This is a genomic window from Xylella taiwanensis (genome assembly GCF_013177435.1).
GTDB lineage: Bacteria > Pseudomonadota > Gammaproteobacteria > Xanthomonadales > Xanthomonadaceae > Xylella > Xylella taiwanensis.
Genome location: NZ_CP053627.1, coordinates 2,385,056 through 2,442,726, shown reverse-complemented (window position 1 = coordinate 2,442,726; position 57,671 = coordinate 2,385,056). Strand labels below are relative to the sequence as shown.

Here is a 57,671-nt window from a genome sequence, read left to right as displayed (position 1 = left end):
AACCAATAGGCTGGATGTTGGCATAATCACAGGGAGTCGATTTTTTAAGAAAAGCCTAGTATTGTTGGAGGTGCTGTGTTTGCTAGGTTCACCGTGAATCGTGGCCTGGTGCAGTCGATCACCTGATCCGCTCCATCGTTCCGTTTGACCAACGCCTGCAACTCAGTTTTGCCCCCGATCTCGGTGGCTGTTATCCATTCAATTGTTCAGGAGTTTGTAATGTCTGATGATCGTCAGATAGGTACGGTGAAGTGGTTCAATGATAATAAGGGCTTTGGCTTCATCACAGCAGAGTCTGGTCCCGACCTGTTCGTCCATTACCGCGCGATTCAGGGTAACGGATTTAAGTCGCTTCAGGAGGGTCAGAAGGTTTCCTTCATTGCTGTGCAAGGCCAAAAAGGTATGCAGGCTGACCAGGTCCAGGTTCTGTAATCCAGGATTTAATTAGATACTGTTCTCGGAACGCCAGAAGTTCACGCTTCTGGCGTTTCCTTTAGTTCTGCGTATTTTCAAAAGATAGATAAAAATTTTTTATGCCTCATTTCTTGGGGAGTCTTAATTTCCGGTTTTGTGGTGTGGTTTGTGATTCATAGCAGAATCAAATCCTCTGCTCTGTTCAAGTCCTTCCCTCATGTGTGTTGGGGCCAAACCGTTGTTTGGCTTTGACGGGATTGGCCTGCTGAGTGATATTTAGTGTTCGATGCCAGCTCATTGTTAACTGGGTCTGGAGCGACCCTATGGAGGACCTGGCCGATTCTGAAGATACCTTTTGCGCAGTATGCGCAACCTTTGGTAACCGGGATGCGGCAATAATAACGTATCTTGTTCACATGCGGTCACTGAGCTTTAACAACTGTTTTATCGATGTGCTGCCCTGCGATCCTGAAGTCAGCTTACGTCCGCGCCAAGTCTTGGCAGCTTGGTCTGTGGTGGTACCGACGCCGGTGGTTGCACCCCGTCTACTGGCGTATTCATCCGAAGTGGCGGCGATATTGAACTTTGATGTGAAGGAATTGGTGAGCCCACGTTTCGTCGAGGTGTTTGGCGGCAATGCGCTATATCCCGGTATGCAGCCGTATGCTGTTAATTACGGTGGACATCAATTCGGACACTGGGCCGGTCAGCTCGGTGATGGTCGTGTGATCACGTTAGGTGGATTGCTCGGTGCCGATGGGATGTACTACGAACTGCAGCTTAAGGGAGCTGGACCTACGCCGTATTCCCGTGGCGCTGACGGCCGTGCGGTACTGCGATCCTCGATCCGTGAGTTCTTGTGTAGTGAGGCGATGCATCATCTTGGGATACCGACTACGCGCGCGTTGAGCCTGATTGCCACCGGAGATACGGTGATACGTGACATGTTCTACGACGGGCGTCGGGTCCTTGAACCTAGTGCGATTGTGTGCCGTGTTGCTCCCTCGTTTATACGCTTTGGAACGTTTGAGTTACCTGCTTCACGTGATGATATCGATCTGCTACGTCGACTGGTCGAGTTCACAATCATGCGGGATTATCCTCATTTGCACGGCACAGGTGAGACGTTGTATGCAGATTGGTTTGCCGAGGTTTGTACGCGTACCGCTGAGCTTGTTGCCCACTGGATGCGGGTTGGTTTTGTACACGGGGTGATGAATACAGACAACATGTCGATTCTGGGCTTGACTGTCGACTACGGTCCATACGGTTGGATCGATGATAATGACCTGGATTGGACTCCAAATGTGACTGATGCGCAGAGTCGACGTTACCGTTTCGGTGCTCAGCCGCAGGTGGCGTATTGGAACCTTTGTTGCTTGGCACGTGCTCTGGCGCCGTTGTTTGGTGACGCAACGCCATTGCAGGCAGGAATGAAAAGATTCCGTGCCACGTATTTAGCGGCCGAGCGCCGCGATGTTGCGGCCAAACTCGGCTTGGCTGCTTGCTTTGACGAAGACCTCAGATTGCTTGATGCATTGCGTACCTGCATGCACCAAGCTGAGATGGATATGACGCTGACTTTCCTGGGCTTGGCTGATTGGGAGCCGCAGATGCCGGACAGTCTGGCACTGTGGGCCGAGGCGTTTTACGATCCTGTCAGGCGTGATGCACATGCACCGATACTGCGTGATTGGCTGCAGCGCTATGCTGCGCGTCTATCTGTGGATCCATTGCCGGTTACAGAACGGCATGAGCGTATGCGTTTGGCTAACCCACGCTATGTGCTGCGCAATTATCTGACACAGCATGCGATCGAATGTGCTGAGCAAGGTGATCTCACTGAGTTGCATGCATTGTTGGAGGTAATGCGCCGGCCCTATGACCTTCAGCCGGGACGTGAGGCGTATGCGATGCGGCGTCCAGAGTGGGCCCGCGGGCGTATCGGTTGCTCGATGCTGTCCTGTAGTTCTTGATCGGAGATAGTGTCATGTGTTTAACCCACACTCCGTAGTTATTGTGTCAGTAGTGAGGTCAAGTGCTGGATCGGAGATGCTTAACCGATATTGTTGCATGGTTGCTCTGCCCCAGAGTCCTGATGAACCTCGGTCTTACCCTCTGAAAATTCAGATTGCTGTGCTTAATGAAGATGCGATTGGCCTGGCGGCCATGGCTAGGATTGCTTTGTGTTGGGTTGCTTGATTGCTGTGCAATCTATTCTTTTCGCGTCGTTGTGTTTCCTCCTTGAGGACTGAGTGAGTTGCTGCTGCGTACAATGCTCCAATGCTCCTGATAACTCTGCAAAATGTCGATTACAGCGTTGGTGGTCCATTGTTGCTGGAAAAAGTGGCACTGAGTATTGAGCAAGGCGAGCGCATTGCTCTCATCGGTCGCAATGGTGCTGGTAAGTCCACGCTGATGAGGTTGATCGTCGGAGATTTGCATCCGGAGAGCGGAGAAATTCGTATTCAGCCGGGCGTGCGTGTGGCCCGCTTGGAGCAAGAGGTGCCGCAGGACATGCATGGTAGCGTGTTCGATGTGGTCGCTGCCGGCCTTGGTGAATCTGGAAGGTGGCTGTCTGAATTTCACCAACTCAGTCATGCAGAGGTTCTCGACACTGAAGCGTTGGCGCAGGTGCAATCCAAAATTGATGCCGCCGACGCTTGGTCCCTGGACCAGAGGGTGACTGAGATGTTGACCCGTCTCGAGCTAAACGGCGAAGCCGAGTTTGTGTGTCTGTCTGGTGGGATGAAGCGCCGTGTGTTGTTGGCGTCTGCACTCGTATCTTTGCCTCATTTGTTACTACTAGATGAGCCGACCAACCACCTGGATACTGAGGCGATCGATTGGCTTGAGGGTTTCCTCAAGGTTTGGGATGGCAGTGTGCTATTTATCACCCATGATCGCCGCTTCCTGCGTGCGTTGGCGACTCGCATCGTTGAGATCGACCGTGGTCACGTTACTAGTTGGCCCGGCAATTGGGCTAATTATGAACGTCGCCGTGAGGAGCGGCTCAACCTCGAAGCGCAGCAGCATGCCCGCTTCGACAAGCTGTTGGCTGAGGAGGAGATGTGGATCCGGCAGGGGATCAAGGCACGTCGCACTCGTGATGAAGGCCGCGTGCGGCGGCTCAAGGAGATGCGTATGGAGCGCCGTCAACGTCGTGAGCTGAGTGGTCATGTACGGCTAGAGGTGGCTCAAGCTGAGTTTTCTGGGAAGAAGGTCATTGAGGCGAAGAATTTGTGTTTTGCGTTCGGCGAGCGCACGATTGTGTGCGATGTCTCCACCACAATTTTGCGTGGTGACCGTATCGGGTTGATTGGCCCCAATGGTAGTGGCAAGACCACGTTGTTGAAGTTGTTGTTGGGTGAGTTGCGGCCGCAGGCTGGCGAGGTGTGTGTAGGCACTCATCTGCAGATTGCTTACTTTGATCAGTATCGTGCGATTTTGCGTGAAGACTGGAATGCGATTGAGAATGTTGCTGAAGGTGCAGACTTTATTGATCTTAATGGTAAGCGCAAACATCTCTATGCTTATCTGCAGGACTTTTTGTTTACTCCTGAGCGCGCCCGGGCGCCGATCACCCGCTTGTCCGGTGGCGAGCGTAACCGGTTACTGCTGGCGAAGTTGTTCGCACAGCCGTCCAATGTCTTGGTGATGGACGAGCCGACCAACGACTTGGATGTTGAGACCCTGGAGTTACTTGAGGAGTTGTTGGCCAATTACAAGGGCACATTGCTATTGGTCAGCCATGATCGCGATTTTCTCGACAATGTCGTGACATCCACTTTGGTCATGGAAAGCGAAGGAAGGGTTGGCGAATACGTGGGTGGTTACAGTGATTGGCTGTGGCAGCGTCCGCAGTCGACTGCGATGGTGGTGCGCGAGCCACATCCGGTCAGATCTGAAGTGGTGATGCCTGTGTCCGAGTCGGCCAAGCGTAAGCTCAGCTACAAGGACATGCGTGAGTTGGAACAGCTACCTGGTCACATTGAGCGTCTGGAAGAAGAGTTGGCAGCGTTGGCTGAGACGATGAGTACCCCTGATTTTTATCAGCGTGATAGCGCTTTGGTGGGGGCTGATACTCAGCGTTTGGGCATCCTCCAGGTCGAACTGGATGCTGCCTACGCACGTTGGGCTGAACTGGATTGCTGAAGGGGAATACAGTACTGGCATACGGTATCCGACGTGGTGTGCCCGGTTATTTGGATCAGTCGGTGTCGGCCACGAAGACCACAAACACCCGGTTGTTACTGGCCCAAAATGTGGCTGTCTCGTGAAAGATATCCAGGAGTGTAGTGTGTGTATCGGCTGCCTGGTGTGCCAGCGTGTCCATGCCATCCAGCAGCAGTGCTTGCCCCCCGGGCGCAGCCATCCAACTAAGGTCGCGCAGTGCGTCTGCAAGCGCGTCCCAGTTGCTGCCAAAGCTCTTTGGAAAGCTAAGCTGGCTTGCCAAGTGCAGCAGCAAAGCGGCTTTGTTGCGACAGTGGTGCAGGTCCACGTGGGTGACCTGAAGTCCGGATGCACGTGCTAGTGCGGCTAAGTTTGGCAGATCGCTCGAGGCAACCCGATAAACGCTGGAGCTTCTTGGGGTGGTGAGATCCAATCGGAGGTTGGTGCCGTTCATGGCGTCGCTATCTTAAAGCTGCGGAAGCTGGCGTAGTGATCGTCGCTGTAATACCAGATTTCCGGCGGATCACCTCCGGTGACAATTCGTCGGGCACCGCGATCTGGAGAACCTGGTGTTTCCACTGTGTATTCGTGGTAATAGCCGTATGGACGTGCTGGTAGCAGCCTCTCCCTGTTGCCAAAGATACTGCCGTCCTTGTGGTAAGAGAACGGACCTCCCTGTTGGATCAGTGTGACTATGGCACGCGCTTCTGCGGGGAGGAATTCGGGTAGCTCGTCTGTGGTGCGTAGCGATGGTGGGTGTGCTGTGCCGTGAGGGTGCTGTGGTACCAGCGCAAACTCTGTCTTAGGAGTATGCAATGCGCGCATGCTCCACAGGGTGGCGACCAGTAGTAAAACGGTGACCGAGAGTGTGAATGTTCTGCGCATGTGTTCGGATCGGAGAGGAAGAGTGGTGAATATACGGAGCTTGGTTTTTTTAGCTTGCATACTGGGGCTACAAGCAGCATTGGTGTTTGTACCTAGTGTATGTAAAGGGTAACCATCGCACGATGATGGAGCCCCTCTAGAACGATGCGTGTGTAGTGAAGTGTGGTATTCCTATCACCTTCCTTGGTAATGGTGGCTATCGTCCTTACTATTCACCATAACGTCGGTATCCGCCGGCACGACTTCAGGAGAAACGCATGGCTCACACTCTTCCCATCCTGCTTTACGACTACGGTGCGCTGGAACCGCACATCGATGCGCGGACAATGGAAATTCATCACACCAAGCATCATCTCACCTATATCAACAATCTTAACGCTGCGTTGGAAGGAACTGAGTACGCTGATTTGCCTCTCGAAGAGTTGCTTCGCACACTGAAAAGCTTGCCGGGAAGCTTGCAGGGGGTGGTACGCAATAACGGCGGTGGTCATGCCAGCCATTCATTATTCTGGACTGTGATGGCTCAGGGGGGGGGCGGCAAGCCGAAAGGCGAGGTTGCTAAGGCGATCGACCAGCAGCTGGGTGGTTTCGAGACATTTAAAGACGCTTTTACCAAAGCCGCGCTCAGCCGTTTCGGTTCCGGTTGGGCGTGGTTGAACGTCACCCCGAGCAAAACCCTGGTGGTTGAGAGCAGTGCTAACCAGGACAGCCCGCTGTGCGACGGTAATACTCCCATCTTGTGCTTGGACGTATGGGAGCATGCTTATTACTTGCACTACCAGAACCGTCGTGCGGAGTACGTTAATGCTTTCTACAACGTAGTTAACTGGGATGAGGTGGAACGTCGCTATGTAGCTGCGATGAGCTGAACGATTCCGGGCAAAATTTTTCGGTCACCCTAAGAGCCGGGAACGTGCGATCTCGGCTCTTTTCATGTCGGTATGGGGTGGGTAGCGTAGCTGCTCGAATCATCGTGTGATTGCATTGATGTTTTGTTCTTACGGGTCTCGAATGTTCTGGAGTGGGGTAGGGGCGTTAAGAACAGGAGGGCGTTTCTCTGAGTGATGTCACCTATTTGCATGGTTGCATCGGTTGCATACGATAATTCTAGTTATTAGTTGCGGTCGGCAATGATCTTTGATTGATCAGTGTGCCAATTGTAGTTTGTCAGTGTGTGTGTGATCGCTTCGTTTGCTCGTCTGGCCTGCGTATCGAAGGGTTAGTCTTCAGTATTTGCCATGCTCTTTGAATTGGTTATGGTGATCAGCGTATTTTCATGATCGAGCAGGGTTATATCCGGTATGGAAGAGGTTCGATCCAGGGTTGCCAAGGATGTTGTTGCGCCGTGCTCGAGTTGCAGACCGAAACCACTATAGATAGCCAGGAGGATACCGCATGCGCAATTGGGTCGAGTGTTTGTTTAATCGTATCCAGCATATTGATCGGGTCTTCACCCGTGATGACAAGCTTGCTAATAGTGATCTCGTGTTTGCTTCACTTACTTGTGGATGTGGAGCATGAGTGAAGAGGTAAACATGCCCTAGATTCAAGAACTGTTGGATGATCAGTGATCGTGTGTTCAACTCGAGTGCGATGTTCCGGACTCAATCCAAACATATGCTGCAATATTGAATGCAAACGGGGGATTGGCTGTTAGGGTTCTGGATGTATCAAGGATAATCTAAGAAAACCTTAAGAGATGAATGATGATATGGCTTTATTGTTTATCTTTTTTTATAACATATGATTGGGTACTGTTTGACCACTCGCAAGAAGTTTTCGATGAGATAGCCTGACTTTGTGCATGGCATCGTCACGGTGCTTGGTGAAGTTGATGACAACGTGGTTGTGAATTTTTTGCATCGATTTGATCGCTTGCTTTCCTGGAGTGTCATTTATATCTGAGATTAAGCGCGTTATTTACGGTATCCCGTAGACGTATCCATTTCCTTCCAAACCATGGGGCTTCTCCGATGTGATCTGAAAGTAGGTGGGGGTGTTCAACGTACGGCAGAGTGCCCAATATACTGGGGTTCTCTGTATTCTTTATCTGGACGCTGTGATGATGTGGTTTAGCAGGATGTAAGGATGTATGACGTGTATCGTTGTTATTTATGGCTCATTCGATAAAAAATGCGGCACCTAAATTCAGACTGCTTATAGTTCGTAGCATTAGGCCGGTATGTTGGCATCGGGATGGTGCTACACAAGGCGTTTCTGCTCACTGTTCTTAATGAGACTCGGGTGCGGTGGTTATAGGCGAGATCTTTTCGTAAGCCTTTTTCAATGCATGGATCAATTCCATAGTGAGATATGGCTTAGTCAGTATTACACCGGATGCGAACTCACTGGAGATGTATTCGGGAGGAGTACCAGTTGCCAGAACGAATGGGATGTCTAGTTCGCTGAGACGCTTCGCGATCATGCTACTTGTTTGGCCGTTGCCGAGTCGGTAGTCAAGGATTGCGATATCCGGAGGCTGCTGGTCAATCAGCGCAATGGCATCTTTGATCAATGCCGTAGAGTCGATAACCGACGCACCTGCTTGAGAGAGTTGCATTTCCAAAAGCATAGTGTTCATTGCGTCATTTTCTACGATTAACACTCGAATTCCCTGTAAAGCCAACATCGCATCCTCCTCGATAGGGTATGGAGTATAGCGACAGAGAACCCGTGTGGTGATGCGGTGTGCGATGACATTGGCTGAAGCATCCAGGTTCAACATACGTGAGTGTCTGGCCAATGACATACTGGTTGCTTCGGTACCGGATTGTCGCAACTGTGTATTATGGATTGCTTTTTGTTGAATTCGCGTCAATATCAACTTCAATGAGGTTGCATCGATTAATGATCAGCAATTCAGATTGTGGGTATGTGTGGTTACAGGTTACGATGATTTTGAGATTTTTTTGTTTCTGATTCGGTTACTTCTATTTCTAATCTCTATGATATGCACTTGCTGTCGCAGACACTCGACTGGTGTAGCTATCAGTGTGCTTTTATCGGCGAATGTGTGTGACACCGCCACTTTCAGTAGATGTATCAAGAAACAATGTTCTTTCATCTTTTTATAGCTTAGTAGCGATTTGGACGAATAGTTGCGTTTGATAATAGCTGGTGGAAGATGTTGATTTTTCGGATGATTAGTAACGGAATTCTCATCACGTTACTAGTGAATGCAATATGGAAACCATCGTAGTGATGTACGTATTCATGTTTTCTTGCGTGAACAGAATCTAGGTATTAGTCATGCGATAGAAAATAATTGACGATGCGTGGTTGCATCTGTACCCAGCTGCTCGGAACATCTGCAAAAAGACGAGTAAGACAGGTTCTGCCATGTTTCCTTGGTTAACGCTGATGTTGATTTACTTCAGGTGTTTCCCTTGCCAAGGTCAATAATTTCGATCTGATTCTAGTGTGGCTGGGGATGCTTAGTAGTGACCTGGATATTAATAGACTCACGTGCAGAAGGTGATCTGAAATGAGGGTGCCATCTTTGGGCTGCGATCTATATTTAAATTGCCGCTGGAGTGATTTATGTTGCTCTTGCAATAGTGTGGATATGAGTGGGTACAATTTTAATTTGTATAACTCTTGCGTATCTTTGTGTTGCAAGCCAGGAGCTGAAACGTTTGCGGGGCTGTATAAATAAGCAGATGTGAGAGTATCGGTTGGTTTCTAGTGCAGATCATCATAGGGTAAGGTGAAACTTCAGAGAGGAGGTACTGCGGCTAAAATCTTTGTTGCAGTAAGGACGACACCGCTGCAAGCATTGGAGGGCGTTATGATCGGCTCATTCCAGAAAAGGCAGGTTGGAAGCCGCCAACTTTGCTCGGGTTTTGCGCTTTGCTTGTCAGCAGTATTGTCTTCATGTTGCCCTGCATTGCTTATTCTGTAACTGCTTCAACAATAAACGCTATATCATTGATTGTAGAGTTACTGAGGCTTGTCACGTAGATGAGTCACTGATACTTTCTGTGTCAGAACATGATTCTGTTGTACTTATTTAGGTTTTGGAAACGCAGGTGTAACTTTGCAACTTCTTCAGAATCATCAAGTTCAGGTGGCGCGCGAACTGCTTTAGCTGTGTCATGTTCTTAGATATTAATGCGATTTTTGATCAGAGAAATTGTATTGCGTGCAGGTGCCGATGGAGAGATATTCGATACAAATCGAACATGTTTGTTTTCGTTAGTAGATTTTTTGTTAGATCCCCATCTGTCATCACTGTAACGAGATGCTGGTGATTACTAACTAAGTCCACTTTCGCACTGAGCCTGATGTGGGAGCTGAGTTACAATCGCACTATGGTTATTATCAATACTGCTGCTTATTACTTTGTCGCGATCGCGCAGCCACAGACACTGGCCGATCAAATTCGTGTGCGTGCGGAGATTGCGGGACTGAAAGGGACGGTGTTGATCGCCGAGGAAGGAATTAACTTATTTCTCGCTGGTGAGAAGGTGGATATCGATGCATTCTATGCTTGGCTGCGTGCTGACGCGCGTTTTGCAGTGCTGCAGGTAAAGCATAGCCTTAGCACATATACACCATTTGCGCGCCTTAAAGTGAAGGTCAAACCAGAGATTATCCGCTTCCACTGCGCGAATGTATCTCCGCTGCAAAGGCGTGCACCTAGCGTCTCTGCGCAGACGTTGCGTGATTGGCTACGTCGAGGTTGCGATGATAGTGGCCGGCGTTTGGTAATGCTCGATGCTCGCAACCAGCAAGAAATTGCATACGGTACATTTTCAGGAGCGATCACCCTGCCTATCACCAAGTTCACTGGATTCCCAACGGCGCTAGCACGGTATCGTGGCCTATTAGCTAACTTCACTGTAGTCAGCTTTTGCACAGGTGGGATTCGCTGTGAAAAGGCTGTGTTGTGGATGTACGCTAATGGGATGGACAACGTGCTGCAATTGGAGGGCGGTATCCTCGGTTACTTCGAGCAAGTTGGTGGTGAAGGCTACGATGGACGTTGCTTTGTGTTCGATGAGCGGGTAGCACTAGATACACAATTGCGTCCGTTGCATGACGTGCCGGTCGTGCCAAGCTCTCTATGATCGGAAATTTCTTAATGAATAACGCAGTATCTCCTGATACATGCCCTCCAGTGGTCGTTGCATTCTAAATAGCCAGTTTCCGAAGCAGTTATTGCGGCGGCTTTATTTGGGTGGCGCTGTGTAACAGTGTGTTTGATCAATGTTCCGAAACTGCGATGTGGCGTCTTGTATGCACTAATGTGCATGTTACCCAAATGCGTTTGATTTGAAAAATTCGTTGGGATAGCTTGCATCGGTAGACAATTATATGATTCAGGGACACAAGGATGACTATTAAGATTTTTCTGATCGACGATCATGCTCTAGTGCGTGCCGGCATGAAGATGATCTTGTCTAATGAATTGGATCTCGAAGTGATAGGTGAAGCGGAGACAGGCGAGGTGGCTCTGCCACAAATCCGTAAGCTACGCCCGAATATCGTATTATGCGACATGCATCTCCCTGGGGTGAGTGGGCTAGAGATTACCGAACGGTTGGTCAAGGGTGATTATGGTAGCCGTGTAATCATCGTTTCGGTATTGGAAGACGGCCCATTGCCGAAGCGATTGTTAGAGGTTGGTGCCTTCGGTTATGTCGGTAAGGGCAGCGATGCTAATGAGTTGCTGTGTGCCATCCGTGATGTGGCCTTGGGTAAGCGCTATCTTGGTAATAGCATTGCGCAGAATTTGGTGCTCTCAAGTCTGGAAGGAGGGTGTTCACCTTTTGATATGTTGTCGCCGCGTGAGTTGGAAGTTGCGTTGTTGTTAACCCAAGGTCTGCGCCAGGAGGACATTGCCAAGCGGTTGTGCCTCAGTGCTAAGACCATCAACACGCATAAGGCGCGTTTGTTTGCTAAAGTGGGTGTTAGGGATACCATCGCCTTAGCGCGGTTGGCCATGCAGTACGGACTTGGTGCTCCTGGAAATATAGTTTAGATAAAATATCTAATTCGAAATCCAGCTTTTTCTTCCAACGCACAATGATGTTCATCAGGTAGATGATGAACATGCACTCAACAGCATGATATAGGTGCTGTGCACGACAATTTTCCGGGTAAGAGTGCTCTAGGAGCTGGATTGCGGCATCTTCTGTATCACGTATTGCTGATTGAATTACGCCGAGTTGATCTACTGTGGTTTCAGTCTGATCGATCAGGCTGGATGTGGTTAGTGTGCCTCATGTAGTACGCACATCGAGCTGAGAACCTTATTGACTAGTGCAATCTTGGTAGTAAGCGAGCTGTACTGGATGATTGAGCTGTAATGTTCTCGAAAATCTTGTACGTCGCTTTTGATCTGGTAGATCATGTTTGTTTCATTACTGTGTGTAGTTATTAGACAGAGCTATTCTGTGTTCCATTTCTTGTCTTTAATTTTGAGTTAAAACCTTTTAGTTGCCGTTGTCTATCTGTATTCGCCACTTATCGTGGGTGTGGGCATAACTTTAACAAGAATCTTGATGTAAGCATCTCAAGTGTCAGGGATTGAACGTATGGTCTGTGTTGCTGGCAATGATCTAAGTCTGCCCTTTGCCATCGTAAGATGGCAAAGAGTGCAGGTTTAGGGCTTCGACTTGTTTTCAGAGGTGTGGCACTGTTTCAGTGGCCGTGCGAGTGTGGTTGGAAGCGAGTATGTCAATTTCAGAGGATATTGTGGTCATTGTTGTGTTCTTTGTTTTGTGTACGAACTAATGATTTGTCTTGCTGCGATGTCGTAGTCGTGTTAGCAATCTCGCTTAGGCGGGTGGTATTTCCCACGAATGGAGCCTGAGTCTCGTCTTCTGATGGAGCGAGTACCTTGGGTAGTGGTGTTTGCATCGGCATACGTGGTTTTCGTAGTGGTTGGGCTGTTTCGTCTTCCCTTGCAATGACCTTGTGCTTGGTCTCGATTTGCTCGTTGTTGTATGTAGTTGCTGGAACGACTTTGGTTTGTGGTGTAGTTATCGTTGTCGAAGGCATCATTGCCATCACTGGTTGAGCCGTTACAGCCAGTGCGTTCGTGGCTGTTGGGCGAAGTGCCGTATTGGTGTCCGCATTGGTTTGTCCGTTCGGTATCTCGGTCTTGGTGGCTTTAGTATTTACGTTCGAACGTGGCGCTGGTGTTGTATGCACGGATAGAGTCGCCTTCGTTGGCGCATCTGTGGCGGAGAAAGTTTCAATACGGCGCCCTGAAGAGGGTCTCATGGTGTTGGTGCGAGCCTTGTAAATTGGTCCTGGTGGGGGATCAGAAACGACGTCTTTATGCGTATGCGTCGTGGTTTGTGGCGAGGTATGAGAAGTGACGGACGTAGCGCTGGATTCAGCTTGGGACGCCATTTGCGATGCTACATTCGTTCGCGACGCCGTGCGCATAATGCTCTGAGGATCTGTAATTTCGAGAGTGGCGGATATCCCATCTCCCGCAGCAGATGTTGCGCTACGTAATGATACGGCGATCGGAGCTTCTGGCACTTCGTCATCGAACTCAAATTCCGGTGGGCGTTGTTTCCCGTGCATGGCAGGGTACATGACTTGCCCTGGCTCGATGTTGTCGACATTGTCGGTTTCAGTGTCGTTGGATAATTTGGTGGTATTGCTTTCGCTTGCATTACTGGTTTCGTTTCCTGGAGAAGTATTCCGCCGGCGCCGGCGCCCACCGCGACGCCCACGGCGCCGCCGGTTGCTGCCGTCACTGTGCGCAGCATCTTCATGACTACTTTGTTGAATTTCAATCTCGGTATTCGTATTAATTTCCGTCTTTGTGGCCGACTTGGCTTCAATCAGTTTCTTTGATGTGTCTTGAGCAGCATTCGATGTGAGTGTTGAAGTATTCTGGTCTTTGACTGACTGTATGGTGGTCACGGTAGGCGTGTTGTTGACCATCGCTTCAGCGGTTAGGGTCATCTGCTTTGCTTTCTGTAACGTGTTGCCTTCGCCATACAGTACAGACGCAGGCTGTTTACTTAGCGCCGTTTTCGTGACGTTCTGTGTTGGTTGCGCTTGCGTCCGTGGTGGTTTGGGGAGCGGTGGTTGGGATTGCCTTGGCATCTGTGGTTGTTTCGAGGCATATGCCGGCAATTTTGGTGTTTGTGATTCGTTCCGTAATTTCCCGTTCGTGTCTGCTGTGGCTTGGTTCTGGGTTTGCAGATAGTTGCTTTCGTTATGACGATAATTGTCGCGATGGCTGCTGTTGCTCTGTTGCTGTGCTTGGTTGTTGCTACTAGCAATGCGGCCATCATGACGGTTTTGTTCGTTGCGTTGCATATTGCCATTGCGGCTCTGTTGCATGGCAGCGGGAGGGCTGCTACTGCTTGTAGCCCGTAACTTGTCGGCGCTTCCAAAGATGCGTTTTAGCCAACCAGCTAGGTTGGATACCAGTTCCGGAATGGCGTGTACCTGGTTCTCAGCGGATTGTCCTCGCATTGATTGAGCCAAACGCATTGGTATGTTTTCGTGAGTTTGTGCTAGTTGTGGTGGAGTGATTGATTTCACTGCTGGTGCTGGCGGGATGTTAAGTTGCGATTTGGTGAGTGCATGCACCGGTAGCTTGCGTGAGGTGGTGCGTTGGTAACTTGGTTTACCGGTTTCCTCGCCTAATTCGTTTTCACGTAGACGGGTAACCTCGTAGTGCGGGGTATGTAGTTGCTCGTCAGCTATGATAATGATTGGTGCGTCATGGCGTTTCTCGATCTCATTAAGTGCACGGCGCTTCTCGTTGAGCAGATAGTTAGCGATCTCTACTGGTGTCTGGACAAGCACCTGTCCAGTGTTTTCCTTCATCGCATGCTCTTCGACAATACGGATGATCGACAGTGATAGAGATTCGATGCTGCGCATCCGCCCGTGCCCGTCGCAGTGTGGGCAAACAATCTGGCTGGATTCGCCAAGGCTTGGACGTAGGCGCTGACGACTCATCTCCAACAGGCCGAAACGTGAGATGCGGCTAAGTTGCACACGTGCACGGTCGTATTTGAGACAATTTTGCAGGCGGTTTTCAATCTCCCGTTGGTGTTTGGAGGAGGACATATCGATGAAATCAATCACCACCAGACCGCCGACATCACGCAGGCGCAGTTGGCGTGCGATTTCATCGGCTGCTTCCAGGTTGGTTTGGAATGCTGTTTCCTCAATGTCGCTACCCTTGGTAGCCCGTGAAGAATTGACGTCGATGGCAGTGAGTGCTTCGGTTTGATCGACCACGATCGAACCGCCAGAAGGTAGGCGTACGTTGCGCTCGTAGGCACCTTCGATCTGCGATTCGATCTGGAAGCGATTGAACAGAGGGATGTCGTCTTTGTAGTACTTGAGTTTGTACAGGCTTTGCGGCATCACTTGTTGCATGAATTCATGCGCGTCCTGATACAACTCCTCTGTGTCGACCAAAATCTCACCGATGTCGGTACGCAAGTAGTCGCGTAGGGCGCGGATGATGAGGCGCGACTCCTGGTAGATGAGCAATGGTGCTGGTTTGCTCAATGCGGCTTCGGCAATGGCGCGCCAAACGTGCAGCAAAAAGTCAAGGTCCAACTGTAGCTCTTGTGTGTCGCGGCCGACGCCAGCAGTGCGTATGATCACCCCCATATCGTTGGGGATGTCCAGCTTTTCTAGCGCGTCTTTCAGTACAGCACGATCTTCGCCTTCAATGCGACGCGAGACACCGCCCGCTGAGGGTGAATTCGGCATCAACACCATGTAGCGACCGGCCAGCGAAATGAACGTGGTCAGCGCGGCTCCTTTGTTGCCACGTTCTTCTTTATCAACTTGGACAACGATCTCTTGGCCCTCACGCAACAAATCACGGATACCGGCTTTGTGATGGTCCAGACCAGTTTGGAAGTAGTCGCGGGAGATTTCCTTCAACGGCAAGAAGCCGTGGCGTTCTGTGCCGTAATCGACAAAGGCGGCTTCCAGAGAGGGTTCGAGCCGGGTGATACGACCTTTATATATGTTGGACTTTTTTTGTTCTTTAGATGGTTGCTCGATATCAATGTCGTACAGGCTCTGGCCATCCACGATTGCTACGCGCAGCTCTTCCGCCTGCGTAGCATTGATTAACATTCGCTTCATTAGTTGCGTTCCTCGCGCGCTTTTTACGCGCGGAACGCCATGGCGTTTCGCCTCTGGAAGCGTTCACCGTCCCTTTCGCGCGAAGCGCGTACAGGCCAGTTTGGTTTTCCAGCGCTACGACACCACGGCAGGCCGCGGGAGCGCTTATTTCTCAGGTGTTTCAGGGCCGGCAGCCACATTCCGGTCAAACCGGCGAGGCGCACGGGACACGTTCAGCGCGGGCACTGAAATGCCCGGCGATGGCCAGGTAGGTCGGCGAGCCGCTAACATGGCCGTCCCTATAGGGGGTAAGGCCGCGTGCTATGCCAGATTCGTCGGAAGTGGGGCTTCTGGCCCAGATCAACCTTCAACGAAATCAAACCCTTATCTCGCCAGCAAAGTATAGCAGAATATATATTCGGATGACCGATCCATTTTGTTTCCAGTCAGGGCTTGTCGTGGAGTGTTTCAGCGTACGTATTGTTGTCGTGCCTGCCGAGCACCGTGGGCAGCGCTTGGATAATTTCCTTCTCGGCAAACTAAAGGGTGTCCCGCGCAGTTTGGTTTACAAGCTGGTGCGCAGTGGGCAAGTTAGAGTTAACGGTCGTCGTACCAAGGCCGAGCGCAAATTGGAGGGAGGTGATGAAGTCCGGCTTCCGCCGTTGCGCCTTATTCAGGATGGGGCCAAGGTCGCACCATCGGCTGCATTTCTGGCCAAGATGGAGGCGGCGATTGTGTTCGAGGACGCACGTCTGCTGGCGCTTAACAAGCCCAGTGGCGTGGCTAGCCATGGCGGTAGTGGGATCAGTTTCGGCGTGATCGAGATCATGCGTGTCTTGCGTCCTGATCAGGATCTGGAACTTGTGCATCGTCTGGACCGCGATACCTCTGGTTTGTTGATCATCGCAAAGAAGCGTGCAGCTCTAATTGAGTTACAGGCGTTGATGCGTGAAGCCAATTTTAATGGTAATGAGGGCCGTGGTATCACCAAGCGTTATTTGGCTTTGTTGTCCGGGCGTATGCCCAATGGAGTGATGAGTGTTGATGCGCCGTTGCGTATTAATCTGCGCAAGGGGGGAGAGCGTCATGTCCAGGTGCATTGTGATGGAAAGCCCTCAATGAGTCGTTTCCGTTTACTGGAGCGGCGTGGAGGGCAATCTTATTGCGAGGTGTTGATCGAAACAGGTCGAACTCACCAGATCCGCGTGCATGCGCAGCATCTTGGTCATCCAGTCACTGGTGACGACAAGTACGGTGATCAGGAGATTAACCAGCGGTTGCACGATCGTATTGGTTTACGCCGTCTGTTCTTGCATGCCGTGTCGTTGGAGTTCGCTTTGGACGCCGGACGCGCGCACTATGTGCTGAACGCTCCGTTGGCGGAGGACTTGGCGGCCGCGTTAGACCGTCTTTAGTCTGATCCAGCTTGGAACGGTCTGGACCAACTAATGCTCAGCTTCTTGCTACACCCATTTATGTTGTCACTTAACGTGGCTTGTGCCGATTTATCACTTGCATGGCGGGTACAGTGTTGTTGCGCTGTGTGTTATAAGCCTAGCGATGCGAAATAGCGCCAAAGCTTAGCGTCCCGGGGTTCGCCCAGCGACTAATACATAAACAGTCTAATGGTTACGTGCATAGTGTTTGGCCGTGGATAGTAGTGCGTCAAGGGTGAGTAATATCATTGTTTCGGCGATCGACCCGAATACTGTGGTTATTATCGGCGTGTAGTCCTGCTAACAGGGTTCGGCGAGTCTAGATGACAGACTGATGGCACAGGGATAGATTCGGTTGTTTGTGGCGAAATAGTCCTGCACTGTGATTGCGATCGTTAGCGTTAACAGCATGCCGATGCTGGGGTTTTCCAGGGTTACAAAGTAATGTGGCTAGACCTTGCATGGATGTTGTGTGCAGTGATTGTACCGGGATTAGCAGCTCGAGTGGCTTGAGGTAAGTGCGCGGTTGTTGTCGTTGAACCGTGGATCGTCGGTGCTCATGCTTTGGTAAGGATTCAGTACTGGGCGGTCGATCAGCATGGTTAACACTAGGTCGACTGGAAAAGCGACGTTGGTCCAAGCAAAGTTGACTGGTGTGCAGTAGACGTTGATGAACATGGCGACCGACTTGTCAAGGATTTAGTTGGTCATGTGAATAAAATTGCGCCGTCGGCGAAGGCCAGACTGAATGACAGTGCGCGTGGATTCGGGGGATAAGAGAACATCACTATCAGGCTATCAAGCCTGGTGGCCAATCCTGCTGTGAGGGTGACACTGCGCGGTGTCGATGTTGGCTTCAAATAGCAATGAAGCCATGTATTAGGTACAGACAGCAGGTACGCAGATATATGGCTGAAACGCTAGGATGAGGTGTGCGTGCAAGTTAACTTCAGTTATTGTGACGGTCACCTTCTTCAAGTGCGAAGCACCATTCAGGTTTAGGATTGGGTGGGTTGAATGTGACCGGTACTTGGATTGTTTGTGTGATCGGTTGGCCGTTGCGTGTGGCTGGCTTGAACTCCCAGTCCCGTACGCGACCTTGTGCCGATGTGTCCAGCGCTGGTTGGTTGCTGCTTTGTACCAACTTTACTTCGATGGGTTTTCCTTGCGTACCAACTTTGACTTTCAATACTGCGCGTCCGCCAATACCTGCACAGGCCAGTTGTTTCGGATACTTGGGAGGTGGCGTATGCACCGCAATGAGTTCAGTAGAAGGGGGGGCTGGCGCTTGATCAACGTGCTTACTACAGGCACCGACCGATAGCAACAGTGTCGACAAGGCATGGAAACGAAGCAATTTCATAACGAAGTCAGATTCCTTGTTCGTACAGTGCGGAAGCCTTGGCGGCGCAGATGAAGTCGTTCTCGCTGATCCCTCCGATATTATGGCTGGAAAAGCACACTACGACCCGATCATAGTGCACACCCATATCCGGGTGGTGATCTTCGCAGTGTGCAACAAAGGCTAGCGCGTTGACGAAGGCGAGGGTACGGTAATAGTTGTCGAACCAGAATGTCCGGGTCAGTGCATGTCTGTTATTGCTCAATTCCCAGCCTGGGACCTGTGGTAGCAGCTCGGCCAAGTGGGCTTGGCCGAGCTTGCGTTCGTTTTTGTCGCGTGGCCTGCAGCGGGCTTGGGCTAGAGGAATCAGATCGTTCATCGAGCGTCCTGGTGTGCAAGCTGGTGGCATCGTAAGTACTAGAGTGTGGTGAATGCGACACTAAAGTGAAGTTAGAATAACCCATATGATCCAGATTTCTGATAGAGCCAAGGTCCACTTCCGTAAATTGATCGAACGAGAGGGTGTGCCCGGTATGGGGGTGCGTCTGAGTGCAGTGGATCCCGGCACAGCGCGTGCTGATGCACGCTTGGAGTTTGCCGAGCCTTCGGAGTTGGCTGGCGATGAATGGTTGGTGGATTGTGGTGGTTTCACTCTCTATGTGGCTGCAGCCAGCGTGGTATGGCTGGATGGCGCTGAAATCGACTACGTTATCCAGGCTGCTGGCAATCAGCAATTGATCATCAAAGCCCCCAGGATTAAAGGCCAGGAGCCTGGTCAGGTTGCCTCACTGGTTGAGAGAGTGTGCTGGGTTGTAGAGAACGAGATTAACCCGCAGTTAGCCTCACATGGTGGGCGAGTGGAGGTGCAGGAGGTTTCTGCCGAAGGTGTGGTGTTACTGCGTTTTGGCGGTGGTTGCCACGGTTGTGGTATGGCTGATGTGACCCTCAAGCAAGGCGTCGAAAAAACCCTGATGGAGCGTGTACCTGGCGTGATTGCAGTGCACGATGCCACCGATCATAGTACAGGTGCGGCCCCATACATTTCTCGCAATTTTGCCGCCTGATTTTTTTGCGATGACGCGAGTTCAATCCACACGTTTTTTTGTCGTAATGCACACTTGTTTGCCAGACTGGTTAATTCTCTATCCGCCTAGTCGTTTGCCATATGGCTGGGTGGATTGAATGCCGTTGCAGTACCCAAGGTTTGATCAGAGCGAGTTTATTCCCTTTTGGGCAACTCGTACGTCGCGTTTCCACAGCAGAGATGGGGTAGCGTTAGGGTACTTGCAGGCGTTCCGAAGTCTGTGGTGGCAACATTGGGATCCGCGTCCGCATGATGAGTGGCTGCTGCATTGGATTGGGGTATTAGGCAGTGTCCTGATCAATTTGGGTTTCCTGTTTTTGCTGATCTGGAGTCTTGCGATCCGCTGGGCTCTACCGCCGCCTACAGGTGATGAGGGCAGGGTGAGTGTGAGCCTGATTGGCGATGGTTCACCGGTATCTGGTGCGGTGGTGGAGAGACCACATGATGCAGTGGTCGCTGCCGCGACGTCTGCTGCTGTATCTAGATCGGTACCGCCTGCCATTACCCCTTCGTCTACCTCTTTGACTGGAGTGGCAAGCACATCTGCACAGGGTGCTGACGGGAACAAGCTGCTACCATCGTCGGTGCGTCAAGTGTCGTCTAAAGTTGAGGTCGAACAGCCGACACAACCTGCAGTTGAGCAGCCGCTGCAAGTCACCGAAGTCGCAGTCCCAACGACTGACTTTGTAATACCTCCGCTGCAGCATTTATCCGATATGTCGATTCCGATACGTGAGCGTTCACTGCCGCAAGTAAGGCAGCGCGAGGTGCAGATCGTTGATATTCCTCCGCGACTGCTGCAGATGCAGTCACACGACCCGCAAGTGCTGCTGCCGCATGTGGCTGTTCCGAGCGTGCGTGAGCGTGATGTTGTGATTCCCGATCAACCACAGTTTTCTATGAGAGACCCACAGCCGGTGGTTCCGACGCTTCGACCCCAGAAGCTGGCTGAAGTGCAGGTTCGTCAGCACGAGTTGCCGAGCGTGGCCGTACCGGTACAAAGTTCTGTTGCCACGCCTTTGTCAACCACACCGGTGCCAGTGCAGGCACCTTCGGAACAGTGGGGGGAAGGTAGTGCGGTGGCAGTGCAGCACGACAATGGTGGAGATGCTTCCAGGCGTGGCGATGATTGGGGCTTGGCTGATCGCCGCCAGCGTCCGGGGGATGGTGGGCAGAGTTTGTTCGACCAACAGGGTCGTGTCCGTGTCCCTAACGCCGGCAGGCTTGGCGGCACCTCCCGTGGCGCTCCTGGTAGTGAATCGGATACTTGGACTCGCGAACGTATTGCTCAATCCGGGAAATGGCTGAAACGGCCACCGTACGATTATATTCCAACGGTGTTCGAGCAATATTGGACTCCAAATGAGTCTTTGTTACAACAATGGGTCAGTCGTGGTATCAAGAAGATCGAAATCCCCATTCCAGGCACCCACACAAAGATCCATTGTGTGGTGTCGCTGTTGCAGTTCGGTGGTGGGTGCAGCCTGATTAATCCCAATATGAATGATCAGTCAGCGACTGCGCGTCCCCCGCCAGACATCCCGTTCAAGAAAGAATTGCAGGAGGAGAATGGTAGCGTCAGGTAAGGGGCGAGTAAAATTATGGTTGTTATCCAGGAGAAAAAGCATCCCAGCGATGATCATCTTGTCCCTGCCCTTGATGTGGAAATGCTCTAAATGTTTGAGGGCTGGGTAGTTATCATCAAGGCGGAGGAGATTATACGGAAGTGCAGTGTAGACAGTAGTGCGATGGGGTACTCGTTTTCACTTAAAATGCGTAAGTTGATCGGTGTGAAGATGCGTTGCAAGGCAGGTGTCTTAATTTGTAGTTGTATGGCGGTAAATCGAGCATGACAAGTTAGAGAACGATAGATGCATCCTGGTGGGTGAGGGGCTAGTAGGTGTCGCCAAAAGACGATGTTGCGATCTAATGATCGCCAGCATGTGAGTGTGGTTTGTTCGAGATAGTTTGATTCAAGTAAAACAAGATTTCGAAAATCTTAGGCATTTTTCTGCTTGGGTAGGAATCAATTCATTGTGGTTTTGTTAGTTTGATTGTGGTATATGGATGTAGATTCGGTCGAAGAACGATCTTGCTGTGGTGAGAGTGGTGGTGTGTTGCTAACGATTGTAGTACTGCGTTTGACTGTTAGCTTAGAGTAGATTGAAAAGTAAAGTGCGAGGTGGTCGGGAAGGATGCAATACACCCCGTGTGGCCTCCTCAGCGTTGCAGCAATGGTAGCTTATCTGGTTTGCCATTCCATTCTGCTGCGTTGAGCATCGGCTCCCGGCGTATGGTCACTACAGGCCATCCTTTGGCAAGCTCAGCGTTGAGTGCAATAAATTGCTTTTGGTCAGCGGGTACGTCCTCCTCGGGATAGATTGCATTTACAGGGCACTCCGGCTCACACAGGGTGCAGTCGATACACTCGTCAGGATCGATGACAAGAAAGTTCGGGCCTTCATGGAAGCAATCGACCGGGCAGACCTCTACGCAGTCAGTGTATTTGCAGTTGATGCAGTTTTCGGTGACGACAAAGGGCATGATGAAGTCCAGCGGTTTGGTCTTAGAATTCTAGAACAGTTGTGTGAATGCATGAGTGATTGCCTAGCAGATCCCCAACGGGTTTAGCAGGTTGTGTATATATACTAACTATTCGCTGCGACACAGATGTAAATCAGTGTCCCCTTGCTGCTTCCCGATGTTTCTGGCGCGGAGATTATCTGGGGTGTGGCTATATGGATTGAGTGCCGTCTACCTGTCATTGGGCAGGCGTATCCAGCAAAAACGCTGATACAGGTTGCGTCGCCCACGGCTACGGGAGGGAACGACAGACTGTATTGGTACTTGGCTTGCGAATGAATCAATGTTGTGCATCGCGTTTACTGTATGTGTACCCGGTTGCTGCATTGTCGCTGCGTAAAGCTGGCAGCAGTGCACGTGGATCGCCGTCGTTCGGTGCGGCTGGAATGCCGAGCAGGCGTGCCAGTAGTGGGTAGACGTCGACGTTGCTGATTGGGTTAAGTAGAGTGCCTGGTATGAATGATGGCCCGTGGGCAAGGAAGACCGCGTGCATGGAGGGTAGGGTTGGATCGAAGCCGGACGAGCCTCGCATTTGCAATGGATTACGCTTAATGATTTGGGCTGCTGGTAGTGCGTCCCAGCCTTCGTGCATTTGGCAGAGGATGGTTGGGATCCGTGGGTGCGTGCCGTAGTGCCAGTGTGCTGGCACGGCTTGCTTACGCCAGCAGTCGTATGTGGCGTGTGCCCCGAGTAGCATGGCTTCAATTTGGCTCTCATGGCCGGGTAACGGTGTGATTCCTAGCACTTGGCCGTCACTAACCACATGCACATCTGATACCCGCACGATCCGTTCCAGTGGTACCGCGTGATCGCCTGGGACTGGCGCAATGCCGTGATCAGAGACCACGATCACGTCGGTATCTGCGAGTCTGCCGTGGTGGCGTAGGCTGTCGATCAGTCGACCAATTACGGTGTCGATCGTGTGCACTGCTGCAGCGTATTGCGGCGAATCGGGGCCGAAGCCTTGGCCTGCGGTGTCGACTTGCTCAAAGTGCAGTATCACTAAGCGTGGTGCATCGGGCCCACGTTCATTGAACCAGCGCAGCACCTGATTGACCCGTGTATCCAGTGGAATGCGTTTGTTATATACATGCCAGCGGCTCGGCCGTGTACCGGCGATTGATGCTTCGCTACCGGGCCAGAAAAAGGTAGCACTGCGTATGCCGGCATGCTCAGCGCTGACCCAAATCGGCTCGCCTCCCCACCAGCGTCCGTCGCTGATCGCTTCGTGACGTTCCGGTTCGAATGTGCCCAGGAGTGGATCCTCCATTGTGTTATGCACAATGCCATGATGATCCGGGCGCAGCCCAGTGACTAAAGTGTAGTGGTTTGGAAAGGTCAACGCAGGATACGAAGGTGTCATCCAGCGTGCACGTACGCCATCGGCTGCTAAGCGTGCCAGTTGCGGCGCTTGACCATGTTCAAGCGCGTCCGCGCGCAGGCCATCAATCGAGATCAGCAGTAATTTGTGCTGTGGGGTGGCTGTGATGGCAACGATTGGCATGTTACGGCGGATGGGAATCGAGCAGGCTGCCAATAGCAGGGTGCTGATCAAAATAGATAACAGGCGTGCGATCATCATTGCAGCAATATACGCGGTAGTAGTGATGTCACGATTTCATGACTGCCTTGTGTGTGTCAGTTGGTGCTATGCCTTCCAGACACAGCAGGGCGTGTTTGGTAGCTAATCCGCCATTGAAGCCGGTGAGTGCGCCATTGCTGCCAATCACACGGTGGCAAGGCAATACGATTGGTAGTGGGTTGCGGGCGTTTGTGGCACCTACTGCGCGGCTTGCACCTGGTCGTCCGACGTGTGCAGCTAACTGAGCATAACTCCAAGTCTGACCGAATGAGATCTCCGTCAGTGCATGCCACACGGCGCATTGGAATGGCGTTCCCCGTGGTCGTAACGGTAGTGCAAATGTGTGGCGCTCGCCGTGCAAGTATTCGAGTAACTGTGTACGTGCTTGCTGCAATAACATTGCATCCGGAGCGTAGTGCCAGTGTTCGTGTCCTTGTGTTGTGTGACGGTTGCTTGGGAACATCACGTGACATAGTGCGTCTGTGTCGGCGACGATGGTCAGCATTCCAATCGGACTGTCAAAGATGTCGTAGCACAGTGGTGACATCGTCAAGTCTCCTTAGGCTCATCGGACAGGTGATATAGGTCCAGCAATAAACAGACCTGCTACGGCCATTGAGTGCCGGAGCATATGATGCTACGTGCTGTCAGGTGTCCGTGTATGTAAACGCAAGCATCGCCATGCAGTGCACAGTCTATATGTTGATATCTGGTAATGGGGTGTGGATACCAAGGAACATATCCATGTGTTGATCTGATCAAAGTATAAGAGAAGCATTGGACACATGCTTGCGCCAGTGTATGTAGGGCTACGGTGTGTCTGTGTAGCAGGTCGAGCGTTTTCAGTGGTCCGCATGAATAACGCTAATGGTGTTATGAAGTTTTGAGTCAATTCGAGGATATGTTAAGGCACAGCGGACGATAGCGTTCGAGCAGATACATGTTCAGCGCATGTATCCGACTTAATCTTGATTTCCTGGTTAAGCGAACGCCACGTGGATTGTATGCAGTCCGTGCTTAGATTGAATATGTGGCCCATGGATTGCATCCTGTTTTTGCTACCTCATTATGACAAGATCGCTTGTATCTCCATCAGGGCTATTCACTGAGTATCCGCCTTCATTTGGATGAATAGATAACATGCTTAAATGCGATGCGGAACGCTTTTCGGAAGATTCTGCGGATGGCGTAACCGTGGTAGTGGTGTAATGCGATGTAAGCAGGGATTTCTGATTTTGTTCGACCAGTCATCAATGCACATCATTGCTAAGGTGAAAGCCTTGCATCCTTGGAGTCAGATATTGAAGTAGGGGGCTCGATATTCTGGAGAATCACTGCTCAGTTGAGAGATTGCTGCAGTGATGCGAGCGATTGCAGCACTGTTTCTAATGCATCTCAACATATCAATTCAATGCTGGGAGTCTGAATGTTTCCATACGTCGTGCTGTGTCGTGTTGGTGACGCATCTTGGGCTGGCATCTTTGGTTGTTGTGATGGTGTATGCGGTAGGCGCTTTCTTCATCCACTCCGAGTGGTCATGCCTGCATTGAATTCGCTTAAACTCACCAAGCTTGTTCTTTTTACAAGGATTCGGAGTATGTTTTGTCCTGCCCGTCTGCTTGTGCTTGTGTTCCTGGCTCCTTTGCTCGGTCGTGCCCAGTCTCAGGTCAAACTGGTAGCTGTTGCGCCGACTCTAACACCAGCTCAGCAAGTGCAATTGGCTAGGCAGAACGCCATGATGAATCAGGCCGCGTTGAAGGTTGCCCAGTTGGTTGATGCTGGCCAGATTGCTCAGATATGGGATGGTGCCTCAGTGGTGGCCAAGCAAGCAGTAAGGCGTGATGCCTTTATTGAGCAGATTGGTGTCGAACGCGGTCGTCTCGGTACGGTGATCGCACGCACTCATGGTGTGGTGACTCGTGTCCAGTACGGTACCGGCATGCAAGTGCCGGCTGGCCTGTACTTCAATGTGAGTTTCACGGTTAGGTTTGCGAATGCATCGCAGCCATTGCGTGAATTAATCTCGTTCCGACAGGATGATGACAATATCTGGCGCTTATCAGGTTACAGCTTGCGTGCTCCTGGAAATGAAGCCGCGTTTTGAGAGGGTGCTCATGCTTCTGATACTAATAGAAGCAGCTTACCCTTGCCAGTGTGGATGTTCATATCGTCGTCTTGGTGGCTCTGATTGGGTGCCATTTAAAGTGGAAGGCGATTATAGGAGCAACACTCTATAGTGAGTTGCCCAGTTTGGAATCTTTTGCACCTGGATAGAGGGTGCCTCAACTGACTCAAATAGAGCGCGGTTACGCGCCTATCCCATCCGTATTTAGCGGGTGTAGATCAATCGCTTAGGATTGAAAGCCTATTAGCGTTACTGTTGCCGCGTATTTTTGGCCAGATTGACGAGTCTGTGTCACAACAAACACGTGTTGTGGGATTTATTCTAGTTAGATCAGCCTTGCTCCTTAACTTGCTCCTTAAACTGCATGCGATGGTACTAACACGTTCTTCAGAGTCGGTTGGCGATCGCTGTGGCGAACCCCATGGTATTGCCGCTGCCACCCAGATCGGGAGTCAGTGAATCCTTGGCATTCAGTGTGGCTACAATTGCGTTACGTAGGCGTTCGGCGTTCTGTGGTTGGCCGATGTGATCCAGCATTTGTGCAGCACCTAACAGTAGCGCGCATGGGTTGGCCTTGCCCTGTCCAGCGATGTCTGGAGCGGAGCCGTGTACGGCCTCGAAGATGGCTTGTTCATTACCAATGTTGGCACCCGGGGCTAAGCCTAAACCACCGACCAAGCCTGCACATAGATCTGAAAGGATGTCGCCGAACAAGTTAGTGGTGACAACGATGTCGAATTGCTCCGGACGCATCACAAGTTGCATGCAGGCGTTGTCGACGATCATTTCCTGGAAATCGATCTCTGGGTACTGGCTTGCGATGTCACGAGCGGTCTTCAGGAATAGGCCAGAGGTTGATTTAATGATGTTGGCTTTATGCACTGCGGTGACCTTTTTGCGGCCTGTCGTGCGTGCCAAGTCAAAGGCATAACGGACAATGCGTTCGGAGCCTTTGCGGGTAACCCGTGCGCTAGAAATGGCAACTTCGCCGTCGGGAGAGATGGTTTGACCTTCGCTCAAGTAGGCGCCCTCGGTGTTCTCTCGCACTGTGATCAAGTCGACGCCATCAGTAAAGCGTGACTTAGTGTTTGGGAAAGATTTGGCGGGACGTACGTTGGCGTATAAGTCGAATTTGCGTCGTAGGGCAACATTGATCGAGGTGAAACCTTCGCCCACTGGGGTGGTGAGCGGGCTTTTCAGTGCAACTTTGTTCTTGCTGATCGAGTCCAGGGTAGCTTCTGGTAGCAAGTCTCCGTGTTTTTCCAGTGCGGTCAAGCCTGCATCCGCGAATTCGTAGTTCAGATTCGCTTGTAAAGTGTTTAACACTAACAGGGCGGCATCCATGATTTCTGGACCGATACCATCACCGCGGATCACCGTAATTGTTTGCGTCATGAGAGTTGAGTTCCGAACTGAAAGGGGAGTGCCAACTGGCTGTCCAGATTGCAGATGCCGGGGGTTTTACGTGCGTATTATGCCTGATGTCCGTAGATGACCTCAGCCGATAACACTTTTTGAGATCTAAATTATTTGATCTACGCTCTCGGGTGCAGAGCTTACAGTTTGTATGGTTCTTTAGTGGTAGTGATCGGCATTGACCGATCCTGGTCTCAGTTGGAGCGATTCCACCAACGGTGATTGTTTCCTAACTACGTATCCATGCCATTCGCCAAGTGCAGTGGATTTGCACACTACTTTTAGGCAGCAACCATATCTGACATTCCGTCAGATCTTTAAATTGCTGAGAGAAACGTCCGCGTGATGTTCGTTGCATTGATCCACTTCGTGCAAGGATGGGTGCGTCTCTTCATGATGGGTAAGAGGTCGCTGTGCCGTCTGGTGTGTGATGTGGATCAGGATGGATGTCAGGGTGCGCAGGGTTGCATATAAGTCAGTCGTGCTTGTTGTGTGCTGTTAGACTCCTCCAAGTACCTATGTGCAAACGCATTTGGGCTTTGGTGGCAGTTTCTCAGTGCTGTTTAGCTGAGTCGCGCAGATGCTGAGTTGGTGTGGTGCGAGAAGGTTTCGGAAAGGCCTTGGTGGCTACAATTAAGTTGTGCAACGCAGTCATTGATGTAGCTGCTGCAATGTAATACCAACGATGCCACTAGGTTGGGCAACTAAATGTGTTTTCATGTTTGATGCGTCAGTGTGGCAATTCTGGGGCAGCTTGAAAAAGGAGCCTATGACTTGGTTCAGCTTGGACAAGATGTGTTGACGCATAAGCTGGCAGAGCTCGGTGAAAGTGGGGATGAGATCGTTGTTTGGGCTCCAATGGCGATCATTCCTGCGGAATCTCCTTGGTCAGCAGTTGTTCGAGCTTACCCGCATGATGGAGTGCCATCATGTCGTCGTAGCCGCCAATATGAGTGTCGCCGATGAAAATCTGGGGCACGCTGGTGCGCTTAGTGCGTGTAATCATTTTTTCACGTTCTGCTGAGTTCACGTCGATCCTGATCTCGGTCCAAGTGTAGCCCTTGGTCTTTAGGAAATTCTTGGCAGCCACGCAATAGGGGCAGATAGCAGTTGAGTAAATAGTAATCTTGGGGGGGCTGTCTGCTTCATCACTGGTAGTGTCTTGTTTCATGGGAAACTCCGTGTCGATTTTCAGGTCCAAGATGATAACTGACTGATCCGCATTTCGAAGACGGTGGTTGCAACGCTTAGACTGGTGGCTTTGCCATAATTTTGCGACAGGAGTTTTGTTTTGCGTCGACTATCACTTGCTCTTGTCATTGCTTTCGCTTTGCCCCTGGGGAGTATCGGTGTCGATGCTCAGGAAAGCCGCTTACCGGATATTGGTTCGTCGGCGGGCCAACTGTTGACACCGGCACGTCAGGCTGAATATGGCAAGCTGATGATGGCTGAGTTACGCAACTATGGCTATGTGTTGGAAGATCCGTTGTTGCAGGGTTGGTTGCAGACCATAGGGGAACGTTTGGCTGCCAATAGTGATCAACCGCAGCAGTCTTTTACATTTATCTTGTTAAAAGAGCGTCAAATCAATGCGTTTGCCACATTGGGGGGCTATGTGGCGGTGAATTCCGGTCTGTTGCTGACTGCAGAACGTGAGGATGAGGTTGCAGCAGTGCTTTCGCACGAGATCGCGCACATTACCCAGCAACATGTGCTGCGTAGCGTTGAGCGCGCGCAGCGTGATCAGATTCCGATTCTTCTAGGTATGCTGGCAGCCGTCATCGCTGCGCAGCATGTTGGTGGTAATTCAAGTGGTGATGCGACGATGGCTGGTATTACCAGCGCGATGGGACTCATGCAGCAGCGTCAGATCAACTACACCCGTTCCAACGAGGCTGAGGCTGATCGCCTTGGAATTCGCACCCTGGCGCGTAGTGGTTACGATGTAGAGGCGATGGCCGGTTTTTTTGAGAGAATGTCGCTGGCGATGCGTGGTAATTCTGGTGGTGACCAGGTGCCAGATTACTTGCAGACCCATCCGGTCACTGTGACCCGCATCAGCGAAGCTAAGGCACGTGCCGAGCAATTCAAGAAACAAACGGAACTGACGATGGCGAGTAGTGTTCCTGGCCTGATGTCTCAGGAACGCTTGGGTTTGAATCACGTCTTGCCTGGTGTTGCTTCCAATCCATTGTTGCCCAGGGGATTACAGCCAGCGTATGGCGTGTTATCTCGTGGCCCCAGCGGTCAGTTTGGTTGGGCCAAGGAGCGTCTACGGGTACTTAGCGCGAAATCGCCAGATATTGCGTTGCGTGAGTATGAAGCCCTACGTCGCAATGCAAAGGGTGGGTTGAGTGAGTTTCAGCGCTATGGTCTGGCGTTGGCTAAGTTGCGCAGTGGCAGCAACCTAGCTGAGGTCATGCATGAATTTCGTGCGTTGTTAGAGGTGCATCCTGACAACGTGTGGCTTGGATTAGCGTTGGCACAGACACAAGCCCGGACTGGTCAGCGTCGTGAGGCTGGCGAGCGTTTCGATGCATTGTTACGGCGCTTTCCTGGGAAACGTGCAGTGGTGTTGATGTACGCGGAGATGCTCAATGAAGGTGGCAATCTCCAGGATGGTAAGCGTGCTCAGGCATTGTTGTTGCCGTTACTGCGCCAGTTAGCTGGGGATGCATTATTTCAACAAACCTTCGCGCGTGCTTGCGAGTTGGCCGGAGCTACTGCACGAGCCAGTGAGGCCTATGCTGAAGCTGCGTTTCTGAACGGACGTCCGGAGCAGGCATTGATTCAGTTGCAGGCGTTGAAGAAGCAGAATCTGGATTATGTGACGCGGGCGCGAGTCGATGCGCGTATTGCGGTGATTACTCCAACGGTGCTGGAAATGCGGCGTCAAGGTGTCCGTGATCCAGATTTGGACCGATGATGTTTGTTTGTCATATACGCCACATTTTTGTCATGAATTTGTAGTCTACTGGTAAGTATCCAAGTAAGGCGGTACCTGAGCGTGCAAAAACGCGTCTTGATTGTCGATGATGAAGTTGCGATTCGCGAGATGGTTGCTTTCGCTCTGCGTAAAGGCGAATTTGAATCGTTGCATGCCAGCGATGCGCGCGAGGCTCAGACCGTTATCGCAGATTGCGTTCCCGATTTGATTCTGTTGGATTGGATGCTGCCCGGTACGAGTGGCCTAGACTTGGCCCGGCGCTGGCGTAAGGAGTCGCTGACCCGTGAAATACCGATCATCATGTTGACCGCGCGTAGTGAGGAGGATGATCGGGTTGGTGGTTTGGAAGCTGGGGTGGATGACTACGTGGTCAAGCCATTCTCGGCGCGCGAACTGTTGGCACGAATTCGCGCGGTGATGCGCCGCACGCGTGAGGATGATGAAGATGGTAGTGTCGCGATTGGAAAATTACGTATCGACGGTGCCGCGCACCGTGTGTATGCCGGTAATATGCCAGTACCAATTGGGCCGACTGAATACCGTTTACTTCATTTCTTTATGACACATTCGGAGCGCGTATACACGCGTACTCAACTGTTGGATCATGTTTGGGGCGGCAGCGTATACGTAGAGGAGCGCACGATCGATGTGCATATCCGCCGCTTACGTAGGACTTTGGAGCCATTCAACCTGGATGCTATGGTGCAGACCGTGCGCAGTGCCGGTTACCGTTTCTCCGGGTCACTCTAGATCTGAGTATCCCGTCGAATACCGTGAGTATCGTCTCCACACTCCACCGTATTCGGTTAGCTTGGTTCAAGACCCTGGGTGTGCTGGCGCTGATGTTGCTCACTGCACTGCTTGTTGGCCTGCTGATCGGCCAAGTATGGATAGTACTGACTTTGACGGCATTAGGAGAGCTGGCTTGGCAATACTGGCGATTGCATCAAGTGCTGCATCGACTGGCCGTGCGTCGACGCTGGGATCGCTCGGCGGGTATTGGTGTTTGGAAAGCGTTAGAACACTTGCTTTACCGTAATCAAACCGACATGCGTGCGCGTGGTCGTCGGTTGATGGAGATGCTGCGTACCTACCGCGCAGCGGCTGCAGCCTTACCTGATGCGGTGGTTGTGGTTGATTGCAACAGCCAATGCATTCAATGGTTCAATGAGGCTGCGAATACTTTGCTTGGCCTGCGTTACCCTGGTGACCTGGATATGCCTGTCGTCGAGCGGCTGCGGCCTTTGCCGCTGGCACCATGGTTGATCCCCGGCTGCGGCAATGCTGAGGGGATGTTGGACGTGCCTTCACCAGTGAATGCTGACTTGCGCTTGAATCTGCGCATGATTCCTTATTTCGATGATTACTTGTTGCTGGTGGTGCGCGACGTTACCAAACTGTTGCATTTGGAGCAGGTACAGCGCGACTTCGTAGCTAACGTGTCGCACGAATTACGCACCCCACTGACCGTGGTCTATGGCTATCTTGACATGCTCGATCCGGATGATTTCCCAGATGCTGGTCCGATGTTGAGTGAAATGCGTAAGCAGTCGCAGCGCATGGCGCAGTTAGTTGAGGATCTATTGACCCTCTCGAGATTGGAATCCCAGGAGGAACTCGAAGAGGAGCAGGTGGCAATGGTGCCGATGCTGGCAACCTTGCGTCGTGAGGCTGAAGCGCACAGTCAAGGTCGTCATGTGATTGAAGTGATCGACAATGCCGGCTGCGATCTTTTCGGTTCCAATAAAGACCTTCACAGTGCGTTTTCCAATTTGCTTACCAACGCAGTGCGTTACACCCCGGCTGGGGGTAGCGTTAGGGTGTATTTTCAACGCGAAAACGATGGTGTGGTGCTGATGGTTTGCGATACTGGTTATGGCATTCCAATTTCACATTTACCACGAATCACCGAACGTTTTTACCGGGTTTCCAGCAGCCGCTCGCGTGAGAGGGGTGGTACCGGTTTAGGGTTGTCTATCGTCAAGCATGTGTTGGAGCTGCACCAAGCGCGCTTAGAAATCATCAGTGAGGTTGGTAGGGGGAGTGAGTTTTCCTGCCACTTTGGTGCAGCGCGTGTCGCCATGCGTGAATCTGAGTCTTTGCCGATACACCCTTGATATCCATATCACCATGTTTCAAATGAGCCTTGCTCGTGTTGTGTAGGTTTACTGTGGCGTAACCGTTGTTGTTTCTTCCTATATCTTTCGCCCCAAGGCGTTCTATGTCTAATTCTTCTGCCGTTGAACCCGTTCCAGCGTCTGATGTCAGCCAGCAATTACGCGATCCGGGACTATATTTGAATCGGGAATTATCACAGCTTGACTTCAACTTCCGAGTACTGGCGCAGGCATTGGATGAGCAGGTGCCGTTGTTAGAGCGGTTGCGTTTCTTGTGTATTTCTTCCACGAATCTGGATGAATTCTTCGAAATCCGTGTCGCTACCATGCGCCATGCCCAGGAATTCGGTTTGCCGCCAGCGCCGGATGGGATGAGGCCGGCAGCCATCCTCAACGCTGTTCACGACCTGACGACTCAACTAGTACATGAGCAGTACAACTGCTGGAACCAAGTGCTGTGCCCGGCACTCGCTGCACTTGGTGTGGGTGTGCTCGGTCATAACAGTTGGAACGTGCGCCAGAAACGTTGGCTACGTGGTTACTTCCGCAATGAGATCATGCCGGTATTATCGCCACTTGGTTTGGATCCTGCCCACCCGTTCCCAAAAATCTTCAATAAAACCTTAAATATCGTGGTGGTGCTTAACGGTATTGATGCATTTGGTCGTGCCGGCCATCTGGCTATCGTCCGTGCGCCGCGTTCGTTGCCGCGCATTATCGAGTTGCCCCAGCATCTGTGCGGGGTCGGTTCGCAAAACTTCGTCTTCTTGTCCTCCGTGTTGTCGGCTTTTGTCGATGAGTTGTTCCCGGGCATGGCGGTCAAAGGGGCTTATCAATTTCGCGTCACTCGCAATTCCGAGTTGGTGGTGGATGAGGATGAGGTCGAGAATTTGGCGCTGGCGTTGCGTAACGAGTTGGTGACACGCGGTTATCGTCTTGCAGTACGGCTGGAGATCGCTGAGGACTGCCCAACCCCGATTGTGCGTACATTACTTCAGAAGTTTGGTTTGCAAGAAAACGCTGTTTACCGGATCAATGGTCCTGTCAATTTGAGCCGAGTCAGTCAGGTCTATGACATGGTTTTGCGTCCGGAGCTGAAGTATCCCCCGTTCAATCCACGCACGTTGCGTCACAGTGATCGCATTTTTGAGATCGTAGCTAAGGGGGATGTGCTGTTGTACCACCCTTACGATGCTTTTACCGCAGTGCTTGATTTGCTGCGTCACGCGGCGGCTGACCCGGATGTGCTAGCGATCAAACAAACCCTATACCGCACCGGCAAGGATTCGACAATCGTCGATGCACTGATCCAAGCTGCACGCAGCGGTAAGGATGTGACTGTGGTGGTTGAGCTGCGCGCGCGTTTTGACGAGGAGGCCAACCTTGGCTTGGCCGATAAGCTGCAGGAGGCTAGGGTACAGGTGGTGTATGGTGTCGTCGGTTACAAGACCCATGCCAAGATGTTACTGATCGTACGCCGTGAGGGGCGCAAGCTGCGTCGATACGTGCATTTGGGCACAGGTAACTACCATAGCGGTACGGCACGGGTGTATACCGATTTGAGCCTGATTACTGCCAACGCGGCGATCGGTAAAGATGTGCATCAACTATTTCTGCAATTGTCTGGATTGGCACCCAAGATGAAGCTTGAGTGTTTGCTGCAGTCCCCATTCACACTGCATGCGGGGGTGCTGCGTCGGATCGAACGCGAGACCACGTTGGCGCGGAAGGGGCGCCCTGCCCGCATCATTGCCAAGATGAACGCACTTAATGAACCACAGGTCGTACGAGCCCTGTATATGGCTTCGCAGGCCGGTGTGCGGATTGATCTGATTGTGCGTGGGGCTTGCACGTTGCGACCGGGTGTGCAGGGCATATCGGAAAACATCCGAGTGCGTTCAATCGTCGGCCGCTTCCTGGAGCACAGCCGGGTTTACTGGTTTGGTAATAACGGTGATCCTGAACTGTTTTGCGCGAGTGCCGATTGGTTAGAGCGTAATTTGCTACGTCGGGTCGAGATCTGTTTCCCGATTTTGAATCCGGATTTGGCCAAACGCATTTATTCCGATGTTCTGCAGAACTACTTGGATGACAACCTCAATGCTTGGGAACTGGGGAGTGATGGCGTGTACCGGAAACTGTTTCCTGATAAAGGCGATGTGCCATACTCGGCGCAGATGGCTTTGCTAGAGTGTTTATAGGTGTTTCGTTGCAATCTGGCGGTGATGTTTACAGCGCTGATGAGATTTTCAGCTACCATAACCCTGATATGCTCAATATGCTGCCATCCTATCCCCCGCTGAAGGAGGGTGACCTCTTGGCGGCCATTGATCTGGGCTCCAACAGTTTCCACATGGTGATCGCGCGTTATCTGCTTGGTCAATTGCATGTGGTCGATCGTCTCCGCGAGACGGTGCGTATCGCGGATGGACTGGATGCTAAAGGGGGGTTGTCGAGCAAGGCGTGCCAGCGTGCGCTCGAATGCTTGGCCCGCTTTGGGCAGCGCCTCCGTAATATTCCATCCACCCATGTGCGCGCCTTGGCCACCAATACGGTGCGTCGGCTCCATTCGCCACAGACCTTTCTGGTGCTCGCTGAGACCGCCTTGGGGCATGCGATTGAGGTGGTCAGTGGCCGCGAAGAGGCGCGTCTCATTTATCTTGGTGTCGCTCATGCGCAGCCGCCCAGATTGGATCAGCATCGATTGGTGATTGACATTGGTGGTGGCTCGACCGAATTCATCATTGGCAAAGGTTTCGAGCCTCTGGAGCGAGAGAGCGTACAGGTAGGGTGTATCGCCAGTACACGACGTTTTTTTCCAGACGGTAAATTGTCCAAAAAGCGGTGGAAGGATGCACTGACAGAGATCGGTACCGAGTTCCAACAATTTGCTGCCCAATACAAGGCATTGGGTTGGCATGAGGCACTGGGTTCTTCAGGGACGCATAAAACGATTGCCAAAATCTGCGTAGAGATGAAACTCACCAAGGGGGAAATCACCGCCCAAGCGTTGCCGGTATTGCGTGAAGATCTGCTAAAAGCCAAGCACATCGAAGATATCCATTTGCCTGGTTTGTCGGCCTATCGCCGCCCAATCATTGCTGGTGGCATATTGGTGCTGGAGGCTGTGTTTCAGACGCTTGGCCTGGAGAAGCTGTTGGTCAGCAAGGCAGCAATGCGTGAAGGTATCCTTTACGACATGCTCGGTCGTGCTGGTGACAACGACCCACGCGATACCTCGGTGGCTGTGTTGATGCACCGCTATGCTATTGATGAACAACAGGCGTTGCGTGTGGAAGCGACGGCACAGTGGCTGTTCAAGCAGGTTTGCGGTCCCTGGGCGTTGGAGGCTGACGACGCTCGTGTGCTTAGTTGGGCTGCGCGCTTGCACGAGCTGGGGTTAGTGATTGCGCACAGTCACTACCACGTGCATGGCAGCTACGTGCTGGAGCATTCCGACATTGCTGGTTTCTCTCGGCAGGAGCAGCAAGTACTGGCTGTACTGGTGTGTACTCATCGTCGTCATGTGCCTAAGAACGCCTTCGACGTTTTACCTGATCGTCTACGGGTGTCGGTTCGTCGCAGGGCTGTGCTGCTGCGTTTAGCCGTATTGCTGCATCGTGCGCGTGAACCCGATCTGGTGCCCGCTTTGGATCTGCATGTTGAGGGCGATGTGCTGGTGTTGACTGTTCCCCAGGATTGGTTGACCTCGCGTCCGCTACTGCGCAGTGACTTGAATGCCGAGATTGAGTCAATGGCGGGTTTGGAAATTGCCTTCAAACTATCCCTAGTTTGACATGTGTGGTGTATATGGTCGATCGGGTGATTACAGGCGGCTTACTGCATTGTCGCGGCATGGCGCTAGATGCACGCCTTACACCCGTGTGAGTTGCGGCCACTTCCTGTGCGAGCGAGATTTCTGACGTATCTGCCATGCGGGCATGGGCAGAGAGTCAGTTGTTCGAATCAGTCTGGTAAGCCCAGATGCTGCGCGCTATCTGCCGCTTGGATGCGCACACGCTGGTGGCGATCTATGTTGGCCGGTCGATAGTAAAGTAGTTCCGGTAGCTGTGCTGTAGCAGGTGTGGTGCAATATGTGCTTCATATGATGCAGTGATCCCCGGTTACGAGAGAGATCGGTACAGATGATCCGGACTTCATGTTTTTCAAGATTCAATACGATGGGTGTTGATGCTGCATTCTGCGAGTGTTGATCTGTAATTGTTTTCCTGCTGTCGTCAGAGGTTTCGAACACGTCAGTGTGCAAGCAATCATTAGCGTTTTTGTTTTGAGGATGCTGTGATATGCAAGGATGTGCACGGTGAGGAAGCATGGAAGGCTGTGTATGGTATAGCAGATAGCAGGGCCGTATTTTTTGAATTACGGTTGTGTCCGCTCGATGAGGATGGGTTGCACTGCAATATTGCTCTGATTACTGCTGAAATGGTGAAACAATTTAATTTTGATTGTGGCGTGATCGATGTCAATGCGATGTACTGCGTTCGTTGCCCCATCACCAGAAACAGCGTATTCAATTGACGTGCTTTGGATTGTTACGTCGTTTTTTAAGCTGCGATGGTGCGGGTGTGTTCATTGGTGATGCTAGCGTGTGCCACCGCTATTCCCAGCACGGTTGATGATGTTTTGGGGTATACCCTGGATTTCAAAGGGGCTGCTGGTCGAAATATGTATAGCGTGTCCATTGACTTGCTTGGTGTGATGAGGATTGATAGCTTGCTTAACAAGCACAATCTTATAGTCATTGCCAGTGTCAGCCATGTGCGCATCGGCGTGCGTGATGTTTGGTCCTGTATACGGCATTCTAAATTTCCTTTCAGTGTTTCAGTCGTTGCGTCGTGTTTACACGCAATTCGCTTTCCTGAGTCCACTACAATGATTGAATGACGACTCTGATCATTTCCGATCTGCACTTGGATCCGTTACGTCCCACTGTGACCGAATTATTTCTACGATTCTTGCGAGAGCAGGTGTCTGGGGCCGATGCGCTATACATTCTTGGCGACCTGTTCGAAGTATGGATCGGTGACGATATGCCTTCGGAAGTGGCGAATGTGGTGGCCGCTGTGTTGCGCATTCAGGCCGATATGGGTACGCCACTATACTTCATACCAGGTAACCGCGATTTCCTGGTGGGTGCTGGTTATGCAGCGCGTGCTGGTTTCCGGATTCTTCCTGATCCATGTGTGGTTGATCTCTATGGCGAACCCACAGTGCTGTTACATGGTGACCTGTTGTGTACCGACGATATTACGTATCAAGCATTCCGTACGCAGACACGCAATCCGGAATTCATTGCTCAGTTCTTGGTACAGGCTCTCTCCGTGCGCGCTGCTTTTGCTCAGCAGGCGCGTATGGCTAGCCACGCGCACCAGTCTGGATTGAAGCAGGAGAATGACGGCATGCAGTTCGAAAAAATCACCGACGTGGTGGCTGCTGAAGTCGAGGCGATGTTTGCTTGCTATGGCGTAGATCGCATCATTCACGGCCATACTCACCGGCCAGCGTTGCACACCTTACAGGTTGGTGAGCGTGCTTGCACGCGTGTGGTGCTTGGTGATTGGTATCAGCAAGGCTCGGTATTGCGTGTGGACGCTGATGGTCTGATGCTGGAGCAGTTGTTATTGTCCGGTTGAATTCGTTTCTACACCGGTGCTGTACGGTGGTATACAGGGCTTATGTATGGTTCTTCTGGTGGTCTTGGCAGTGGGTGTCGTGCTGTGTAAGCGTCTATTCCAGGTAAGCGTTGTTGTTTGGTGTGGCATTGCTGTATGAGTACAGCCGTTGCCTTCAAGTCATTGATGCTAATTTTTTGCGGTTTTTCTCTTTAGAAGCCTTGAGAGTGTCTGGAATGAACGCGGTTATCGTTGCCGAATATTTTGGTTATCTGTGTTGAATTCCGGGAGGCAATATTCAAGAAAGATTGTTCTGCATGGCATAGTCGGTAGCTGTACAGCGGTTGGATGTTCCTTCCAGGCGTTGGCGGGATCATATAAAAATGTGTCCATATCTTCGGTTTTATTCATGGGCATAAGAACTCCCTTTGATCTGTAGATAGGTTCTCTTTACTTCAAAGTTTTTTGTCTTATAACGTTAGTGACATTGGAAAAATACGAAAGAGAGACGCTTGTTTGAGGGGAGTAATAGTGTTGCCGATGCGTTGTACCCTAATGCGTCAACCCACTTCCTGTTAGCAATGGTATTAACCGCAACCACTGTATCAATATCATCAAATGCACTGTTGATGGTGAGCGTAGCAGCGAAGATGCTTGCTTCAGATCAGGGGTACTTTTCCGGATGAGTTTGTCAAAGAACAGGAAAAAACGCATCGCTTCACTGTTAATGGCGTTCGTTTGTGTGGGTTTACTGCATCGTGCTTTCCTCCTTAAAGTTTGCTCTCGGCATTGGCAGTGAGCAGGCGATTGATGTCCTGTACATCTTCAATGTTCAGGGTGCCGCTGTTCTGAGCCAGTAAGAGACGGTTTTGCAGGAAGTTGTAGCGTGCTTGTACATAGGTTTGCCGTACCGAGAAAAGGATACGTTGGTTCTGCACCACGTCCAGCAGGGTTCGGGTGCCGACTTCCAGACCGACTTGAGAAGCATCCAGGGCCGCCTGTGCTGAGACGACCGCTAAGCGGCGTGCTTCGACCTCGCTGATGCCGGCGACCATATTTTGGTAGGCATTGCGTGTATTACGGTTTAGCGTGCGCTTATTCTGCTCGTAGTTATCCTGTTGGATGTTGTGCTGTGCGATCGCTTGGCGCACCCTAGATTGGGTCGCACCACCAGCGAAGAATGGTACTGTCAGGGTCAACTGTAGGTTGTTGGTGTCGCTGCTTGGCAGGTCCCTGCTGGGAATCATTGCGCTCATTGCGCCGCTGGACGATCCCCAGGCTTTACTTTTTCCCAGGTTTCCACCCAGTGACAGAGTTGGGTAGTGCTCGCCACGTGCGGCTGAGATGCTAGCTTCTGCAGCATCGACCTGCAGTTGCTGTGCTTTTAGCGACGGATTGTTGGAGATGGCTTCACTGACCAGCTGGTCGATGTTACTGAATTTCGCTGGTACTTCTGGTCGGAAGTCTTCTGGCAGGCCGCGCAGGTCGGTGACTGGTTGTCCGGTGATTTCTGCCAATGCCTGATAGTAGTCTTGCAGCGTGTTGCGTGCAGTGATGGTGTCTGCGCGGGCTTGGTCGTAGCTGGCGCGTGCTTCATGCAGGTCTGTGATCGGTGATAGACCGACCTCAAGACGTTTCTGTGCGTAATCGAACTGGCGCTTGGCCGACGCTTCGTTGGCTTCTGCGGCGATCAGTGATTCAATCCCGATCAAGACGCTGAAGTATGCAGCCGAGCTGCGCACAATCAAGCTTTGTTTGGCCGATTCCAGGGTGAAGTCCGCAGCTTTGGCGACCGCCTGTTGCGACCGAAGGGTGGCAAACTGATTCCAGTTAAACAGGGTTTGGGTACCGTTGATGCTGTATTGACGGTTCTTGCTGATGGCTGATCCGCTGATCCCGTCGTATTCAGTGCGGCTACGTGACAGGGCGACCGTGCCGTTCATCTGTGGCAGCAGCGCTGCACGTGCTTGAACTTGCCCTTCACGGCTGTATAGCCGAGTTGATTCGGCGGCGCTTAACTGAGGATCGGCAGTGCGTGCCATTTCGTAGACTTGCAGCAGGTCGGTTGCTTGCGAAACGACCGGAAATAAGGCGGTGGTCACGGCCAGGGTGAGGCAGCGGTGGATCATATCGTTATCCTTGAGTCAAGTATCAAAATTGGAATTGGGGGGCTGGCTCGCCACCTTTGAGGTAAGCTAGATCGGTCTCAAACAGGGATGTGATGTATGGGGTAGCAGCGTCTCCACGGACCAGGACAGCCTGCATCACTGGGGAGTGGCCGTGTACAGCGAACATACGGCCGTTGGGGTGTAGCCATTGCAGAAATTGCAGTGGCAGAGTGTTCACTGCACCGGTTAGGCAAATCACGTTGAAGCGGCGTTCGGTGTGCCAAGCGAAAGCGTTGGCCTGCTCGATTCTTACGTTACTGCTTAAGCCGATGGTATCTAGGTGCGTACCTGCTGAGGCAGCTAGTGCTGAATCGATTTCCAGACTGACTACCTCGTGTCCTAGCGAGGCCAAACAAGCAGTGACGAAGCCACTGCCGGTGCCGATTTCCAAGATGTCTTCTTCCGGTGACAACATCAGGGCTTGAAGCATGCGGCCCTCAATGACAGGCTTCATCATTGTTTGTCCGCTGGACAAGGGGATTTCAAGATCTGCGTAGGCTAAGGTGCGGTAGGGTTCAGGGACGAACGCCTCGCGTGGTATGCGTGCTAGCACGTCGAGTACGTGCAGGTCTGCCACATCCCATGGACGGATCTGCTGTTCGACCATTTTTTCGCGGGCCATGGAAAAATCGATCGTCATGGTGTGAATTTCCGACGCGGTGGGATGCGTATTCTAGCGGTGCTTTGATGTGGGGGCATTGATCTTGGCCTGTGTGGTCTATGCACATGCCTTGCAATATTGGAAGTCATCGTCATCGTGTGCGGCATATATGCCTTTAGGAATAAAGTCCACGTTGGTGTGGATGTGCGCCAGGATCTGCACTGTACTGGAGTGTGAGGTCATGTCACAGATTATCAGCGACGTGTAACGCATCTTTAAGATAGTGTGAAGGGCTTCGTAAAAGCTAATGTTAGGTATGCGATCCCAAGTTCGCCAAGAGGCGAACCGTGCTTCTGAGACGTTTTCAAGTGTCTGTTGAGTACGCCTTTGGGCAGTATTCCAAGATATCTCATACATCTGTGTGCTTCTGGTGCCGGAGCGGCTCATCAAGAGGCGATCGCGGAATTGTTGCTCATCATCGTGAAGAATGGTTACTGATGTTGATCCGTTGTTGACGGCGTGGGCTATGTAGCTCGTGGCTACGTACGTTGTCGAATAGGTGATTGGAGGTCATGCGTTGATAATGCGTGCGAATTACTTTGCTGAGCAGGTTGTTCTTGTCGTTGGAGTGCTTGTACATGTTGAGTTCGAACGCACCAAAGGCGATAGCGATGTCGTCCATCCTTGCCTCCGGAAAGAGTTGAGATTCGAGGATCATCCATAAGTTAGATGATGCTGTGCGTGTTGAAAGTGCCGCCTCTGGATCATGATTTTGTCTCGATTAAGTACATAAAACTATTTTAATTCGATGAGCTACTCAGCACATTGCATTGAGAATCTCGGTGCTCTTGCCAAGATGTTAGGAACTTGGTTTGCAGTGGAACGATTTTAGGTGATGGTTGAGGTGTTCTCGGTATGGCGATAGATTCTGGTTCCTTATGAACGTTGATCCAGCAGCGAATGGATTCGGATGGCTTCCCACTGCTTCTAGTCGACTTATATGTCTGACGAAGCGAAGGTGTTTGTCGTACCTGATGGATAAGGTGGGTTTTGCAGCGCACGTAACGCCCTGAGGGCGACGTTTAACGTGTTGTGTTACTGCCATGTGCTGGTGTTACTCACCGGTGTTTCACCCTGCGAGGCGATTTGTCGGCAGTGCCAAGGTTGCTTGTAGCTTGGCTACTGGGAAACAATGGTCAATGACTTGTATTTCGATGCTCCGCTTTGTTTTGGGAAGATCAGATCATTGCAGCATACCGACGCTGGATGCCTATAAGGTAGCCATTTATCCGCGAGCGCGGTACGTTGGCTGGTAATGATGGTTGTATGCTTAATAGGATCAGCAGGTGACACTCGGCAATGGATGCGTAGACGGTGTCGCTCATGTCTGTCAGCGAGCATTAGCGTGTCCAGGTGCATGCGTTGATGCGGAGCGCTCTACACTGCACTACCAGCATGGTGAACAGCGGTGGGGCGACACAGGTGTGGTGCCAGCACAGGTGAATCGTCAAGAAGGAAAGGAATGGCATCGTGTGATTGATGACATTTGGCAAGGGTAATGTAGGCGCTTTGTGTTGTTGCTGTGACACCGGTAAGCGAGCATCACTATCGCTAAGGTTGATAGCCTATATCGGGTTTGTGAAGTTGTAGCGTGCACCAGAAAATACCAGTGCGCAGATGCATCATCTGCGTGCATTGTTTATACAGATGCCAGGCATGAACATGAGCAATGCTGTCTGCTTGTTCTGTGACGTCAGCCAGAGTGATGCTGTTTACGGTTATCAGCGAGTGCCTACGGTGAGGCATCTTGCGCTTAAGTTGTCAGGGCTGGTTGTCAGAGGATGCGATGACCGTGCTCGGGTAACGGTCAGTGCTGATGGTGGAAAACTGCTCACAAAACATCACCCTGACTCTTGTCAGGTGATAGAGAGCACAGTTGTTTGCAGCCGCGTTGCGGTGACCTGTTTATTCGATGAATTGCAGACGCGCCAGCTTCGCGTATAGGCCTCCAGCGGCGATGAGTTCGTTGTGCGTCCCCTGCGCTACGATCCTGCCCTGATCGATCACGACGATTCGGTCAGCTTGAAGGATGGTGGCCAAGCGGTGTGCGATTATCAATGTAGTGCGCCCGGCCATCAGTCGTTCCAATGCTTGTTGCACTGCCTGCTCGCTTTGTGCATCAAGTGCGTTGGTGGCTTCATCCAGTAGCAGGATTGGGGCGTCCTTGAGCAATGCGCGGGCGATTGCGATACGTTGCTGCTGGCCGCCGGACAGGGACATACCGTGTTCGCCCAGTTCGGTAGCATAGCCCTGTGGTAGGGCGCTGATGAAGCGATCGGCCTCGGACGAACGTGCGGCGGTCTCGATTTCGGTGACTGTGGCGTCCAGTCGTCCATAACGGATATTTTCGATGGCGTTCGTGGTGAACAACGTCGGTTGTTGCTGTACCAGCGCAATGTGTTCCCGTAATGCCATCGGATCGGTTTGGCGCAGGTCCACACCATCAATCAATATGCGTCCATAGGAAGGATCATAGAAGCGTAGTAACAGCGACAGCAGGGTACTTTTGCCCGCACCGGATGGGCCGACAAGAGCGATGGTCTCACCAGGACGCACATGCAGATCGATTCCATCAAGTGCTGGTGTTTCCGGTCGTTGTGGATAGTGGAAACTGACACGTTCAAACCGGATGTCCCCATGCAATGGATGTGGTAGCGGTACTGGCTTGGCTGGTACGGTGAGCGTGCTTTGCTCTTTGAGTAATTCGAAAATCCGGCCCATACCACCAGTGGCGCGCTGTAGCTCGTTCCAAACTTCAGCGAGTGCACCGATGGAACCACCGCCGATCAGTGCGTATAGGACAAACTGACCGAGTGTACCCGCGCTCATCCGGCCAGCGATGACATCGTGTGCGCCCACCCATAACACCCCAACGATTGCACTGAATACCAGCACGATGGCTGCACCAGTTACCCAGGTCTGGGTATAAATGCGTTGTCGCGCGGTACGCAAACTCGTTTCCAGGGTGCGATTGAAGCGTGTGCGCTCGTAGTTTTCACGTGCATAGGCTTGCACTGTGCGTACAGCACTCAGTGTTTCTGCGGCAAAGGTATTGGTGTCGGCAATGCGGTCCTGACTGGTGCGTGCGGCCTTTTGGAGGCGTCGTGCGCCTAAGACAATGGGTAGTACCACGAGTGGAATGACGACCAGCGAGAGGCTGGCGAGGCGTGTGCTGGCGATGAATAACATCATTAGACTGCCGATTGCTGTCACGGTGCTACGCACCGCTACTGACATTGTGGAACCGATGATTGAGCGTAGCAGTTCACTGTCGGTGGCCAAGCGCGACAGCAGTTCATTGCTGCGGTGACGATCGTGAAAGCTAGCGTCCAATCCTATGAGATGTGCGTACAACTGGCTGCGCAGGTTGATCGTGATCTTTTCACCTAACAGCGAAACGAAGAACAGACGTGCAGCAGTGCCCACTGCCAGGATTACGGCCACTACCAATAGGAGAGTGAATGTTCGATTGATCTGTCCCTCGCTGGAGAAACCGTGGTCGATCATCTGTTTGAAAGCGCTTGGCAGAATGAGTGTTGCTGTTGAAGAGACTGCCAATGCAATCAACCATGCGAAGAACAAGCCAAGATGGCGCCGCATGAATGGCCACAAGACGTGCAAGTGGCTCAGGCGTTGTAAGCGGCTGGGTGTATGGGGTGCATGCATGTGTGGGAGTTTTTAACAAACAGATTGTGGGGCGCGGATAACGTTGCCTCGCCCCATTTTCAATGCATTGATTTGATGCAATGGGCAGGTGATTTACAGGTAGATACCTTCGTTCTGGCAGTCATCACTTTGCTTGAGTGTGCGCGATGCCAGTGCCGTTGGATACTGCCGCTGCACTTGAAGTCGCAGTGCACTTTCGGGGCGATCATCGGGGGGAAGAAGATATTGCCGGCAGATACCTGATATCCATTGGCACTGCCATAAGGTGCTTACTGGACAGAGGATTCGATTCCGCCAAACTTATGACTTGGCAGCATTCATAACCAAACCAACACCGAGATCATCAGTATGACGATCGCGATTCTGTAGTATCTTCGATGGGTGGCAAGAAACCCGCTTGTAGACGGGGTTCTTAAAAAACATGGCGCGCCCGGAGAGATTCGAACTCCCGACCGCCTGGTTCGTAGCCAGGTACTCTGATCCAGCTGAGCTACGGGCGCGTATTTTGTATGGGTAAATAAGCCGGTAATTATCTGTAATTTCTGTATGGGCGTCAATACTTTTTTATAATATGTAATAACAAATCTCTATAGAGGACGACACAGTAGAGCCATCTAGCATTTTTCTGGAAGCTTTTTGTTAACTCGAATTGAGTTGATAGCCTGATGAGTGGATTGATAAGAAATCGATACCGCAGGATATGTTGGAGAATGAGGTGCCGGGCTCGTCCTTCCATATGGGTGTGGTGCTAGTGCTGACTGGTATCGGTGGTCCGAATACGATCCGGTGTCGCTTGCATTGGTGGATGCACCTTCGCATTGGCGCTGTCGAGCGACACAGCCTGAATTTTGATCTGCATGACCTGTGCTTGCTGGAGTGGCTCGAAAGCTCGATCCAGAATGCCCGACTTCGCCCAACGGTTCATGCGTGTGTAAATCGTCTGCCAGTGACTGAAGTGCTTTGGGCGGGCGATGGTCATTGGCAATGGTGTTGAGCGCTGGCAGGTTCGTCGGACCGATGTTGCCACGTTGCCTCGGCAGACCGTATTCGACCTGTTCGCATTGGGCGGCTGTGATTTACATACGTTCACTACCTTAAGGACATCGCCTCAGCACCATCAGTGTTAACACACCCTGGTCAAATCGTGCTTTTCGTGTCGGTCTCTCTTGTGCGATGCGCAGTTCAGCGGCTAGACTCTGTTGTGTTTCACAGATGGTGCTTATTGCTGTGAGAACTAGCGTCTACGCCAGGCGTCACTGGCGAATCTACACCTGCCGCCGCTGATCTGTGTCGGGGTGCTCCCATGAGGGGGTCGATGCGGAGGTGGCAGGGAAGTTTAACCCAGGAATCATGCAGGTTATTTAATAAAAAGCCCGCAGAACCGTGTGTATATGGCTGCACATCGGAGATTCCACTATCCAGGAGTACTGTCATGCCTCAAGTTACGATGCGTCAGATGTTGGAAGCTGGTGTCCATTTTGGTCACCAGACCCGTTACCGTCATCCCAAGATGTCACCTAACATCTTCGGTGCCCGCGGGAAAATTCACATTATCAATCTCGAAAAAACCGTTCCTCTGTTCAACGATGCGATGAACTTCCTTTCCGCAGTTGCACAGAAGCGTGGCACCGTTCTGTTCCTGGGTACTAAGCGCAGTGCGCGGGATGCTATCAAAGAAGAAGCCGAGCGTTGTGGGATGCCGTACATGATCCAGCGTTGGCTCGGCGGCACGTTGACCAATTTCCGCACTATTAAGCAATCGATCGGCCGTCTGAAGGAGCTTGAACTGGCTGAGACAGATGGTACTTTCGGTAAGTTGGTCAAACATGAAGTTCTGCGACTGCGTCGTGAGTGCGATAAATTGCAGGCTTCCCTAGGCGGCATTAAGGATATGAGCCGTATTCCGGATGCCATTTTCGTGATCGATATTGGTCATGAAGACATTGCGATCAAGGAGGCTAAGAAGCTTGGTATTCCAGTTGTGGCTGTGGTTGACACCAACTACGATCCGTCACTTGTCGATTACCCGATTCCTGGTAATGACGATGCTATCCGTGCTGTGCAGCTGTATGCACGTGCTGCTGCTGATGCTGTTTTGGAAGGCAAGGCAGCAATGCCAAACGCTGCTGCGGTGCGTGAGGAGGAGTTCGCCTCTGCTGCCGATGAAGGTAAGAGGCGCCATGCTCAGCCGAAGAAGGGCAAGAAGGCTGGGGATGCCGCGACTGAGTAAACGGTATTCCGATGCGGCTCCGCTTAAGCGCGGTTCTCGACGATCCTCTCGGCATCTCTATCATTTTCTGTGGGCCCGTGTTCCGAGATGATCACAGCATTTTCATCTACATAATAAGGACTGGCGAATTCTCGCCTGTCCTCCCTGGTGGGCATAGCCTGCCCTGAGCCTTTGTATATACGAGGTAGTCCTATGGAAATCACTGCATCCCTGGTCAAGGAACTGCGCGAGCGTACCGGCGTAGGCATGATGGAGTGCAAGAAAGCGCTGAGTGAAAATGCAGGCAATATCGACGCTGCTGTCGAATGGCTGCGCAAGTCTGGTTTGGTCAAGGCTGATAAAAAGGCTGGGCGTATCGCTGCTGAAGGCCGCATTGTGGTGGTTCAGGATGGCGGTAAAGCTGTCCTGGTCGAGATCAATTCAGAGACCGATTTTGTTGCCAAGGATGGTCATTTCCTGGCATTTGCTGATGCTGTTGCTGGTGCTGCGTTAGCTTCTGGTGTGACCGATGCCGAAGCCTTAAAAAGTGTCAAGCTGTTCTCTGGAGAGACTGTTGAGGAAGCTCGCGCCGCAGTGATTGCTAAAGTTGGCGAGAATGTGCGGGTGCGTCGTCTGGTGCGTATCGATAGTACAAATAATGTTGCCGCCTATGTGCATGGTGGTCGTATCGGTGTATTGGTTGAAGTTCAGGGAGGCGATGTCGAGTTAGCTCGTGGCATTGCGATGCACGTGGCAGCGATGAACCCGCCATATAACAAAGTTGCAGACGTTTCAGCTGAGTTTCTAGAAAAGGAAAAGGAGATCGAGCTGAGCAAGATGTCTGAGAAAGACAAATCCAAGCCTGCTGATATCTTGGAGAAAATTATCAGTGGAAAGATCAACAAAATAGTCAACGAGGTGACCTTATATGGCCAGCCGTATGTGCTCAATGCCGATCAGAGTGTCGGACAAGTGGTGAAGGCGGCAGGTGCCGATGTGATTGGTTTCCAGCGTCTGGAGGTTGGCGAAGGTGTTGAGAAGGTTGTCGAAGACTATGCTGCTGAAGTGATGAAGCAGGCCGGTTTGGCTTGATTTCTCTATGTGTCAGGTGTTTGTTCCGAGGAGCGGTGGTATGCCGCCGCTTTGTAATTCCGTGTTCGCCACGATTCTGCTGTTGACAGCGTTTTAGCACTGAAGGCGCTGATGTGAATCCGTAATATGTTTATCCCTTGGCGAGCCTGCGGTATGTAGGATGCTGAGGGCTACAGTGTTGCTGTGCAGCAGTTCACTGACTTGAAAGTGAAGATGTGGAGCAGCGCGCGCAGGGTGATCTTGGAAGCGTGGACCCTTGTGTATCTGGGAGCGACCATATGGATTCAGTGTGTAAGGTGTGAAGCACTGCTGGTGCGAGGGGACCATCAGGCGCTGCGTACCACTGTTGGTGTTCGTTGATCTCTGCGATTCAGGTCTCGATAGGGAGTTGGATTCGGGCCCAATATTGATATGTTGAGCAAGCGTCGTTGGTGTGGGGCGCTCAATGCTCTAGCTTCTTCAACAGGAGTGGATGGAGTACGGTCCCAAGATGGAGTATCGACGCTCTCACAATGGTGTTGAACGTTCCTTGTGCTTTCCTGGCCATCACGTTTCAGTGATCTGAATCCTGTAGCGTCCCAGGGCTGGGGCGCTTGGTCAGTTTGCGTTGCAGCGAGCGCCGGTGCATGCCCAGTAAGCGTGCTGCTGCAGAGATGTTGCCGTCCGTCTCGTGTAATGCTTGCTGGATATGCTCCCACTGAAGGCGGCTGAGCGGAGTCATCGTATTCAAAGCCGATTCGTCCTTGGCCGGCGCTAATAGGTCTTCCGTGGTTTCACTGATTGCACGCAAGATGGTGTTGATGTTGGCCGGTTTGGGTAGATAGTCGTCGGCACCACGCTTAATCGCTTCTACCGCAGTGGCGATGCTGGCGTACCCTGTGACCAGCAGGATTCGCATATCGCTGCGGATGGCACGCAGTTGTTGGATCAGCACTAATCCTGAATCATCGCCGAGTTTTAGGTCGAGCAATGTGAAATGTGGCAGTGCGCTACGTGCAGCGGCCAGCGCGCTTGCTGTATCAGTCGCGGTCACGGTGTCTACGCCACGGCGCTGCAAACTGCGCTGTAGGGTGCGCAGGTATAGTGTGTCGTCGTCGACCAGCAAGCCGGTTTTGGGGACGGTGTGATTCATGCCGTGGGTGTTTCCTTCAGTGGCAGCCGAAAGCTTACTCGGGTGCCGTGGCCGTTGGCGGGTTGCATCCAAATCTCGCCTTGCAGACGTTCCACGGTAGCATGGGACAACGCCAGACCGACGCCCATGCTGTTGGCTTTTTGCGTGTTGAACAGCGTTCCTGGCAAGAGTGCCTGGGTAGTGCCGAAACCAGAGCCGTAGTCGCGCACCTCGCCGTGTAATTGGCCATCCTGTATATGGACATTCAAGTCGACTTGCCTTCTGTCGCTGCGTTCCCCAGCATCGGCGGCATTATTGAGTAGCACCATGAGCAGGTGGCCTACTCCAGGTTCCAGCATTAATTGCAGCGGCGCATCCTCGTTGCGTTGCAGATGGATCGTCGGACGCACTAGTTGCCACTGATCCAGCACGTTCTGCATCGAGATATCAACGTTTAGCTTATCGGCCGGTGCGGCGAGCGCCAGCACGCGTTTGCGGCATTGCGTCAGTAGCTCGCGTAGTGTGTCCAAGTCCTCACGTAACTCAAGGTCCTGGCACTGCTCGGTGACATCGTCGGCGAGCAGCGTCATGGTGGCGAGTGGAGTGTTGAGCTCGTGTGCAACTGAAGCTGCATGCGTTGCTAAGGCGACGATGCCTTCATTGCGTGTGAAACGATCACGTAGCAGCGAAATCTCGCGTTCACGGGCGCGTAGCGACCGTGCGAGCCGGGTCGTGAACACCAGCACCACTACTGTTGAGAGCAGGAAGTTCGCTGCCATACCCCACATATGCAAGACGAGTGGATCGAAATGGTTGTGTGGCAGTGGCAGGCCGAATGCGGCACTGACCAAATAGCCGGTTATGCAGGCGGTCGCTACTGCCATGGCCCAACGCAACGGCAGCGCTAACGCTGCCAGTGCGATCAGTACCAGGAACAGCGAGCCGAACGGATTGCCGATGCCGCCACTCCAGCCGACCATCCAAGTCAGCACGGCGACATCGACCAGGATATGGCTGAATTCGATGGTTGGTGAAGTTGTATCGGAGTATGAAATGTGGCGCTGCGCGTATAGGTTAAACAGCGTCAGCGTACATACGCCGGCCCACAGTGGCACCTGCGGCAGATCCAGGCCCATCGCCTTGGTCGTCACCAGGATTGTCACCGCCTGCCCGGCAGTGGCGACCCAGCGTAGGGTGCACAGGGTACGTAGGAATGAAGTGGCAGGTGTCTGCATGTGACTCCATCATATTTACTGATTGTAGGGTGGTGGTGGACAAACCTTTGTATGGTCAGCATATGATTTATGTGGGTTGTCTGGGTGCTAGATGAGTGTGGTGTGCGAGATAGGGCGGTCGCGGCCAAGTGTGTCTACGATGTGTGTGCGGTTATTGGCTTTGATTCAGCGCCAAGACGGGGGTGTGGGTTGCTTGAGTGGCTCGAGGTTTAAAATACGCGTATGTACGACACCGTGACTCGTTCAACTGCTTCTGTTGCGGCCGCACCTTGGCCGCGTCGCAGTACGCAGGCAGTCAGAATTGGTAACGTGACTGTTGGAGGGGGGCAGCCGGTGGTGGTGCAGTCCATGACCAACACGGATACGGCCGACGTTGTTGCCAGCACCAAACAGGTCGCTGAATTGTGGCGCGCTGGTTCTGAGATGGTGAGGTTGACCGTCAATAATGCCGAGTCGGCCGCGGCGATCCCGCGTATTGCTGAACGATTGGCGATGATGGGCATTGAAGTGCCGTTGATCGGTGATTTTCATTACAACGGTCATCAGTTATTGGCTGCTGAATCGGCATGTGCCGAGGTACTGGCCAAGTACCGGATCAATCCCGGTAACGTCGGTTTTGGTAAGAAGAGGGACTTACAGTTTGGCCAATTGATTGAATGTGCGATCCGATACGGCAAACCCGTAAGGATTGGTGCCAATTGGGGGTCACTGGATCAGACACTGGCGGCGCAATTGATGGATGAGAACAGTCGACGCAAACGACCATGGGATGCTGCTCGTGTGCTGCGTGAGGTGCTGATCTGCTCGGCGGTGGACTCTGCAGAGCGTGCCGTCGAGCTGGGGTTGCCGCGTGATCGCATCGTGCTTTCGGCCAAGGTGTCCGGTGTCCAGGAGCTCATTGCGGTATACCGTGACATGGCGGTGCGCTGCGACTTTGCTTTGCATCTGGGTCTGACTGAGGCTGGTATCGGTAGCAAAGGCATCGTTGCTTCCTCAGCGGCGCTGGCAATATTGCTGCAGGAAGGGATCGGGGATACGATCCGCGTTTCGTTGACGCCTGAGCCCGGGCAATCACGCACCCAGGAGGTCATCGTGGCCCAGGAGTTATTGCAGACAACTGGCCATCGTGCCTTTACTCCGATGGTTACGGCCTGCCCGGGGTGTGGGCGTACCACTTCGGAATTCTTTCAGGAACTGGCCAAAACTGTGCAAGAGCATGTGCGCGGCAAGATGCAGGTGTGGAAGATCACTCACCCTGGTGCAGAAACCATGACCTTGGCGGTCATGGGGTGCGTGGTGAACGGACCGGGTGAGTCGCGTCACGCCAACATTGGTATTTCGCTGCCTGGCACGGGCGAGGTGCCGGTTGCGCCGGTGTTCATTGATGGTGAGAAGACGGTCACCTTGCGTGGGGAAAACATTGCCCAGGACTTCATCGCTTTGGTTGACGACTATGTAGAACGCCGGTATGCCCGTTCTCCCTACTGATGCGCTTGTCGGCTTATGTCGCTGGCTACGCGGTCATTCCCGGCGTAGTCAGTTGCTGTTCTTTGGTGTGTTGCTGCCGCTTGCTCTGTTTGTCGTTTTGGCTGTCAGGGTTTACGAACGCCAGTCTTTCTGCTTCGACATGCCGTTGTTGTATTGGATGCGAGCATTGGCCTCGCTGGATCTGGATACCTTCTTTGTCACAGTGACTGAGCAGGGTTACCGGTATGGAGTGGTTTTGACCGATGCGTCGATTGTGCTGATTTTGCTGGGGCGGCGGCGCTGGCATGCAGCTAGCTTCGCGGGATTGAGTCTTGTTGGTTCGAGGCTCTTGAATATTGGTGCCAAGCATTTCTTCCAGCGTGAGCGGCCTGATCTGTGGGAGGTCATTGTCCCGGTTCATGGTTTCAGCTTTCCCAGTGCCCACGCGATGGATTCGATGACGATGGTTGCAGTGCTGATTGCACTGTTGTGGGATGTACGCTGCCGTGGGGTGTTGATGGTATTGGGAGGGATGTTCGTTCTGCTGCTGAGTATCTCGCGTATCTATTTTGGCGTGCATTACCCTTCCGACATTCTTGGCGGTTGGAGTCTGGCGCTGGTTTGGGTGGCCGGGTTGTATTTGTTGATGTTCCGCGATGATGACCGGCCGTGCCGCTGGCGCCAGAACTGTACTCTGGGGTCTTGAGTGCGATCTACTTGCTTTTTTGCATCGCCGCGGCCGCTGCGCGTCGTGCCAACACTGTCTCGCGATGTGTGATGTAGACGTTAGCGGCAATAATGATTGATGCACCTAACACGGTGTAGCGATCCAAACGTTCCCCGAATAGCCACCACCCGAGCAGCGCAACTAGCGGCAGCTGCATGAAGCCGATTGGCTGTAATGCCGAGATTTCTCCCAGGCGTAATGCACGGGTCCACAGTAGCTGCCCAATCGTGCCAAATGTGCCGGTGGCGATTAGCCAGACCCAGTCCAGTCCTTGCGGCCAGTGCCACTGCCACAGCGCTGGCAGCAGCGATAACGGAATCCAGAACGCGTAGGTGTAGAACACCACCGTGTCTGGTGGATCAAGGTGCGAGAGTTGCTTGATTTGAATCGTAACTACTGCATTGATCAAGGCTGCGGCCAGTGCTACCAGCAAGGCTGGACTGAACGTGCTCGACCAGGGTTGTAGCAACACCAGTATGCCAGCGAAACCTGCCACCACCGCCAGCCACCGCCGCAGCCGCACGACCTCATGCAGCCACAGGACGGCCAGAATGGTCGCAAACAGTGGGGTGGAGTAGGACAGGGTGATGGCTTGTGCTAGGGGCAAATGGCCGATGGCCCAAAAGTTACACAGCATCGATACCAGGCCGATCGCGGTGCGTACCAGGTAACGTGACCCATGTTCGGTAAGTGGCAGCCGCTTGCCTGGCCCAAGTATCAATGGGAGTAGCACAAGCAGGCCGAACGCATTGCGGAAGAATGCAATTTCGGTCGTAGCTATCTGAGCTGAGGCGTAACGGATGGTAATCGCCATCATCCCAAACGAAAGCGTGCTGAAAAGCATCAGCATCGCCGCACGTAGCGGCGTCTGTGCTTGGCTCACCAGTGTGCTCCAATCAAGCGTGGTTCCGGTTCGATGGCCACACCGAAGCGTTCTTGCACTGAAGCGGCGATGCGCCGTGCCAGCGCCAGCAGCTCGGCACCGGTCGCCTCGCCGTAGTTAACCAGCACCAGTGCATGCTGTGGCGCAACTCCGGCATCGCCTTCACGCACGCCTTTCCATCCACACTGTTCGATGAGCCAAGCCGCTGACAGCTTGCTTGATGCTGGTGTCTCGCCTGGGTAGATGGGGAGTGTTGGGTAGTGTTGGCGTAACTGTTCGGCCTGTGCATGCGGCAGGTGTGGATTCTTAAAAAAGCTGCCGGCGTTGCTGAGCACATCCGGATCCGGTAGTTTGCGGCGCCGGAGATTGATCACGGCCTGGGCGATATCGCGTGGCTCTGGCAAGGTGATCTGCAGCGCCTCCAATTCTTCGGTGATCCCTGCGTAATTGAGTTTGAGTTCATGCAACAACGGGAGACGGAATTCCACTGCCACGATTAGGTAGCGATCTGGTTCCCGCTTGAATCGACTGTCGCGGTAAGCGAATCCACATTCGGATACAGGCAGTCTCACGAACTTGCCTTGGACCTGATCATAGGCCTCGACGACATGCACGAACTCGTCGACTTGCACGCCATACGCGCCGATGTTGTGAATTGAGCAGGCTCCGACGGTGCCTGGGATCAGTGCCAGGTTTTCCAGTCCGGACAGCCCCTGTTGCAGTGACCACAGAACCAAGTCATGCCAAGCCATACCTGCACCGGCGCGTACTAGTGCGTGATTGATTCGATGTTCAAGGATCGTGACGTCACGGTTGACGAAGTGCAGCACACAGTTCTCAGGATTGGCCGCGAGCAATACGTTACTGCCACTGCCAAGCACCAATACCGGTAGGCCAGCGATGTGGGGGTGCGTCAGTGCTTGCGGCAGTGCGGTCGGATGAATGATCTCCAGTAGCCAGCGTGCTTGTGCCTGGATATGGAAGGTGTTCAGGTCACGAAGTGGCACGTTGGCATGGAGGATCCAGTCAGGAGTATTGATCTGTATGCTCATAGCGTGTTTGCCTTGCCGCTGCTAGAGGCTTCGCGCCGGCGGCGGATTGCTTCCACGCATTCTCCGACCAACCTGGGGCCTTGGAATACCAGACCGGTGTAGCACTGTACCAGGCTAGCACCGGCGGCCATCTTGGCAACGGCGTCGGCACCGGAACAGATGCCGCCCACGCCGATCAAAGAAATTGTTTCAGGTAAACGGGTGCGCAGCCGGCGTAGCACTAGAGTGGATTGCCCTAGCAGGGGTGCACCGGACAGACCACCCGCTTGGCTTGCTAGCGGATGTTGTCTTAGCAATGGGCGCGTCACGGTGGTGTTGGTGGCGATCACTCCGTCCACACGCATATCGCCGAGCACACGTGCTGCTGCGTCAATGTCGCTATCGCTTAGATCTGGTGCCATCTTGATCAGCATTGGTACACGGCGGCCGTGTTGCGCTGCCAGCGCTTCTTGTGCCTCACGCAATTCTCCGATCAAGCGACGCAATGTCTGTTCCTCTTGCAGCGCTCGCAGGTCAGCGGTATTTGGCGAGGAGATGTTGACAGCGACATAGTCTGCGAGTGCATAGACCCGTTCCAGACAATGCCGATAGTCATTACCGGCCTGTTCGTTAGGAGTGTCTTTGTTCTTGCCGATGTTGATTCCGAGCAGGCCGTGGCGTCGCTTGGCGTATTCAACATTACGTACCAGTGTGTCTACGCCCAGGTTGTTAAAGCCCATTCGGTTGATGACGGCTTGCGGTTGAGTCAGGCGAAAAAGGCGTGGCTTGGGATTCCCTGGTTGTGGACGTGGGGTGGTTGTGCCGATTTCGATGAAGCCAAAGCCCAATGCGAACAGAGCGTCAATGTGAGTGCCATTTTTGTCCAGGCCAGCGGCTAAGCCGACAGGGTTGCGAAAGTTCAGACCGAAGGCTGTGGTTGGTAACGGTGTTGGATGGCGTGCCAGCAGAGGTAATGCCCCGCTGTGGTAGGCGATTTCCAGGGTGCGTAGGCTGAGGTCGTGTGCACGCTCTGCGTCGCAGGCGAATAGGAAGGGACGGAAAATGGAATACATATTGCTCAAGTTAGCGTCCCAGCAAAGGCGCATGTCCGGTACTTAAGGCTGATAGGACAGTTGCATGCTTATCTGTGACAAAGGATGCCGTGCTGCCTGTCTTAGCGTGTGGTATGGATGTGGATGCTCGGATGGTAACAGCAGGGGTGAGTCCGTGGAGTTTTTCTATGTCTGGGGTTCTGTGCGTTTCACTCAGTTGATCAGTACTGCTGAGCAGTGCTGATTGTAATGGATGTAGTGAGTTGCTTAACTTGTGCAAGGGCTGCTGAGAAGATCGGAAATGATGGATGAATTTAGGAGCTTAGGTGGATGAACCAAGCGAGACCACCGCAGAAGAGCATTAGTATCAGAAAAATTAGCGCCATCATCATGACGACTAACCAGCCAAGCACCAAGCCAACGATTGCCAGCTCATCACATTTCAATGTTTCAGGCTGACGCTGAATGTCGGCGCGTGCCATGTGGACGGTGATGATCGTGCATAGACTTCCGATGACTGGTAATAGGGTTAAGCCTAAGGATACTGGTGATCAGGCTTGCGATGGCTAAGGAGCTGGTTTTCTGCTGAGCGACGTTCATCGCGATCGAGCGTTGATTGATAAAAAGTGAAGATTTTATCACGGATCATGAGTGCCAGAAGTGCCTGAACACACTGATAGAGAGGATCAGAGGCATACGTGTCAGTTCTCCTGCGACTCACAGAGGTGCATGGGAACAAGAGCATCGAAGGCATTGATCACAGTGAGTGAGGATGAATCAATGAGTTATCGCGGATCGAGCCGTACATGTTCAGAACATGTAGTGTTACAGCCCTAGCCTATGGGGCGGGTGTCGCCGTATTCAAAACCGTGTTCATGCTTGCTTCGGATTGGCTGCGCCATCATATGGGGATCACGTGCGTGACACGCAGGAATTCTCACCCAAAGTACGCAGTACACACCTCTTGCGCGCTGCCATCCATCCGGATCTGGCCATGTTCCAGCCAAATCACCCGATTACATGTATTTAGAATTAGCTGTTTGGAGTGGCTGGCGACGACGAGAATGTTGGTTGCTTGTACAAGTTCGGACATGCGTTTTTCGGCCTTTTGCCTGAAGCCCTCGTCGCCAACCGATAACCACTCGTCCATCAGTAGTATCTCTGGGCGCAAGATGGTGGACACTGAAAATGCTAACCGCAGGTGCATGCCTGTCGAATAAGTTCGCAACGGCATGTCGATGAAATCGCCAAGTTCGGAGAATTCGATGATTTCATTCACGGTGCGGTTTATCTCGGTCTTGGTCATACCGAGCAGCGCACCACGTAGGTAGATGTTCTCTCGTCCAGTGGCTTCCGGATCCGTTCCCAGTGAAATGTCGATCAGTGACCCCGTGGTGCCTTCGATCTGTGCTTTGCCCGAGGAAGGGAAGTAGACACCATTTAACAGGCGCAGCAATGTGCTTTTCCCGGCACCATTGTGGCCGAGCAGACCAACGCGCGCTCCGTCTTGCAAAGTGAACGTCAAACCTTTTAATACACTGACTACAACGCGACCGCTTTCTTCCTTGCGTAACTGACCGCCGGTGACGACCTGGATGAGCTGCTTCTTCAGTGATCTGCTGTTTGCGTTATAGATCGGAAAATCGACACAAACGTTCTCGAATTTGATCAGAGCCATGTTGTTTTGTTAGAGCCAATAGGCGATGCGGCGCTTGTAACGGTCGTAAATCAAGGTGGCCAATATCCATCCAACGACTGCAAGCGAAATCGATATCTGCCAGTTCAAAGCAGTGGGCACAGTGCCTAATAGTGGTGCACGCACCACTTCGACGATGTGGTAAATCGGATTCAACTTAAGCAAATAGTCCGTCGTTGATGCGGGCAGGTGGGTCGGCATCCAGATGATGGGTGTCAAATAGAATGCCACCTGGGTCGAGTTAGATACGATTTGCGACAAATCGCGATACCTTGTACAGATCACGCTCAGTATTAAGGTCACCCATGCAAGATTTAACACCAGCACTAAAAAGCCGAGGATGCTCAACAACGCGGTGAGGCCAATGTGCTTCCCAACGCCGATAAAGACCAGTGGCAGAATCACAATGTTGTGTAGTACGACGATGATATTGCGCCAGATGGGTCGCATCACGTGTACGAACAGAGGGATTGGTAGCTGCTTGATGATTGCTTCTGCCGAGGTGAATGCACCGCAGCCTTCATTAATCACTGTTGAAATAAAGCCCCAGATAATGATTCCTGCTGTGAGAAACGGTAGGAATTCGGTGAGGGGTACATTGAGTATCTGACCGAAAACGAGTCCCATCGTTGCAATCATGACCACCATACTAATGGTCAGCCAAAACGGTCCGAGCACGGAACGTTGATAGCGCTGACGCACGTCTTGCCAACCGAGCAGGCCTACCAGGGGATATTTTCTGACAGCAGCAGCAATATCGGAAAGTGCGATCATGGTGGGGAAATATTTCATCATTCAATTCACTTTCACGTTTTTATTCATTTAAAAGCAGACACACGGATCAGATGTATCCACTGAACTTCTC

Annotated in this window: 45 protein-coding genes, 1 tRNA gene and 1 pseudogene; 21 read left to right on the top strand and 26 right to left on the bottom strand. The window is 52.2% G+C overall.

Features of this window, described 5'->3' with window-relative positions; all coding sequences use genetic code 11:
• The first annotated feature begins 219 nt into the window (after positions 1-219).
• The 3 genes from csp2 to PLS229_RS10295 all read left to right on the top strand — a co-directional run bounded on the left by csp2 (position 220) and on the right by PLS229_RS10295 (position 4,569).
• The gene (gene csp2 / locus PLS229_RS10305) at positions 220-432 is read left to right on the top strand and encodes a cold-shock protein Csp2 (RefSeq protein WP_038271770.1); all 213 of its coding nucleotides are present in this window, start codon (positions 220-222) and stop codon (positions 430-432) included.
• 398 nt (positions 433-830) lie between these two features.
• Entirely contained in the window at positions 831-2,390 is a 1,560-nt protein-coding gene (locus PLS229_RS10300) for a protein adenylyltransferase SelO (RefSeq protein ID WP_038271785.1), read from the top strand.
• Positions 2,391-2,697: 307 nt separating this feature from the next.
• Entirely contained in the window at positions 2,698-4,569 is a 1,872-nt protein-coding gene (locus tag PLS229_RS10295; protein ID WP_038271767.1) for an ATP-binding cassette domain-containing protein, read from the top strand.
• A 55-nt stretch (positions 4,570-4,624) separates the two neighbouring features.
• Here PLS229_RS10295 and PLS229_RS10290 read toward each other — a convergent pair whose 3' ends face one another.
• Both PLS229_RS10290 and PLS229_RS10285 read right to left on the bottom strand, forming a co-directional pair.
• Positions 4,625-5,041, bottom strand: coding sequence for a barstar family protein (locus PLS229_RS10290; RefSeq protein WP_038271765.1), 417 nt, complete (start codon positions 5,039-5,041; stop codon positions 4,625-4,627).
• Positions 5,038-5,472, bottom strand: coding sequence for a guanyl-specific ribonuclease (locus PLS229_RS10285; protein ID WP_038271763.1), 435 nt, complete (start codon positions 5,470-5,472; stop codon positions 5,038-5,040). Before PLS229_RS10285 ends, PLS229_RS10290 begins: the two co-directional genes overlap by 4 nt.
• A 257-nt stretch (positions 5,473-5,729) precedes the next feature.
• Between PLS229_RS10285 and PLS229_RS10280 the strand changes: the two genes are divergently transcribed.
• The gene (locus tag PLS229_RS10280; RefSeq protein ID WP_038271760.1) at positions 5,730-6,341 is read left to right on the top strand and encodes a superoxide dismutase; all 612 of its coding nucleotides are present in this window, start codon (positions 5,730-5,732) and stop codon (positions 6,339-6,341) included.
• 1,361 nt (positions 6,342-7,702) lie between these two features.
• Here the strand turns inward: PLS229_RS10280 and PLS229_RS10275 are convergent.
• On the bottom strand, positions 7,703-8,101 hold the full coding sequence (locus tag PLS229_RS10275; protein WP_038271784.1) for a response regulator: 399 nt from the start codon (positions 8,099-8,101) through the stop codon (positions 7,703-7,705).
• 1,681 nt (positions 8,102-9,782) lie between these two features.
• Between PLS229_RS10275 and PLS229_RS10270 the strand changes: the two genes are divergently transcribed.
• Both PLS229_RS10270 and PLS229_RS10265 read left to right on the top strand, forming a co-directional pair.
• Positions 9,783-10,541, top strand: a complete 759-nt coding sequence (locus PLS229_RS10270) for a sulfurtransferase (protein ID WP_038271783.1) — start codon at positions 9,783-9,785, stop codon at positions 10,539-10,541.
• A 266-nt stretch (positions 10,542-10,807) separates the two neighbouring features.
• Positions 10,808-11,455: a response regulator gene (locus tag PLS229_RS10265; RefSeq protein ID WP_038271757.1), complete on the top strand. Its 648-nt coding sequence runs from the start codon at positions 10,808-10,810 to the stop codon at positions 11,453-11,455.
• A 704-nt stretch (positions 11,456-12,159) separates the two neighbouring features.
• On the opposite strand, the gene PLS229_RS10260 is transcribed toward PLS229_RS10265, so the two are convergent.
• On the bottom strand, positions 12,160-15,555 hold the full coding sequence (locus tag PLS229_RS10260) for an Rne/Rng family ribonuclease (protein WP_235062495.1): 3,396 nt from the start codon (positions 15,553-15,555) through the stop codon (positions 12,160-12,162).
• Positions 15,556-15,965: 410 nt separating this feature from the next.
• Here PLS229_RS10260 and PLS229_RS10255 point away from each other — a divergent pair, with 410 nt between their 5' ends.
• Positions 15,966-16,958 carry an RluA family pseudouridine synthase gene (locus tag PLS229_RS10255; RefSeq protein WP_051482353.1) on the top strand — a complete coding sequence of 331 codons (993 nt, stop codon included), beginning with the start codon at positions 15,966-15,968 and terminating at the stop codon, positions 16,956-16,958.
• A 513-nt stretch (positions 16,959-17,471) separates the two neighbouring features.
• Here PLS229_RS10255 and PLS229_RS10250 read toward each other — a convergent pair.
• The 3 genes from PLS229_RS10250 to PLS229_RS10240 form a co-directional block, all read right to left on the bottom strand.
• Entirely contained in the window at positions 17,472-17,657 is a 186-nt protein-coding gene (locus tag PLS229_RS10250) for a hypothetical protein (RefSeq protein WP_081755461.1), read from the bottom strand.
• Positions 17,658-17,928: 271 nt separating this feature from the next.
• Positions 17,929-18,342, bottom strand: coding sequence for an energy transducer TonB (locus PLS229_RS10245; RefSeq protein ID WP_038271753.1), 414 nt, complete (start codon positions 18,340-18,342; stop codon positions 17,929-17,931).
• A 7-nt stretch (positions 18,343-18,349) separates the two neighbouring features.
• On the bottom strand, positions 18,350-18,700 hold the full coding sequence (locus PLS229_RS10240) for a 4a-hydroxytetrahydrobiopterin dehydratase (RefSeq protein ID WP_038271751.1): 351 nt from the start codon (positions 18,698-18,700) through the stop codon (positions 18,350-18,352).
• An 85-nt stretch (positions 18,701-18,785) separates the two neighbouring features.
• On the opposite strand from PLS229_RS10240, the gene PLS229_RS10235 reads away from it, so the two are divergent.
• Together PLS229_RS10235 and PLS229_RS10230 are read left to right on the top strand one after the other, a co-directional pair.
• Positions 18,786-19,385 (top strand): NfuA family Fe-S biogenesis protein, encoded by a 600-nt coding sequence (locus PLS229_RS10235; RefSeq protein ID WP_038271749.1) that lies wholly within the window; start codon positions 18,786-18,788, stop codon positions 19,383-19,385.
• A gap of 118 nt (positions 19,386-19,503) precedes the next feature.
• Positions 19,504-20,991 carry a hypothetical protein gene (locus tag PLS229_RS10230; RefSeq protein ID WP_038271747.1) on the top strand — a complete coding sequence of 496 codons (1,488 nt, stop codon included), beginning with the start codon at positions 19,504-19,506 and terminating at the stop codon, positions 20,989-20,991.
• A gap of 634 nt (positions 20,992-21,625) precedes the next feature.
• Here PLS229_RS10230 and fdxA read toward each other — a convergent pair.
• The 3 genes from fdxA to PLS229_RS10215 all read right to left on the bottom strand — a co-directional run bounded on the left by fdxA (position 21,626) and on the right by PLS229_RS10215 (position 24,117).
• Complete coding sequence (gene fdxA, locus PLS229_RS10225) at positions 21,626-21,949, bottom strand: ferredoxin FdxA (RefSeq protein ID WP_081755460.1); 324 nt, start codon at positions 21,947-21,949, stop codon at positions 21,626-21,628.
• A 319-nt stretch (positions 21,950-22,268) separates the two neighbouring features.
• Positions 22,269-23,570 carry an alkaline phosphatase family protein gene (locus PLS229_RS10220; protein ID WP_038271742.1) on the bottom strand — a complete coding sequence of 434 codons (1,302 nt, stop codon included), beginning with the start codon at positions 23,568-23,570 and terminating at the stop codon, positions 22,269-22,271.
• A gap of 28 nt (positions 23,571-23,598) precedes the next feature.
• Positions 23,599-24,117 carry a methylated-DNA--[protein]-cysteine S-methyltransferase gene (locus PLS229_RS10215; protein WP_038271739.1) on the bottom strand — a complete coding sequence of 173 codons (519 nt, stop codon included), beginning with the start codon at positions 24,115-24,117 and terminating at the stop codon, positions 23,599-23,601.
• Positions 24,118-25,167: 1,050 nt separating this feature from the next.
• Between PLS229_RS10215 and PLS229_RS10210 the strand changes: the two genes are divergently transcribed.
• The gene (locus tag PLS229_RS10210) at positions 25,168-25,674 is read left to right on the top strand and encodes a DUF4019 domain-containing protein (protein WP_425511071.1); all 507 of its coding nucleotides are present in this window, start codon (positions 25,168-25,170) and stop codon (positions 25,672-25,674) included.
• A 408-nt stretch (positions 25,675-26,082) separates the two neighbouring features.
• Here PLS229_RS10210 and PLS229_RS10205 read toward each other — a convergent pair whose 3' ends face one another.
• On the bottom strand, positions 26,083-27,090 hold the full coding sequence (locus tag PLS229_RS10205; RefSeq protein ID WP_038271738.1) for an isocitrate dehydrogenase: 1,008 nt from the start codon (positions 27,088-27,090) through the stop codon (positions 26,083-26,085).
• 886 nt (positions 27,091-27,976) lie between these two features.
• Positions 27,977-28,282, bottom strand: coding sequence for a glutaredoxin 3 (gene grxC, locus PLS229_RS10200; protein WP_038271736.1), 306 nt, complete (start codon positions 28,280-28,282; stop codon positions 27,977-27,979).
• A 120-nt stretch (positions 28,283-28,402) separates the two neighbouring features.
• Here grxC and PLS229_RS10195 point away from each other — a divergent pair, with 120 nt between their 5' ends.
• From PLS229_RS10195 to lpxH, 6 genes are all read left to right on the top strand, one after another.
• Positions 28,403-30,037: a M48 family metalloprotease gene (locus tag PLS229_RS10195; RefSeq protein WP_038271732.1), complete on the top strand. Its 1,635-nt coding sequence runs from the start codon at positions 28,403-28,405 to the stop codon at positions 30,035-30,037.
• A gap of 81 nt (positions 30,038-30,118) precedes the next feature.
• Positions 30,119-30,808 (top strand): phosphate regulon transcriptional regulator PhoB, encoded by a 690-nt coding sequence (phoB, locus tag PLS229_RS10190; RefSeq protein ID WP_038271729.1) that lies wholly within the window; start codon positions 30,119-30,121, stop codon positions 30,806-30,808.
• A 92-nt stretch (positions 30,809-30,900) separates the two neighbouring features.
• Positions 30,901-32,175 carry a phosphate regulon sensor histidine kinase PhoR gene (phoR, locus tag PLS229_RS10185; protein WP_230428300.1) on the top strand — a complete coding sequence of 425 codons (1,275 nt, stop codon included), beginning with the start codon at positions 30,901-30,903 and terminating at the stop codon, positions 32,173-32,175.
• A 104-nt stretch (positions 32,176-32,279) separates the two neighbouring features.
• Positions 32,280-34,376 (top strand): polyphosphate kinase 1, encoded by a 2,097-nt coding sequence (gene ppk1 / locus PLS229_RS10180; RefSeq protein ID WP_171898064.1) that lies wholly within the window; start codon positions 32,280-32,282, stop codon positions 34,374-34,376.
• 68 nt (positions 34,377-34,444) lie between these two features.
• On the top strand, positions 34,445-35,971 hold the full coding sequence (gene ppx / locus PLS229_RS10175; RefSeq protein ID WP_038271776.1) for an exopolyphosphatase: 1,527 nt from the start codon (positions 34,445-34,447) through the stop codon (positions 35,969-35,971).
• Between the two features lie 1,105 nt (positions 35,972-37,076).
• The gene (gene lpxH, locus PLS229_RS10170; RefSeq protein WP_038271721.1) at positions 37,077-37,829 is read left to right on the top strand and encodes a UDP-2,3-diacylglucosamine diphosphatase; all 753 of its coding nucleotides are present in this window, start codon (positions 37,077-37,079) and stop codon (positions 37,827-37,829) included.
• A gap of 749 nt (positions 37,830-38,578) precedes the next feature.
• Here the strand turns inward: lpxH and PLS229_RS10165 are convergent.
• The 3 genes from PLS229_RS10165 to PLS229_RS10155 form a co-directional block, all read right to left on the bottom strand.
• Complete coding sequence (locus tag PLS229_RS10165) at positions 38,579-39,937, bottom strand: TolC family outer membrane protein (protein ID WP_038271718.1); 1,359 nt, start codon at positions 39,935-39,937, stop codon at positions 38,579-38,581.
• Positions 39,938-39,959: 22 nt separating this feature from the next.
• The gene (locus tag PLS229_RS10160) at positions 39,960-40,616 is read right to left on the bottom strand and encodes a protein-L-isoaspartate O-methyltransferase family protein (RefSeq protein WP_038271715.1); all 657 of its coding nucleotides are present in this window, start codon (positions 40,614-40,616) and stop codon (positions 39,960-39,962) included.
• Positions 40,617-41,052: 436 nt separating this feature from the next.
• The gene (locus PLS229_RS10155) at positions 41,053-41,295 is read right to left on the bottom strand and encodes a hypothetical protein (protein WP_160165195.1); all 243 of its coding nucleotides are present in this window, start codon (positions 41,293-41,295) and stop codon (positions 41,053-41,055) included.
• A 628-nt stretch (positions 41,296-41,923) separates the two neighbouring features.
• On the opposite strand from PLS229_RS10155, the gene PLS229_RS10150 reads away from it, so the two are divergent.
• Complete coding sequence (locus tag PLS229_RS10150) at positions 41,924-42,136, top strand: hypothetical protein (RefSeq protein ID WP_038271708.1); 213 nt, start codon at positions 41,924-41,926, stop codon at positions 42,134-42,136.
• 406 nt (positions 42,137-42,542) lie between these two features.
• On the opposite strand, the gene PLS229_RS10145 is transcribed toward PLS229_RS10150, so the two are convergent.
• The 3 genes and pseudogenes from PLS229_RS10145 to PLS229_RS10135 form a co-directional block, all read right to left on the bottom strand.
• Positions 42,543-44,303: an ABC transporter ATP-binding protein/permease gene (locus PLS229_RS10145; RefSeq protein ID WP_038271705.1), complete on the bottom strand. Its 1,761-nt coding sequence runs from the start codon at positions 44,301-44,303 to the stop codon at positions 42,543-42,545.
• A 422-nt stretch (positions 44,304-44,725) separates the two neighbouring features.
• A tRNA-Arg gene (locus PLS229_RS10140) sits at positions 44,726-44,803 on the bottom strand.
• A gap of 302 nt (positions 44,804-45,105) precedes the next feature.
• Positions 45,106-45,252: pseudogene (locus PLS229_RS10135) on the bottom strand (IS5-like element ISCARN85 family transposase); the annotation flags it as partial.
• Between the two features lie 483 nt (positions 45,253-45,735).
• Between PLS229_RS10135 and rpsB the strand changes: the two are divergent.
• Positions 45,736-46,533, top strand: a complete 798-nt coding sequence (rpsB, locus tag PLS229_RS10130) for a 30S ribosomal protein S2 (protein WP_038271700.1) — start codon at positions 45,736-45,738, stop codon at positions 46,531-46,533.
• Positions 46,534-46,725: 192 nt separating this feature from the next.
• Positions 46,726-47,604, top strand: coding sequence for a translation elongation factor Ts (tsf, locus tag PLS229_RS10125; protein WP_038271698.1), 879 nt, complete (start codon positions 46,726-46,728; stop codon positions 47,602-47,604).
• 553 nt (positions 47,605-48,157) lie between these two features.
• Here the strand turns inward: tsf and PLS229_RS10120 are convergent.
• Positions 48,158-48,736: a response regulator transcription factor gene (locus tag PLS229_RS10120; protein ID WP_038271696.1), complete on the bottom strand. Its 579-nt coding sequence runs from the start codon at positions 48,734-48,736 to the stop codon at positions 48,158-48,160.
• Complete coding sequence (locus tag PLS229_RS10115; RefSeq protein ID WP_038271694.1) at positions 48,733-49,950, bottom strand: ATP-binding protein; 1,218 nt, start codon at positions 49,948-49,950, stop codon at positions 48,733-48,735. The genes PLS229_RS10120 and PLS229_RS10115 overlap by 4 nt, the downstream gene beginning before the upstream one ends.
• Positions 49,951-50,172: 222 nt before the next feature.
• Between PLS229_RS10115 and ispG the strand changes: the two genes are divergently transcribed.
• Complete coding sequence (ispG, locus tag PLS229_RS10110; RefSeq protein ID WP_038271693.1) at positions 50,173-51,438, top strand: flavodoxin-dependent (E)-4-hydroxy-3-methylbut-2-enyl-diphosphate synthase; 1,266 nt, start codon at positions 50,173-50,175, stop codon at positions 51,436-51,438.
• The gene (locus tag PLS229_RS10105; protein WP_038271691.1) at positions 51,419-52,123 is read left to right on the top strand and encodes a phosphatase PAP2 family protein; all 705 of its coding nucleotides are present in this window, start codon (positions 51,419-51,421) and stop codon (positions 52,121-52,123) included. Before ispG ends, PLS229_RS10105 begins: the two co-directional genes overlap by 20 nt.
• A gap of 7 nt (positions 52,124-52,130) precedes the next feature.
• Here the strand turns inward: PLS229_RS10105 and PLS229_RS10100 are convergent, their stop codons facing one another.
• From PLS229_RS10100 to PLS229_RS10075, 6 genes are all read right to left on the bottom strand, one after another.
• Positions 52,131-53,030 carry a DMT family transporter gene (locus PLS229_RS10100; RefSeq protein ID WP_038271689.1) on the bottom strand — a complete coding sequence of 300 codons (900 nt, stop codon included), beginning with the start codon at positions 53,028-53,030 and terminating at the stop codon, positions 52,131-52,133.
• Positions 53,024-54,079 carry a UDP-N-acetylmuramate dehydrogenase gene (murB, locus tag PLS229_RS10095; RefSeq protein ID WP_038271688.1) on the bottom strand — a complete coding sequence of 352 codons (1,056 nt, stop codon included), beginning with the start codon at positions 54,077-54,079 and terminating at the stop codon, positions 53,024-53,026. The genes PLS229_RS10100 and murB overlap by 7 nt, the downstream gene beginning before the upstream one ends.
• Complete coding sequence (locus tag PLS229_RS10090) at positions 54,076-55,131, bottom strand: quinone-dependent dihydroorotate dehydrogenase (RefSeq protein ID WP_038271686.1); 1,056 nt, start codon at positions 55,129-55,131, stop codon at positions 54,076-54,078. The genes murB and PLS229_RS10090 overlap by 4 nt, the downstream gene beginning before the upstream one ends.
• Before the next feature lie 293 nt (positions 55,132-55,424).
• Positions 55,425-55,592: a hypothetical protein gene (locus PLS229_RS12810; RefSeq protein ID WP_425511070.1), complete on the bottom strand. Its 168-nt coding sequence runs from the start codon at positions 55,590-55,592 to the stop codon at positions 55,425-55,427.
• Between the two features lie 455 nt (positions 55,593-56,047).
• A complete protein-coding gene (locus PLS229_RS10080; protein WP_038271683.1) occupies positions 56,048-56,788 on the bottom strand; it encodes an ABC transporter ATP-binding protein in 741 nt (246 codons plus the stop codon).
• Between the two features lie 9 nt (positions 56,789-56,797).
• Positions 56,798-57,580: an ABC transporter permease gene (locus tag PLS229_RS10075; protein WP_230428509.1), complete on the bottom strand. Its 783-nt coding sequence runs from the start codon at positions 57,578-57,580 to the stop codon at positions 56,798-56,800.
• Positions 57,581-57,671: the final 91 nt, after the last annotated feature.

Excerpts from the sequence above, each read along its gene's own strand:
- csp2 (WP_038271770.1), top strand. The coding sequence starts at position 220 with ATGTCTGATGATCGTCAGATAGGTACGGTGAAGTGGTTCAATGATAAT.
- PLS229_RS10300 (WP_038271785.1), top strand. The coding sequence starts at position 831 with ATGCGGTCACTGAGCTTTAACAACTGTTTTATCGATGTGCTGCCCTGC.
- PLS229_RS10295 (WP_038271767.1), top strand. The coding sequence starts at position 2,698 with ATGCTCCTGATAACTCTGCAAAATGTCGATTACAGCGTTGGTGGTCCA.
- PLS229_RS10290 (WP_038271765.1), bottom strand. The coding sequence starts at position 5,041 with ATGAACGGCACCAACCTCCGATTGGATCTCACCACCCCAAGAAGCTCC.
- PLS229_RS10285 (WP_038271763.1), bottom strand. The coding sequence starts at position 5,472 with ATGCGCAGAACATTCACACTCTCGGTCACCGTTTTACTACTGGTCGCC.
- PLS229_RS10280 (WP_038271760.1), top strand. The coding sequence starts at position 5,730 with ATGGCTCACACTCTTCCCATCCTGCTTTACGACTACGGTGCGCTGGAA.
- PLS229_RS10275 (WP_038271784.1), bottom strand. The coding sequence starts at position 8,101 with ATGTTGGCTTTACAGGGAATTCGAGTGTTAATCGTAGAAAATGACGCA.
- PLS229_RS10270 (WP_038271783.1), top strand. The coding sequence starts at position 9,783 with ATGGTTATTATCAATACTGCTGCTTATTACTTTGTCGCGATCGCGCAG.
- PLS229_RS10265 (WP_038271757.1), top strand. The coding sequence starts at position 10,808 with ATGACTATTAAGATTTTTCTGATCGACGATCATGCTCTAGTGCGTGCC.
- PLS229_RS10260 (WP_235062495.1), bottom strand. The coding sequence starts at position 15,555 with ATGTTAATCAATGCTACGCAGGCGGAAGAGCTGCGCGTAGCAATCGTG.
- PLS229_RS10255 (WP_051482353.1), top strand. The coding sequence starts at position 15,966 with ATGACCGATCCATTTTGTTTCCAGTCAGGGCTTGTCGTGGAGTGTTTC.
- PLS229_RS10250 (WP_081755461.1), bottom strand. The coding sequence starts at position 17,657 with ATGTTCATCAACGTCTACTGCACACCAGTCAACTTTGCTTGGACCAAC.
- PLS229_RS10245 (WP_038271753.1), bottom strand. The coding sequence starts at position 18,342 with ATGAAATTGCTTCGTTTCCATGCCTTGTCGACACTGTTGCTATCGGTC.
- PLS229_RS10240 (WP_038271751.1), bottom strand. The coding sequence starts at position 18,700 with ATGAACGATCTGATTCCTCTAGCCCAAGCCCGCTGCAGGCCACGCGAC.
- PLS229_RS10235 (WP_038271749.1), top strand. The coding sequence starts at position 18,786 with ATGATCCAGATTTCTGATAGAGCCAAGGTCCACTTCCGTAAATTGATC.
- PLS229_RS10230 (WP_038271747.1), top strand. The coding sequence starts at position 19,504 with ATGCCGTTGCAGTACCCAAGGTTTGATCAGAGCGAGTTTATTCCCTTT.
- fdxA (WP_081755460.1), bottom strand. The coding sequence starts at position 21,949 with ATGCCCTTTGTCGTCACCGAAAACTGCATCAACTGCAAATACACTGAC.
- PLS229_RS10220 (WP_038271742.1), bottom strand. The coding sequence starts at position 23,570 with ATGATGATCGCACGCCTGTTATCTATTTTGATCAGCACCCTGCTATTG.
- PLS229_RS10215 (WP_038271739.1), bottom strand. The coding sequence starts at position 24,117 with ATGTCACCACTGTGCTACGACATCTTTGACAGTCCGATTGGAATGCTG.
- PLS229_RS10210 (WP_425511071.1), top strand. The coding sequence starts at position 25,168 with ATGTTTTGTCCTGCCCGTCTGCTTGTGCTTGTGTTCCTGGCTCCTTTG.
- PLS229_RS10205 (WP_038271738.1), bottom strand. The coding sequence starts at position 27,090 with ATGACGCAAACAATTACGGTGATCCGCGGTGATGGTATCGGTCCAGAA.
- grxC (WP_038271736.1), bottom strand. The coding sequence starts at position 28,282 with ATGAAACAAGACACTACCAGTGATGAAGCAGACAGCCCCCCCAAGATT.
- phoR (WP_230428300.1), top strand. The coding sequence starts at position 30,901 with ATGTTGCTCACTGCACTGCTTGTTGGCCTGCTGATCGGCCAAGTATGG.
- ppk1 (WP_171898064.1), top strand. The coding sequence starts at position 32,280 with ATGTCTAATTCTTCTGCCGTTGAACCCGTTCCAGCGTCTGATGTCAGC.
- ppx (WP_038271776.1), top strand. The coding sequence starts at position 34,445 with ATGCTCAATATGCTGCCATCCTATCCCCCGCTGAAGGAGGGTGACCTC.
- lpxH (WP_038271721.1), top strand. The coding sequence starts at position 37,077 with ATGACGACTCTGATCATTTCCGATCTGCACTTGGATCCGTTACGTCCC.
- PLS229_RS10165 (WP_038271718.1), bottom strand. The coding sequence starts at position 39,937 with ATGATCCACCGCTGCCTCACCCTGGCCGTGACCACCGCCTTATTTCCG.
- PLS229_RS10160 (WP_038271715.1), bottom strand. The coding sequence starts at position 40,616 with ATGACGATCGATTTTTCCATGGCCCGCGAAAAAATGGTCGAACAGCAG.
- PLS229_RS10155 (WP_160165195.1), bottom strand. The coding sequence starts at position 41,295 with ATGATCCTCGAATCTCAACTCTTTCCGGAGGCAAGGATGGACGACATC.
- PLS229_RS10145 (WP_038271705.1), bottom strand. The coding sequence starts at position 44,303 with ATGCATGCACCCCATACACCCAGCCGCTTACAACGCCTGAGCCACTTG.
- rpsB (WP_038271700.1), top strand. The coding sequence starts at position 45,736 with ATGCCTCAAGTTACGATGCGTCAGATGTTGGAAGCTGGTGTCCATTTT.
- tsf (WP_038271698.1), top strand. The coding sequence starts at position 46,726 with ATGGAAATCACTGCATCCCTGGTCAAGGAACTGCGCGAGCGTACCGGC.
- PLS229_RS10120 (WP_038271696.1), bottom strand. The coding sequence starts at position 48,736 with ATGAATCACACCGTCCCCAAAACCGGCTTGCTGGTCGACGACGACACA.
- PLS229_RS10115 (WP_038271694.1), bottom strand. The coding sequence starts at position 49,950 with ATGCAGACACCTGCCACTTCATTCCTACGTACCCTGTGCACCCTACGC.
- ispG (WP_038271693.1), top strand. The coding sequence starts at position 50,173 with ATGTACGACACCGTGACTCGTTCAACTGCTTCTGTTGCGGCCGCACCT.
- PLS229_RS10105 (WP_038271691.1), top strand. The coding sequence starts at position 51,419 with ATGCCCGTTCTCCCTACTGATGCGCTTGTCGGCTTATGTCGCTGGCTA.
- murB (WP_038271688.1), bottom strand. The coding sequence starts at position 54,079 with ATGAGCATACAGATCAATACTCCTGACTGGATCCTCCATGCCAACGTG.
- PLS229_RS10090 (WP_038271686.1), bottom strand. The coding sequence starts at position 55,131 with ATGTATTCCATTTTCCGTCCCTTCCTATTCGCCTGCGACGCAGAGCGT.
- PLS229_RS12810 (WP_425511070.1), bottom strand. The coding sequence starts at position 55,592 with ATGGCACGCGCCGACATTCAGCGTCAGCCTGAAACATTGAAATGTGAT.
- PLS229_RS10080 (WP_038271683.1), bottom strand. The coding sequence starts at position 56,788 with ATGGCTCTGATCAAATTCGAGAACGTTTGTGTCGATTTTCCGATCTAT.
- PLS229_RS10075 (WP_230428509.1), bottom strand. The coding sequence starts at position 57,580 with ATGATCGCACTTTCCGATATTGCTGCTGCTGTCAGAAAATATCCCCTG.